29 protein-coding genes, 1 tRNA gene, 2 pseudogenes and 1 riboswitch are annotated in these 42092 nt (G+C 43.3%); of the genes and pseudogenes, 5 read left to right on the top strand and 27 right to left on the bottom strand.

Translation table 11 applies throughout. The annotated features are described in order from the left end of the window. Positions 1-619: 619 nt before the first annotated feature. From B5D48_RS07955 to B5D48_RS07945, 3 genes are all read right to left on the bottom strand, one after another. Complete coding sequence (locus B5D48_RS07955; RefSeq protein ID WP_023937993.1) at positions 620-2269, bottom strand: TapA/TapC family T9SS-dependent outer membrane protein; 1650 nt, start codon at positions 2267-2269, stop codon at positions 620-622. A gap of 627 nt (positions 2270-2896) precedes the next feature. Next, complete coding sequence (locus tag B5D48_RS07950; protein WP_023937992.1) at positions 2897-3274, bottom strand: DUF2023 family protein; 378 nt, start codon at positions 3272-3274, stop codon at positions 2897-2899. A gap of 99 nt (positions 3275-3373) precedes the next feature. Continuing rightward, positions 3374-3880, bottom strand: coding sequence for a flavodoxin (locus B5D48_RS07945; RefSeq protein ID WP_023937991.1), 507 nt, complete (start codon positions 3878-3880; stop codon positions 3374-3376). Positions 3881-4136: 256 nt separating this feature from the next. Between B5D48_RS07945 and B5D48_RS07940 the strand changes: the two genes are divergently transcribed. From B5D48_RS07940 to ahpC, 3 genes are all read left to right on the top strand, one after another. Continuing rightward, a complete protein-coding gene (locus tag B5D48_RS07940) occupies positions 4137-4502 on the top strand; it encodes a BlaI/MecI/CopY family transcriptional regulator (RefSeq protein ID WP_036887289.1) in 366 nt (121 codons plus the stop codon). Positions 4503-4529: 27 nt separating this feature from the next. Further along, positions 4530-6170 (top strand): M56 family metallopeptidase, encoded by a 1641-nt coding sequence (locus tag B5D48_RS07935; RefSeq protein ID WP_023937989.1) that lies wholly within the window; start codon positions 4530-4532, stop codon positions 6168-6170. A 700-nt stretch (positions 6171-6870) separates the two neighbouring features. Next, positions 6871-7434 carry an alkyl hydroperoxide reductase subunit C gene (ahpC, locus tag B5D48_RS07930; RefSeq protein ID WP_023937986.1) on the top strand — a complete coding sequence of 188 codons (564 nt, stop codon included), beginning with the start codon at positions 6871-6873 and terminating at the stop codon, positions 7432-7434. Between the two features lie 113 nt (positions 7435-7547). On the opposite strand, the gene B5D48_RS07925 is transcribed toward ahpC, so the two are convergent. The 4 genes from B5D48_RS07925 to B5D48_RS07910 all read right to left on the bottom strand — a co-directional run bounded on the left by B5D48_RS07925 (position 7548) and on the right by B5D48_RS07910 (position 15946). Further along, positions 7548-9800, bottom strand: a complete 2253-nt coding sequence (locus tag B5D48_RS07925; protein ID WP_042120393.1) for a TonB-dependent receptor — start codon at positions 9798-9800, stop codon at positions 7548-7550. A gap of 198 nt (positions 9801-9998) precedes the next feature. After that, positions 9999-10118: riboswitch (TPP riboswitch) on the bottom strand. A 154-nt stretch (positions 10119-10272) separates the two neighbouring features. Next, complete coding sequence (locus B5D48_RS07920; protein WP_023937982.1) at positions 10273-10485, bottom strand: hypothetical protein; 213 nt, start codon at positions 10483-10485, stop codon at positions 10273-10275. Between the two features lie 46 nt (positions 10486-10531). After that, positions 10532-12475, bottom strand: coding sequence for a hypothetical protein (locus tag B5D48_RS07915; protein ID WP_023937981.1), 1944 nt, complete (start codon positions 12473-12475; stop codon positions 10532-10534). A gap of 9 nt (positions 12476-12484) precedes the next feature. Next, the gene (locus B5D48_RS07910; protein ID WP_023937980.1) at positions 12485-15946 is read right to left on the bottom strand and encodes an ADP-ribosyltransferase-containing protein; all 3462 of its coding nucleotides are present in this window, start codon (positions 15944-15946) and stop codon (positions 12485-12487) included. 407 nt (positions 15947-16353) lie between these two features. Between B5D48_RS07910 and B5D48_RS07905 the strand changes: the two genes are divergently transcribed. Beyond that, positions 16354-17544, top strand: coding sequence for a hypothetical protein (locus B5D48_RS07905; protein ID WP_023937979.1), 1191 nt, complete (start codon positions 16354-16356; stop codon positions 17542-17544). Positions 17545-17924: 380 nt separating this feature from the next. Here the strand turns inward: B5D48_RS07905 and B5D48_RS09270 are convergent, their stop codons facing one another. The 10 genes from B5D48_RS09270 to B5D48_RS07860 form a co-directional block, all read right to left on the bottom strand. Beyond that, positions 17925-18116, bottom strand: coding sequence for a hypothetical protein (locus B5D48_RS09270; RefSeq protein ID WP_023938043.1), 192 nt, complete (start codon positions 18114-18116; stop codon positions 17925-17927). A gap of 51 nt (positions 18117-18167) precedes the next feature. After that, entirely contained in the window at positions 18168-21332 is a 3165-nt protein-coding gene (locus B5D48_RS07900; RefSeq protein WP_234985415.1) for a hypothetical protein, read from the bottom strand. A gap of 53 nt (positions 21333-21385) precedes the next feature. Further along, positions 21386-22279 carry a protein adenylyltransferase Fic gene (gene fic, locus B5D48_RS07895; protein ID WP_023938045.1) on the bottom strand — a complete coding sequence of 298 codons (894 nt, stop codon included), beginning with the start codon at positions 22277-22279 and terminating at the stop codon, positions 21386-21388. 11 nt (positions 22280-22290) lie between these two features. After that, positions 22291-22497: a helix-turn-helix domain-containing protein gene (locus B5D48_RS07890; protein WP_023938046.1), complete on the bottom strand. Its 207-nt coding sequence runs from the start codon at positions 22495-22497 to the stop codon at positions 22291-22293. Positions 22498-22901: 404 nt separating this feature from the next. After that, complete coding sequence (gene dnaK, locus B5D48_RS07885; RefSeq protein ID WP_023938048.1) at positions 22902-24806, bottom strand: molecular chaperone DnaK; 1905 nt, start codon at positions 24804-24806, stop codon at positions 22902-22904. A 1464-nt stretch (positions 24807-26270) separates the two neighbouring features. Then, positions 26271-26930 carry a WbqC family protein gene (locus B5D48_RS07880; protein ID WP_023938053.1) on the bottom strand — a complete coding sequence of 220 codons (660 nt, stop codon included), beginning with the start codon at positions 26928-26930 and terminating at the stop codon, positions 26271-26273. A gap of 17 nt (positions 26931-26947) precedes the next feature. Continuing rightward, the gene (gene lepB, locus B5D48_RS07875; RefSeq protein WP_023938054.1) at positions 26948-27580 is read right to left on the bottom strand and encodes a signal peptidase I; all 633 of its coding nucleotides are present in this window, start codon (positions 27578-27580) and stop codon (positions 26948-26950) included. 26 nt (positions 27581-27606) lie between these two features. Then, positions 27607-29025, bottom strand: coding sequence for a signal peptidase I (gene lepB, locus B5D48_RS07870; RefSeq protein ID WP_023938055.1), 1419 nt, complete (start codon positions 29023-29025; stop codon positions 27607-27609). 18 nt (positions 29026-29043) lie between these two features. Continuing rightward, a complete protein-coding gene (dapB, locus tag B5D48_RS07865; RefSeq protein WP_023938056.1) occupies positions 29044-29787 on the bottom strand; it encodes a 4-hydroxy-tetrahydrodipicolinate reductase in 744 nt (247 codons plus the stop codon). Between the two features lie 69 nt (positions 29788-29856). Beyond that, entirely contained in the window at positions 29857-31020 is a 1164-nt protein-coding gene (locus B5D48_RS07860) for an iron-containing alcohol dehydrogenase (protein WP_023938057.1), read from the bottom strand. 761 nt (positions 31021-31781) lie between these two features. Here B5D48_RS07860 and B5D48_RS07850 point away from each other — a divergent pair. Further along, positions 31782-31866: transfer RNA gene (locus tag B5D48_RS07850), tRNA-Ser, on the top strand. A gap of 161 nt (positions 31867-32027) precedes the next feature. Here the strand turns inward: B5D48_RS07850 and dcm are convergent. From dcm to B5D48_RS07805, 10 genes and pseudogenes are all read right to left on the bottom strand, one after another. Beyond that, positions 32028-33061, bottom strand: a pseudogene (dcm, locus tag B5D48_RS07845) (DNA (cytosine-5-)-methyltransferase). After that, positions 33049-33465 (bottom strand): protein NO VEIN domain-containing protein, encoded by a 417-nt coding sequence (locus B5D48_RS09310; RefSeq protein ID WP_262502490.1) that lies wholly within the window; start codon positions 33463-33465, stop codon positions 33049-33051. The pseudogene dcm and the gene B5D48_RS09310 overlap by 13 nt, the downstream one beginning before the upstream one ends. Before the next feature lie 177 nt (positions 33466-33642). Continuing rightward, positions 33643-34485, bottom strand: a pseudogene (locus B5D48_RS09305) (hypothetical protein); the annotation flags it as partial. A gap of 34 nt (positions 34486-34519) precedes the next feature. After that, positions 34520-35563 (bottom strand): DNA cytosine methyltransferase, encoded by a 1044-nt coding sequence (locus B5D48_RS07835; RefSeq protein ID WP_023938061.1) that lies wholly within the window; start codon positions 35561-35563, stop codon positions 34520-34522. 402 nt (positions 35564-35965) lie between these two features. Further along, positions 35966-36664, bottom strand: coding sequence for a hypothetical protein (locus B5D48_RS07830; protein WP_036889733.1), 699 nt, complete (start codon positions 36662-36664; stop codon positions 35966-35968). A gap of 163 nt (positions 36665-36827) precedes the next feature. Continuing rightward, the gene (locus B5D48_RS09050) at positions 36828-37100 is read right to left on the bottom strand and encodes a hypothetical protein (RefSeq protein WP_143742830.1); all 273 of its coding nucleotides are present in this window, start codon (positions 37098-37100) and stop codon (positions 36828-36830) included. A 348-nt stretch (positions 37101-37448) separates the two neighbouring features. Next, positions 37449-37913, bottom strand: a complete 465-nt coding sequence (locus B5D48_RS07820) for a hypothetical protein (RefSeq protein WP_148292443.1) — start codon at positions 37911-37913, stop codon at positions 37449-37451. 76 nt (positions 37914-37989) lie between these two features. After that, the gene (locus B5D48_RS07815) at positions 37990-39099 is read right to left on the bottom strand and encodes a PAAR-like protein (protein ID WP_023938066.1); all 1110 of its coding nucleotides are present in this window, start codon (positions 39097-39099) and stop codon (positions 37990-37992) included. After that, entirely contained in the window at positions 39092-40000 is a 909-nt protein-coding gene (locus tag B5D48_RS07810) for a hypothetical protein (protein ID WP_159445547.1), read from the bottom strand. The genes B5D48_RS07815 and B5D48_RS07810 overlap by 8 nt, the downstream gene beginning before the upstream one ends. 220 nt (positions 40001-40220) lie before the next feature. Continuing rightward, entirely contained in the window at positions 40221-42050 is a 1830-nt protein-coding gene (locus tag B5D48_RS07805) for a phage baseplate assembly protein V (RefSeq protein ID WP_078801718.1), read from the bottom strand. Positions 42051-42092 lie beyond the last annotated feature (42 nt).

Raw genomic sequence — 42092 nt, 5'->3', positions numbered from 1 at the left:
TTGCAAAGACCCATACCCAAAACATTCTTGAGAGCATCGCCTTTAACCTATACAGAACACCGGGGATAATTATGTCCTCATGTGTAGGATAAGACTACCCTTGCGGAGATCGTTCTTGTAGCCCCGCAAGGGTGATTTACAAGCCATTTTATCCCTTGCTTCCTCCCAAATTCCTCCCTCCTTTTATCCGAAGAATGCCTCTTTCATACATCTCCTTATTTTTCAAAGGTCTCTTTATAGCTTGTTTGAGCATCCTGAGAGCGATTGGGAGGCGATATTTGAACCCAAAGAAGCCCCACCAGAACCAAATCTTTTTGGTTGGGGGGCTTACTCAAACAAAATCAGACGGAATACAACCTATTCACTAGGATTGAAAGCACTATTTTGCCCTCTTCTAAAGTTTAGCGGACAGCAATAAAACGTTTTCTACCACCCTACTTACCGCTATCCTTTGAACTTGAGCAATCCTTGCTTGCACCCTTGGGTAAAGAAAAGAGAGACAGGGCATAGTCCCCGCCTCTCTTATTCGTTAAAATGTTATACTGTTACTATCCACTCAGCCAGTGGGAGCAGTTGCATGGAGCACTTCCTTCCAACTAAGCCGAGAATGGCATAGCATTTACTCTACGATAAACTTCTCTACAAATCGTCCCGTATCGGATGCAACCTTGAGCAGGTAGGTACCCTTGGGCAAGTGTTGTACGTTGAGTTTATACGCTTCGCCTTCGAAAGAAACTTCGGCTGCCTTACGCCCCTGCATATCGTAAACAAAAGCCTTCCACGTAGCATCCATTGGCAACTTGAGCATCATATATCCATCGGTAGAACTTGTGCAGAGCTTTACCCCCTCTCCTTGTGGGAGGATTTCTTCCACAGATGTGATCGTACTCCACTCTGTGTCTGCCCTAATGACACTCTTGTCTGTATGGTATTCTCCCCAAGCCCAGCAAGCTTTTCTTTTGATGGGATGAATGTCCACCTGGGGTGGTGTTACCGGGGTATTGAAATCATCTCTGTATACATACCTTACACTCCACTTTTTTAGATCGTTGAGAAGATCGTAGGGCACCCAGCAGTAATTTAATTTCCACACGTCTGAGTCTTCATATTCAAAAATGTCGGCATAAGTAACCAGATAGTGACCATAACTCTTGTCATACGATAGATCTCCAATAAACTCATCGCTTGAGGTAGTTGCAAACGGAGCCTCTTCCAAATCATCCATGGTCGGTGTTACTCCCTCTTTATATCTAAAATTAGGCTTGGGATAGACGTACCGAATCTGCCAATCACGCTCATCCGAATCATAATGATTGTACATAATCATAAAGTTGTGGCAGATTTTCCCAGCGAGGGTATTATCTTTTTCACTATCCAACATCATTTGGATCTTTGGACCTCTAGCCTCTCCGAAAGTGTTCACTTTTATGGGGGCTGCCCACCTAAAATCTGAATCATAGTCGACAAAGTTGGATAGGAACCCTATATCACTCTTGGAGTTTCCTACTCTATTCATTTCGAAAACGACTCCCATTATGGGCCAATTATTGTGCGCCATAGAAGAAGAGGTACTACCCAAAGAGAGGTCTACTTTTCCTATTTTTTCCTTTCCGTCTTGACTAAAAATGGGATGGTGAAGTTCAAATGACTTTCCCGCCTTCATAGATGTGAGATAGCCCACGAAACTCTTATTCTCCGCGCTGTTAAAGCCCGTATAAGCGATAGCCAAAGCAAAAGGATCACCCCCCGTCAGGTCGGGAGCGGGCGAACGGTAGTTGGAGGCTATGGACACATCGTACAGTTGTGTGTTGGTAAACTCTTTTTCGTACATGCGAACAGCATTGCCATTCTCTAAATTGGCATTGCGCTTAAAGACACTAAGAATACTCCTATTCCCAGCGGGATCATTTAGAAGCTCTACCGACCAGAACCGGATATCAGATTCGTCCTTACCTGTTACTATGATATCGAAATCTTGAAAGAACCAATAACTCGAGCGCGTCCAATGCTTTATCTCTTGGAAGGTAACTCCATCATCCTTAGAGCGAAACACTCTCACTTCGGTCTCTCCCGATTCGTGTTTGCCGTGAGCCATTAGATAAATCCATCCATTGTCTGCCACAGTCATTTTCGTCTTTATCGCTGGATTGTTTTTGTAGTCAAATACCTTGACATCTCCTCCTCCCATCGTTTGCGCTTGGGCAAGGGAAGAAAGGGTTATAAGGGCAAAAGCTGCCAGTACCCATTTGTGTAAAATTGTTGTTCTCATAATAATTATTCTTTGGTAATATCAATAAGCCTTTTTACAATACTCACTAAACCACCACACGCTGAAGAGTGCCTAAACACAAACACCCTAATGCTCTCAAAAACGTAGTTACCACTCCTTCCAAGAACTCTCCCCAAAAGCGATAATCTCAGAGTTTAATCATTTCTCTGAGAGCAAATTTATAAAGAATACAAATACAAAACAAAAGAGGCCTCTTCAGTTGGATGATTTTATTTATCTTAATTGAGACCTTTGAAAAATAAGGAGATGTAGGAGGGGCTACTACCGCTTTTCTTAGCATTAACCCTTTTGTTGCTAGGGATAGACCCTTTTAAGGCGAAGCATTAATCCTTTTGAACCGAACCTACGACCCTTTTTATTCGTTCCAATATCACAAACTCATAGAAATGCATTCATAGCTCTCAAGACAACGAACAACAGAAAGAAAAAGAACAGAGAATGGAGTAAAGGAGAGGAGAGAAGAGAAAAACAAAGGAGAGGAAATGGAAGATGGAAGACAAAAAAGGAAAATGAAGAATAGAGAAACAGAAAAAGACCTGCACGATGGAGCGCAGATCTTTCAAAATCGATGGTAGAAAAATTCTAAAGAGGGAAAGCTGCTCCAGCTCAACAAGCAGAAGCCTGACAAGTACTGGCAATTGAAGTCTTTTTGCGCTTGCAGTAACGCTGGCACTGCCCACAAATATCATACCCCAGCATAGCCCCTACGATAAAATCTTCTTCAGGACTGAGTGTATTGAGCGGGCGATTGCCAAGGAAAAGACTAAGAGCTTCGAGGCACTCACTACTGCCAAAAAAGAGATTTGCTCGATGCCCTTTGGGAACAGCCTGACTGAAGTACGGTATAGACAAGCGACTGAGCCGAGCCTCCGCCTCGTGCAATTCATCTATGGCGAGTGTACATAATATCATACGCCGTACACCTTTCTGATACTCATACACGTGGTGAAGAAAGACTTTGTAGTCTACACTATATTCTCGCATAAGATGAAGCTATTTATATAAATGGAGGCCGGCCGAGAAATGAGAAATCGGTCGGCCTCCTTGTCGAAAGTATGAAGATAGGTTATTACGATTCGGAGGTTATCCGAGCTGAGGTTTGAGAGCTGCAATCCAACGATCGATACGCTCATCTGTCATATCGGATTCATTGGCTTCATCCAAGAGACAGCCGATCAATTCGCCATCTTCTTCAGAACGAGACTCATCGAAGCTGTAGCCGTCTTTGCTCATATTGCCGGCAAAAGTACAACCACTGCCAGCCAAGCCTTCTTTGATTGTAGCCAAAGCATCGCAGAAGGTATCGCCATAGCAAGAAGCATCACCGCAACCAAAAAGACCAACTACCTTTCCGGAGAGATCTTGTGCTTTGAGCTTAGGGAGGAAGTCTTCCCAATCATCCTGCAAATCACCGGCACCCCACGTAGAGCTACCCAGCAAAAGAACTTCATATTTGGCTACCGAAGCCGGATCAGCATCAGCCACATTGTGTACTTCACTCTGAGCTACGCCCAAGCTTCCTGCGATACGATTGGCGATGTCTGCAGTAGTGTCCGTAGACGAACCGTAATAAATTCCAATAGATTTCATATCCTGTTTTTTTAGTGTTTTGATTACTCAATGGCAAAAGTATCGGATCGTATGTACTTGCGCCATACCTATATATAGTCATTCGATTCTCCTTCTGCCTATTGAATAGGTATCCGGAAATAAAGGCACAAACAGTCCCTTTTTCTTTGGTGGAAGTCTCGGCTTGCCAATCTACGAAAGTTTCGTAGATTTGTAGCAGAGCATTAGAGTCCTCCGCATGAAGGAGGATTTGACAAACAGAAAAAAACAAAACGATATGATACAACTAACCGAACAAGAAGAAGAAATTATGCGACTTGTATGGTCTGTGAAAGAACCATTCACTGTACGGGACGTTCTGTGGAAGTTACCGACACCGCAACCTCCCTACACCACTTTGGCCTCTATCGTGAAAAACATAGAGAGCAAGGGCTATCTGTCTTCCGTCCTCAATGGGAAAACCAGAGAATACAAGGTGCTTATCAGTCGCAATCAATACATGAAAGCCTCCATCCGCAGGCTCGTACAGAACTATTTTCAAGGGAGCTACAGCAATCTGGTGCAACAATTTGCTCAAGAGGAATATCTAAGCCCTAAGGAACTGCAAGAGCTGATCGACCTGATCGAGGAAGGGAAAAAGTAAAATCACTATTCACAAGACCAATCAGCCATGACGACTCTGCTATACCATATATTATCCGGCTTCATCCTGCTACTTTTTGCCCTTTGCGGTCGGTTAATCTGCGGAGAGAACACTCACCACGGCCTGAGAAGAGGCTACTATCTGGCCGGTATCCTGCTAAGTATAGGGTTACCATTTTTCGCTCCTTACCTTCCACAAATCGCCATCTGGCCAACTTCGGATAATCTAAATTCCGGAGCAATTGCTATCGGAGAACTGCAAATGATTTCGGCAGAAGCCATTACAGCAGCAAAGTCTCCGACTCTCTCTCTTGACCAACTGCTCACAATTCTATGGTTATCGGGTGTGGCCTTTTTACTTCTCTATCGAGTACCGGCTGTTATAACCCTGTTACGAATGCACCGACAATCGCATCCCAGCTATGGAAGTAAGCGAGTTCGTCTCTTACCCGGAGAAGTCAAGCCATTCAGTTTCTTCGGAAGAATTTATCTCCCGGAAAAACTGCAAAAGACAGGAGCCATGATACATATTTTCAAGCACGAATGTGCGCATGTACGAGGGTTACATTCTGCCGACTTACTCTTGCAGAGCCTGCTCCTGCTACAGCAATGGTGGAACCCCGCCGCTTGGTGGATCCGACGTGAACTGCGCTGCAACCTGGAGTTTTTGGCAGACCGGTCGGCCACAGAAGGAGAAAAAGAAATCCATTCCTACCAATATGAACTTTTGCAATTGGCCACAGTTGGCGCCTCTGTGCCTCTATGCAATACATTCAATAGTAATCACCTAAAAAGAAGAATTGTAATGATGAACAAACACAGCTCACCACAGCGATCCAAGTGGAGCTATCTGATAGCTTTGCCAGTAATGTTAATAGCACTACTTGGAGCCTCATCCGTGCATGGCAAAGAAGATTCGGACTCAGCCAAACGACAAGGTAAAGAAGAGATATGGCAACAGGATGCAGCTACTGCAAATCCTCAAAAAGGAGAAGAGCAGCCACCTCAATTCCCCGGAGGACAAATAGCCATGATGCGTTTCCTAACTTCTCACATCCAATATCCCGAAGAGGCCATAAAGAAAAACATAGAAGGAGTTACGCACGTACAAATCAAATTGAATGCAAATGGCGAGATCTTTCTCTCCGAAATAGTCAAAGGGACCAACCCTCTTCTCGACAAGGAGGCTTTGCGTGTCGTAAACATGATGCCCCGCTGGGAACCGGCAAAGAAGGGGAAAAAGAATGTACCAAGCCAACTCGTTATCCCGATTCGCTTCAAATTAAATGGAGAGAAAAAGGACAATGCCTCTCCTTTGGCATCATCGGTCAATACATCGGAAGAGCAAGCCTCGGACACTTACTACGAAGTAGTTGACGAACCGGCCTCTTTTCCCGGTGGCCCATCAGCTATGATGCAGTATATGGCTGCAAATATGCACTACCCCAAAGAGGCAGCAGAGCGCAATATCCAAGGGCGGGTCTTGATCCAGTTCATTGTAGAGAAAGACGGGAAGCTGTCCAACATCAAGGTTTTGCAGGGAGTCGATCCGCTGATCGACAAAGAAGCCGAGAGAGTCGTTTCCGAAATGCCGGCATGGATACCGGGAAAAAATAAAGGGGAACCTGTTCGGGTACGCTTCACTCTGCCTGTACTCTTCCGTATGTAGACTGCAATTGGCTATTGCCCCTTTTATAAGGGAAAGATCCTTTTCAACAGAAGGGGGAGATTCTCCCTCTCCAAAAAAAGGTTAAAACATCAACAAGAAAGAGCTTTTCACCAATCTCTTCTTCTCCTCTCAAAACCTCTGTGAATAGGAAGTTTTGAGAGAGTCGGAATTATCTCCTGTGAGAGCAAACGCTAGCTCCTGTGTTAGCAGAAATTCTCTCAGGAGATAATTTTTGCTCCCTCCGGTCTCATTTTTCAGTCACACTACAAGCCTATCAACTTTAATCCATGCTTCTCTTTGTTTACAATCCAAGAGAGAATAAAATTGAGCAAATAGAGATATCTCTCAGAAAGGAGATGCACAAAAGGTAATAACCTCGCAGATCTACTGCGGAAAACCAACTTAGAGCAATCAGAATAGATATCAAAAGAAGAGTAACAAGGATGGACAGAGATACGAATTCAAAATCCGAAAAGAGGAGAAAAAGGAGTATGATTACCACTAAGCGGCAAATTCAAAGCATCTGAAATGGCTTATAACAACCTCTATTCCAGCAAGGGAACGAGCCATAAAGACTCTACCAATAGAGATTATAAATACAACCATAGAAAAAGGCTGTTGTGCCGAATGGCTTATCTCTCAACCTTTGCAGCAGAGAATTTCATAGAATAGTTGATAGATAATTAACACAGCAAGAGTAATGTCTCAAATAGGAAAACAGATTATTGATTTTGAAGTACAGGCCTACGCCAACGGTGAATTCTTCCCCATAAGCAAGAAAGATATAATGGGTAGGTGGAGTGTATTCTTCTTCTACCCCGCTGATTTTACCTTCGTTTGCCCGACAGAATTGGAAGACCTGGCCGACAAATACGACGAATTTAAGAAATTGGGCTGCGAGATTTATGCCGTGTCTTGCGATACTCACTTTACGCACAAGGCTTGGCAAGATGCTTCAGAAACGATCAAACGTGTCAAATACCCCATGCTGGGCGACCCTACCCACGTGCTGAGCAGAGGTTTTGATGTGTATATCGAAAAAGCAGGTGTATCCGAACGTGGAACTTTCGTAGTAAATCCGCAGGGAGAGATTGTGGCTTACGAAGTAGTAGCTGGCAATATCGGTCGCAATGCAGACGAACTGCTTCGCCGTGTCGAAGCCTTGCAATTCGTAGCAGCTCATGGAGACGAAGTGTGTCCAGCTCGCTGGACAAGAGGGGCAGCAACCCTCAAACCGGGAATTGATTTGGTAGGGAAAATCTAAACCTAATATTGAAAACACTTTACAGAACAGGGGCGTGTTGCTTTATTTGCAACGCGCCCCCGTTTCTTTTGCCCACATATTAGGCTTCTCAGCTAACCTCTCAAAAAACGATCTCAGAAGCGTATCGAAACGCTCCCCATCAAGTGGATAGGAGCTTGAGGGAATACGCGTAAATCGTTGTAAGCTGTGAGCTTGCCGTCTTCGCCTTTGACATAGCCAGTATCATAGACATAGGCATTGCTGCTGTACTCTGTATTAAAGAGGTTGTTTACAGTCAATCCTAAAGAGAAATCCTCTACCCAAGACACAGGTAGGCGATAGCCTAAGCGCAGAGCCGATACACAATAAGCCTTGAGAGAGCGATCTTCATTCATCGTATTATCGAGATACTGTTTGCCTACATATTGGGTTTGCAAACCAAGCTCCAGCCCCTTGTAGCGAGTCGTAAAGAGATTAGAGAGGACAACCGACGGTGAATAAGAGATATCGGTATTCTTCATTTCCTCCGTGCGAAGTTCAAAGTCATCATCTCCGGGGCCATAGACAGCAAAAGTCTGAGTGTACTTATCTATCTTGTTGCGACTAAATGCAGCAGCTATATTCCATGTGAAGTATTCGCATGGCTCCCAACCGGCCGACAGTTCGACTCCCATTCTGTAGCTGTTCGGTACATTGCTGAAAAGCAACTCCCCTACATCACTGAAACGACCATCGAGCACCAACTGATCTTTGTAATCCATGTAGTAGAAATTGACGGCCGCAGCAAAAGAGGGCAGCTGCCAGCGATAACCCAACTCGTAGTCGATCATTTTCTCCTCTGTCGGGAAACCCTTGCTACCAGCATCGGTATAGGCTTTTCGGTTAGGCTCTCGATGACCCATAGCTACAGAAGCGTAAACAACATGACCGTCTACCAAGGAGTAAGAAACTCCGGCCTTGGGATTGAAGAAGTTAAATGACTGCTCAATATCCAAGGTAGCCATACGCTTGTCAGTATCGCTATACTTGTCATCTACCCCCTCCATCTTGTAGCGGATACCTCTATATTGCAAGTCAGCAAAGAGGTTTAGCCCAGAAACAGGTTGCCAGTTGATCTTGGCAAAGGCCGAAGCCTCCTTCTTGTCACTCTTATTGTCGTAGTAGCGATATTCGGGCTCCAAAGGAGAGGAATACTGCTTGATCCAGTTGATGTAGCCAAAGTGCTTGCCATCGTAAGCATTGGCCGAAGCCCCGAATGTCAGGTCATAACTCTCGGCACGGTACTGAGCCGAAGTAATAAGGCCATAGAACCAGTTGTCGAGATGCTTCTGACGGATGAGATCGGTCTTTTTGATTTTATTTCCCTCTAATTCAAAAGGTTTCAAAGCATACTCTTTGAGCTTTCTGCCGGTGCGGTATTCATCGGTGTAGCCCAAACCTCTTGTGGCGTGCAGAGTAGCATTGAGCGACCAGCGATCACCCAATTGCTGAGAGAGGATAGCCTGATAATGACGCTGATTGTAGTTATCCGTATTGTGGTAGAAATGCTCTTTGCCTTCGGCATCTTTGTACATAAATCCGGCCGAGTTGTAGTCACGCCCCAGCTTATCCATCTTGTTTGGGTCAATACCATTCCAGGCGATACCGGTTTTCTCTTTTCCGCCGAAAGTGATCAATTTGAGCAAAGTTCCATTGTGATGATAAGCCGATTGGAAGAAGTAAGAATTGAGATCTACATCTGCACGCTTAACAAAGCCATCCGAAGTGATCTTCGAGATTCTGGCATCGAAAGCCCAACCATTACTCAAAGCTCCTGAACCAATCGAAGCCGAGCGACGGAAAGTACCGAAAGCCCCACCCGACAGATCGACCTGTGCGTATGGGGTCAATCCATATTGCTCGGTGCGCATATTGATTGTTGCACCAAAAGCTGCAGCCCCATTGGAGGAAGTTCCCAAACCACGCTGCACCTGCACATCTCGCAGCGAAGAGGAGAAGTCCGGCATATTCACCCAAAAAACACCTTGGCTCTCCGAGTCGTTGAGTGGCACCCCATTGGTGGTGATATTGATACGTGAAGCATCGCTACCTCTTACTTTCAGAGAAGTGTACCCTAATCCTGTACCGGCGTCACTTGTAGCAACGACCCCTGGCAATAGAGACAGCAGATAGGGCATATCCTGCCCATAAGCCGAACGCTTGAGCTCACTCTTTTTCATTTCGGAGAAACTCACCGGAGTCCGATAGCCGGCTCTACCAGCTACTACCTGCACTTCTTCGAGCTGCACGATACGACTGCTATCGGGCACACTCTGTGCCGAAGCAGATACTCCCAACGCCAGCCCCAAAGAGAGTAGAGACGGACGCAAAAATTTAGACTGTTTCATATTCAAACACTTATTGGTTTTGTATTCCATTATCAGCATCAGCTTCCGAAAGGACTTGCCAGGCAAGACCATTCGCCTCGCAACAAAAGATCGACCAAAGGGCATCTCTTATCACGATAGACCAATAGAGTGACGAAAGAAATAAAGGGGGAATAATTAGAATGTATCTCTTAGCAATGTCCGCAGCCTCTCGGCTCAAAGACTTCTCAGATGATTTCCTACGCCGGCATTACCCGGATCAGGTCGCTAAGGGTTTCATCTCAGCCGGATTGGTTTGCCACAAGAGCAAAGCGCAACCAAGCACCCCTATCTCCATCGCTAATTCGATTGGTGACTTTGCAAAGGTATAGTTTTATATCGTGTAGGTCTACAAGTTCTCCGTTTTTAAGATAGTTCCTTACAATCTCGAATATATCATGGAACAGCAGCCCATTTATATCCTCGATAATGCTGAATTGGTTTCCCTTCTTGTCTACAAGAGATTTGAGTGCATTCCCACTGCTGCTACGTTGGGAGTGTAGTTGTCTCTCAAATACATTAAGTAGTCTTCGGATTCCTCCATCACTAATTTTCGGTTCTCCTCGATGGAATGCGAATATCTCTCGTTCAGACAATCCAAGACTGCTTTCTTGTACTCTTCTAAACTCATCTGAGTATGCGACTGACTGTTGTTGCTTTCTTCCATTTATCCTTTGTTTTAGTGCTTCAAAGTTAGCCTTCTTCTCCCTGTCTCAATCTCCAAACCAATCTTTGAAAGCCGTTGTACGAACTTGTGTCCACTGATGTTCATTCAATTTACTTGGCTCTCCATTAGGAGCCTCCATAAAAGAGCCATTAGCTTGAGCCTTTTGTTTGATTTGCTCTTGCTCTTCTGAAAGCCTAAATCGGGTGCCACTCTCTTTGGACGAGCTTATAGACTTACCACTCAGCAAGTCGGAAAGTACCATATCTGCAAAGTCGTACATATCCATATCCGACTTTTCCCCGAATAACTCTTTAAGCTTGTCAAAGAACTCCTTTACCCACAAGCCGAATTTGGTTCGTGTGACACCCTTCTTTTCTATCTTTTTAGACCCGATCTCTCCTAATGCGTGCGCAAGGGCTTCGTCTAACAATAGCTCCTCCGTAAGGCCTTTATACGCTGAATTATTCTTAACTTCTCGGTAGTACTTTGTTCGCTTGACAAGACCCATCCCCTTCTTCACGAGTTCAGGGTCTTTGCTCTTCATCGCCGTATACCACAAGTGCATGAACTCATGGATAGGAGTATTCAAATCCATTTTAGAGGGATCAATATACACCTTACCATTTGCTGTAAAGCCATAAACTCTACCCTTGAGGTCTTTGAATAGAGAGCCATTAGCTTCGGATACTTCCTGGAGTTTCTCGTCATAAGCTTCTTGTGAATCAATCACCTCTACCGCCAAGCCATTCTTATTGAGCTGATCTATAAGCTTTGTGTATCTCTTCTGCCTTTTCTCCTTTTCCTTGCTTATTTGATTGGTGATAACATCTACTTCGGTAGAACTCTTTGCACCCCTTTCTTCTGCTGCACCACCATCTGTGAATGATGAGTCTGATGTGGTGTTATCGTTAGACGCCACTTCTACCTCAGACTGACTCTCCACGTTGATAGCATCTCTTTGTTTATTCGCTATTGCTTGCTCTCCTCCTTTAGGACTTGAACTATTTCGCTGAACATCGGGTATCTGTTGTTTTCCCTCTTGAACTTCTGGAATTTCTTGTAGCTGTTGAGCCGTTGTTTTTTCTCTTGACAATTGCTCTGTGAGTTCACTATTGCTATCGCTCTCCAAAGCTGGGTCATATATTCCATCGTCTTGTCTTCCATTGTCTTCACTTATTACATGGGTTGAACTTTTATTGATTTGATCTTCTGGTATTACCTCGTTTTGCGATTCTCCTGAAGGGGTTTTCGCAGTATCTTGCTCAGAAAGATTTTCTTGTATGGATTTAGTTTCATTCTCTTGAATCTCCTGTACTATATTTGGAGTATCCAATTCGGCAACCTCCTGCGAAAGCCCTTTAGTTGTATTATTTGACCCATCTTCCCATCGCTGTTCCAATAGGTCTATCACTCGCTGCATCTTCTGCAAACGTTCATTAGCCTCTTCTATTACAGCTTTTTGTTGCAACTTGTGCTTGATGAACGCTTCTCTGCTTGTTTTCGCTTCTGGTGGCACTTTTTTAGACAGCTTTTTTACCTCTTTTTTTGATTGGTCGAGTTCAAATTTAGCTGCTTCAATGGCTATTTCTATGTCTCCTTGTGATTGAGAAAGTATGTCATCAACTACATCTTGCTCGCTATGCGTATCGACAGACACGGGAACAGCCGTCTCTTGTGGCTGAGCCTCCTCCTGTGCTTCGTTTCCATAAACATCTTGTAGACCTTGTGGAGACGTTTCTTGTGCAATCTCCTCTATCGGCCTCACGTTGTCTACATGAACAGGTGTGATGTTTCCCTGCTCGTCTGACACCCCGATATATTCAGCTCCATTCTGAGACTGAACAACACCTTCTTGCATGTTTCCATCTTGGTCTATATAGGAGACCTTATCCCCTATGATAATATCACCACTCGGATCCTCCTCTCCAGCTTCCTCCTCTATAGATCCTTCTACACCGGTCTCCTCGTAGGATATGCCTTTCTCCTCCATTATATCTTGTCACATCTTGGCATTTCTCTCTGGTGCGTGCTTGGCTATCATATAGTCGTGTAGCTGCCTATCGTTAAACCCAAGCAACTCTTTAACCTTGCGAGCTTGTTCTATGGCCGGTTTGTAGTAATGTTTTTCTAACCTGTCTATTGTTGCCGTTGCTATAGAGGACGACTGGTTGTATATCTCATGCAGATTAGCGAAGTCGGGGACCTTTTTCCCGGTGAGCTTCTCTATTTCTTTTTGGTACTGATCAAAAACAACAGTTTCATCTACCCATTTTCTTCGCCACTCAATACCCCTCTTGGAGTATATTTGGTGCATGGTTTCGGCCATGGAGCGACCGGTATTGTCAGATTCATATCTGAACATTGCATTCACTGCATTTATCCTGCGCTGTGCGTTCTCTATTCTTGTCCGCAGATCTTCGTTGTGCTCTGGGTTAAGTTCATCCATGATCTGCTCATCGGTCATTTTGTTAAAGACCTCATCATAATCAGAAAGGACTTTCCTTACATTGGCTTCTTGCATTTTAGAAACTATGTCCTCCGCTGCTGTACTACCGTTTTTATCTCCCCTTATCGCCTTGTACAACATATATGCAGCATTTGGATCGGACAATTTTGAATTGAACCCAGCTGCATCCAGCATTCCCCTCATCACATCTGCCATTGCCCCTATCATATCTGGGCTGACCGATTGGGTGTGTAAGTCTGATATGTAGCTCCTTACAGATTCTTGGCTCGCATTGCCCATAAACGCCCCAGAGGCTTTCCCGAGAACCGTTAGAATATCTTCTTGTACGTTGCTGTCCACCAAGGCCGAAAGACCCTGTTTAGGTAACACCTCGTTTAATGTAGCCAGTTCTATGTCACCATCCTTTATGTTTTCTGCAACGATTGACAAGGTCCCATTATCATAGATAACAGACTTCTTTTGCTGCTCCTCGGGCAGGTCAAGCCTTGATACAACCTTGGTGGACATAGGTACGCTGAACTTCTTCGCTACTTGCTTCACCATGCTCTCCTTGACAGACCTACCGAAAGCCATATCATAAGCTGTCTCTTCTCTATTGGCCCTCAGCCTTATATCCATACTTGTTGGGTTCTCGAACTCTTTGATTATCTTTGTGGCAGAGGAAAGGGCATCGTTGGCGATTGCCTGCGAATTTGATTTCGCTGAGGACAGCCAACGTTGTCCTTTTTCTTTATCTACCCAGATGAGACTATTATTCTCTATAATAGGTAGTATCACATTTTCCTCTTCTCGCCCATGTATTGTAAGTACATCGTTCACCTCTAAAAATTCGTGTCCTAATTGCTTTTTCGCACCAAGGCCTATTGCCACAAATATACTCTTCCCTTCAGGAGATGTTAGCTCTGTTAGGATACTCAAAGAACCACGTTTACTTCTGAATATGAAGACAGGTTTAGAAATTGCTTTTGGGAGATCTCTTATCGAGGAGATATTCAATCCATGTTTTTTTAGCGATTTTGAAAGTACTTTCTGGCGAAGAATAATTTGATCGTCAGGCATAAACAAAGCCAACACACCAAATGGTTTACCTATGGATATGTACTCATTGCTGCCAAGCTCCCCTTTCGCATAACGTTCCAACTCCTTATTAAACTTGTCGTTCTCTTCTTGGAGACGGAAACGAATGTCATTTGTTGAACTATCAAATGCAACATTTGTGCCATCTGCAACTTCAATATCAATGCGATTAAGGAGCTCTATTGCCTCTTCAAGGCTAACATCCTTCGCAAGTATATTGTCAGACTGTATTTCTTCGATCTCAGATACTCCCTCCAGCTCTTCGTCATTTATCTCGTCAGATATATCTTCTCCATGGAATGAATAATCGCCAAGCTGATATAGTCTACGTACATCTCCACCTTCAAACTTGTGCAATCCGTCTGGAATAGCTATCTTTTTACCTACACTATTGCACGTATTGAACCAAAAACCCTTAGCACTCTGTGTCGGCTCTCCAGTCCTCGTAAAACTCGCAAGACACCATGGTTGTCTGCTCATTTCATCTTTACGGCTATATCCGAATTGCGCATGAGCCACTTTGCACACAGCTTTTTGTCCGGCATCGGACTCCTCTACATCATAAACAAAAACGCCAGACTTGCCTATCTCTCGCTTGTTGGTAAACGCCGGTATATCATCTGGATTTATGGGGTTCCCATATTCTACATCTGTATTGTACTTATTGATTATCTCCATAGGCCGATCATACTTCATGGGGTCTACCTTGGCATTCTCCGCCAGTCTAACCGCTTGGATAATCTTGTCGTTATCTTCGGGAAGTATGATAGTTCCTTTCTTTGCCCAGTGGAAAGCCACCTTTTCTAACTTGGGGTTTCCTCCTTCTTTGAAGCTTTCTCCAAGCTTCTCTATCTCGTTGATAGTACGTTCTACCTGCTCATCTGTAGCGTTGGTCAGCTTATTGAGCAAGCCAGCCTTCATGTCAGCCTTCCTGCGCTCTCCAATGCGGAAACGTATATCGGGGTTTTCTACGTCAAATGAACCTACGTTGTCTGTTGCGCTCTTGATTTGGGTGGGCTCAAAGGCGACATAGAACCCAAGGCCAGTAGCAAATACTCCATCATACTTTCCATGAGATACCTCTTCTTTTTCTTTAGGACTTAACGGGCCACTAGCAATTAGAGGGGATCTCAATGATAAGAAAGCAGGGATAGTACGCCCACCTCTACCATATCCTCTGGCCACTTCTTCACTGGATGCGAAGTAAGCACCCTTGCCTAATGCCCCATCAGGCGACATCCTAAACTCTGTAAACTCAACGTTTGTCCCGTGATACACCACCAATGGTTCTCCGTTCTCGTCTACGACTCTGGACGAATCATTTTGCAGAATAGAAACCAACCGCTTATCTTTGTACTCAGATAGGGATACTTCCTTGTTAGCAAACTCGCGCTTTATCGGGTCAATACTTTCAAGCAAGCGTCCCTTTTCTATTTCCGTGAGGGCGTGGTCATAGTATGTTTCGCCATTGTTAGCTACACCTACAACGAGTTTTGCCGTATAATCTATACCACCGATATTTAGACCTACAACATAATAACGATAGCTTACAAACCTATTCTTCTGCTTTTCGTTGGCTTCCTCCGTAATGAAAGTGGCTTGCTCTATCATTTGAGGGATAGCGACTATTGATTTAAGATGCAGGTGATTTTCTGCATCATGTCGTGTAACCTTCTCAGCACCCTTTCTACTAATGCGGATCTTATCACCTGTATCTGAATTGGTATAATCCCCTCTGAGCTCATCAATGATGTAGGATTGAGCGGACTTATTGTTTAGCTCATACTTACCCTCATACTCCTCGCCCGTCAGCTCAATAGGCTTCGAGACCTTCAGCTTCTCAATCCTCGCTTTCTTCTCCCAATCTCCGAACCAATCTTTATTACCGGCGTACTTAGTACTTCGGGAGCAAGGCATAAAAAAGATTGATTTGATTGTTTCGGATGCCCTCTCCGGAATAGAACGAGCTGTGGCAGAAGCTTTTTCTTCGAATAAATATTGAATTTACACTCTTCGTCCGAAGTATTTCGCTTTTTAGAATACTCCCTTCCAACTTTAATGAGCGTATCGAGCAAAAGCTTTCCATGACATGGCAGCTACTTTCCAAAGGTGGAAAACAAACTTTCCAAAGGTGGAAAATAAACTTTCCTCCCGAGGAAAGCCTTATCGGGAAAATAGGGAATATTAAAATGACATGTTGGCTTTTTTGATGATTAAAGAGTACATTTGGGAAGCAACGTATGTAGAGAGATAAACATACATCCCTTGCTGGTAGCATAGGGGGTGAAGTAGAAAAAGAAAAAACTAACAAAAAGATTAACGACATGAACGCTAAGATTATTAAACTCTTCGGATGGTTACTGATCTTCACTCTGGGAACAATTGCCTGCAAAAAGTCGGATGAACCGAACAAGCCCGATGATCCAATAGTGATTGACCCCTATACCCCGGTGACCGAGGGCCGGGTTTTCATGCCAGTGCTCATGAATAAGCCGGATATGGATAAAGTTACCGAAGTTGAGAAAAGCAGAAGCGGATCTCTGGTGGAGAAACTTGCACCAAATCCAGACGAGGGAAAAAACTATATCCTTTACAAATTCGAGTACAGAGAGATGGATATTCGGCAAGTACACTACCAGATTCATCCCAAGACCGGAGTCCTTCTGAAAGTCATCATGCAATTCCCATCAAAAAAATCGACCCTATTAAATTGCCTCGCACTGATCAGCAAACAAGGATTCAATGACGATCACATATTAGCCCAAAGATATTCAGCACTTGCCAGAGAGAAAGATGCACTGTTTACAATGCATTATAAAAAAGAAGGAGGAGGTACGATGAAAATCATGTTTGATCAGTATGGGAAACAGCCTTCGGCATTGCCCACAATCCCCAAATTACCAAGCGAGGAATACGATATTGTTCTAGAGGACAGATTCTTCTCGTTTGGCAGAATCAAGGGTGCTGAGAAAAATTTGGGTAATACACTCAAAGCAACCATAGAAGAGGAGAGTGGAAAGCACAAGGGAAAAGTGAAATATGCTATTTTCTCTCTCAAGGCAGAAGAGGCACCCATGACTCACAGAGGATACTTCTTTGACTGGGAAGAAGATACGGCTCCTGACAAATTAGGCCTGTGTTGCGAAATTGTCTTTTTTTACAAACATCCATCTTTGGGTTACTATGTTGATGATATTCGGAAGAAGACCATACCCACACGAGAATTCTATGATTTATGCAAGAAAAATGGCTGTGAGTGGCTCGAAGAATGTCCAGATGGAGACTTTTTCATAAATAAGAAGAAAAAGGTAGTCCTTGTCGCCAGAAAAATACAATTCGATGACATAAGTCCCAACGATATTCTTGCCATAAATATATTCAAGAGCAATGATATGTACGAAGAAAGTAAGGGAATGAGAGCCAAGGGATACTCCAGCCCGGTTATTGAAAATAAATCAGATGCGAATAAGAATTTGAGGATAAGCGAAAGTTCTCAGGCTGTAAGCTCTTTGTAAGGAATTAGAACCAAATCGGGACGCCTTAGGAGAGCTTATCTGCGAAAAGTCAGTGTCCTCCCAAAATAGGCAACGGACATCATAGACAAAGCGGCCGCAGCGTGATCAAATCACTCTGCGGCCGCTTTTCTATTCATTCCTCATCTATTTCACTTCTTCAAAAACAATTACCGCTGATTGTCAATAACTTACAATGGATTTGGTACAAATAAGGAACACCATAAGCATCCTGAATAACAGGAATCAATAATCATCGAGAGCTATCCATGCTCTCATCCTGTTGATAATATCTATCGTTTGTTCTGTATTGCCATTCTTGGTTGTAGAGGTACTGAGATTTTTTCAGCCTTGCAAATTACTTTGGTACAAATATATTCCTTTCATACAAATACGTTCATAGGATTTTCAACAATCTCTACTGCAGAAAGGAATGTGATGTCATTTTCTTGCTCATGGTCGAAGTATTTATAAGCATTCTCATGATATGTCAAGAATATCGTCTTAACAGAGTATTCGGCATCGACTTCAGGAACATAGAACTTAAACTTATCAATATTATCCTTACACCACACATCTCTTTCAATGACATGGGGAAGTTCTTTTGTCTCAATTTTTCGGTTCTGCTATATCAATTCGTATGCTGTTCTACTCTCCGAGAAATTTTTTGCCTCTATACAAATAATCTGCTTTGTTTTTTTATTTACAAGGAGAACATCAATGTCTCCAAGTTGTTTGGAGGCATTGAGAGGCTTACCTGGCATAATTTCGACCTCTGCATCAACATATAAGTTATTAAGGGATAAAATTTCGTATAATCTCTTTATATTTAGAGTAAACTCATGGCCTTTCTTATTATTTACCTTAGATACAAGAGCCTGCATTTCTGGGGTCGTATTAACCACAGTTCCATTATTCAATCGTTCTACTCGAATCATCCAACTCTCATATAATGTCTTAGTTGAATAATAGATATTGCCCTCAAAGAGTATCCAAGGTCTTGCTGTAATTTGCACAGGACGATTAAACCTCTGAACCCACTTGTCACTAAACTTAAGATCACTATTATTGAGATCTTTCGTAAGGACAAAGTTCGCCATGAACACTTTCGCCTCTTCTTCATCAAATATGCCGACACATACTTTCTCAAAGAACTCCTTCTCTGGTAACTCCATTACTGGTTTCTTATTATAGCTGGCATAATCAATGGATGCCATTAGTATCTTACAATACGTTTCAAATGAGATGCCGAATTGCGCTTTATAAGCCCTTACAAATGTTTCATCATTTGTGTCAATGGAAGAAATTGGCATCAGATTATGCAATCTTATGTACAAATCTGGATTATTCATTGATAACTCTCTTAGCTTGCGAAAATAGGCATTTAGTTTATCAATCACAGGTCTTGGAATCACCAGTCTGCCATTTTTTAGGATTGTCAATTCAGAACCTTTTATCTTCTCTCCTAATTGATCCATATATACACCTATATTCAAGCTAAAGTGCATAAGGGCAAACAGACGATCCAGCTTCTCTAATCCAGGCTTTCCTCCAGTATTATGAATACCTCTCAGAACAATGGTTTCAACCAAACCTTGTGTCAACGTATTCATCTCCGAATATTCATTAACATAATCAAACTGACTATCAAATGTCGCATCTAAAAAGGAATATGCCTTGCTTAATGACTCATACCTTCGTTGAGTAAGCTTCGACCAATAAATCATGGCGTGATGAAGCTCAAGCAGACTTGTAAGAAGTAGTTTGGTATCCATCTCCGTCAATATTTTTTTTACTTCTGCAAGGATATAATCAGATACCCGAATCATGACCTCCTTCGATTTCTCAAAATCGAAAGTCTGTTCTGAACCTTTAATATTCAGGAAATCAGCAATCTCGGAAAGGACCTTGTCACAATATCTGGAATTGACATAATAGCAAGAGTCAACACCATCCTTCTCGTCAATAATAGTTATATCTTCATTCTCGCCAACCTGAATAAATCTACCTGGTGCAGAATCAAACAATTGCGTACCAGCATCAAATAATGACTCGTTCGAAGAGAATCCACAATCTTTAATTGCTTTGAGGAATTTGCCTACTAACTCTCTCTCCAAAGTAGTTGTATCCAAACTCATTATTTCTTCTGGCACACAAAACACCATAGTATTGTCATTTTCCTTTTTCCGCTTATAGACACTACCCGTAATAATGTATAATTCTACATGAAGATTTTGGTTAATGGCATCTACCCATCGTTTCTTCTCAATAGCAAACAACCAATTCATCAAGGCGATGGTGGCCTCTCTACCAAATATGCTATGCTCCTCTTTGCATACTATATGAATCCATAAATTATAGTTTTGAAACTCAAGCATAAGAAGTCCCTTCACCATCATGTATGGGGCGTAGATAGGTATCTGCTTGGGTATGTCGGCATAGTGTTTGACCATGACATAGCTACTTTGCAGTGGACATTGTACCATATGCTCATCCTGACCGCACAAATATTTCTCCCGCATTGATAGAGCGTAACCTATTTCCACGAACATGATATCTGGCATTTCATCCCTATAGAATGTGTTATGGTTAGATATATAGTATGCAAATATATCAATCTCTTGGACTGTAGGCGGAAAATCTTGAGTCCTCCTGTCTTGATCATAATAGTATAGATTCAGCAGATTCATTCCATCCTGACCCATTACAATCTTCAGTTCCTCTAACGAGAAATGAGTCACGACACGACTGAAGGGCATAAACTGAATTTCCTCTGTCATCACTTGAGTAACTAAAAACGTGAATATGTTTTTGGTTGGGAATGCTTGTTTTATAGCAGTCTCTGAGTCTTTAACTGCTTGCTCCAGATTTGCTTTCTTATCTGCTAAAACAATTGTGACATTGGCAATCTTATCTTCATCAAATTGAAACCACAGAAAAGAAGTGTCCTGATAAATCTTCTGTTCAATAAATAATCCATAACCACCTTGCAAGAGAAATCCAGATTCTTGGATCATCTCTTTTTCGATTAACGAGAGGAACGTTTTCTCTCCCAGTTCCTTTACAAGAGTACCATAACATAGTCTGTAGGCTAGCCTTAAGAGATTAGCCGGAAACAAAACCAAAAATTCTCCATTATCAAGTTTTAAGAACGGATGCAACTCAAACATATCGCTATGGCCTAATCGAGATAATTCTTTTTCGTACTCTTTCCTTTTCATGCATAACAACAATGGTTGCAGATACTTTTCCTCAACTCGATATTTTGCCAAGATGGAGTTTACCGCAGCTTTACTAAAACAGTTATATGACTCACATTTGCCATATTCCTTGTAGTTTGAGGTATAAACTGATTCTGCATCGTATTTACCACAAACATTACGACCATAGTCGAATCTGTCTGCTATTTCATTGGATATTTCCAATATTGCATAGACAATTGCCAACTTACATCGATCTATCTTTTCCTTATGAGCCAAAAACAATAATTGGCTGAGAAGATACTTATGAGTCAAATAGAATGCAGAGAATACCTTGTAAGAACCAATCGGAGTATTTACAGTTTCAACGAATAATCTCTCCTGAGGATCTTCAAACTGAGGATTGCCATACTCAAGAATTCTATCAATGTGGAACCAGCCATACTTTCCTCGTCTCCACTGCAAATATGCTTCGACCAAGGCCATTTCTAATCTATAGCAGAAACTGGAATTTTCTTGCAACACAGACAAATAAGAGAGATACTTAAGCATCTTATCCCCTTTCAAGTTATGATAGAATTTATATTTCATTATAGTACTCCTCATTTTCCTTTTAAAGTGTGTTATCGATTCAATTTGATGCTTCAATCATTTTGTTCATAATAGTACGAATAATCAATACCTTTCATAAACATTTCTCTGTCATTAATCTTGGTTGTGAGTGCTGGCTTTAGTAAAGCCTTTATATATGTGCTATCAGATACACTCTCGCGCATGGCAGCCAGATATTCGTTTTTGTCTATCCGGCTCCAATCCACACACCGTTTGAGAGAACGCTTCAGCATAAGGTCGAGCCAAATGCGAGTGCTACGACCATTACCCTCCATAAAAGGATGTGCCACGTTCATTTCTACATATTTGTCCAAGATTTCATCAAAAGTGTTTTCGGGCATTCGTTCTATTGTTTGCAGCGTATCGGGAAAGTACATACAATTAGCAAACGTAAAGCCACCTTTGGATATATTTTTAGTTCTGATTTGTCCGGCAAACTCATATAGCCCTCCGAAGAGATAAGCATGTATCTGTTGCAGACATTTTAGACTCCCTGGCTCTGCCGTTTGCAAAATACCACTTTCAAAGAGTTGATAGGCTTTCTTCTTGCTCTGTCCATCAATAGTATTATCGCTATATGTAAACCAGTTAAGAAAGTCATTAGCTCGGTTAGTGGGATAGTTCTTTGCCAACAATACAACGCCCTCACTATTGAGGACATCGGCCACACGTAGTTTCCCATCAGGAGCTTCAAATTTGAAGCCGTGAGTAGCACTCACGAGTTCAACACCTTCTTGCTTCAATTTCCTTTTCAACCATCGCCAGTAATTACCCGCCTTTGTATAGTCAGGCTCATTATTGATGGCACGAACGATGTCTGTTGCAGAAAACCACCAACAGTTTTGTTCCTCGTCCCATACAGCCCTTACTTCACGGTCGTTGAAGAAACGGATTGATTTCTTATGTTGTTCTTTATACTCTGCCATAATGAAAATCGTTACTCATCTAGGGCTTTAATCAACTCCTTAGGGTTAACCTGTAAAATCTCCGCAATTTGGAAGAGGGTTTCTAGGCTTGGTTGACGGCGGTTGCAGACATAGGCATTGACAATACTGAAACTCTTGCCGAGTTTTTCGGCAAGCCATGTTTGCTTAATACCTTTCTCCTCAAGCACTTCTTTGATTCGATTCATGGGTTTATCCATCGCGTTCAATGTTCTTTTGATAGCGCAAAGATATGAAATGAAATGGCATAGAAAAAGGGAATAAGATGATCTCCTTTCCATTCCTTCACAAAGCCTCCCCTCCAAGACAGTCCAATCACTGGAGCTTTTTACTGATAAAACAGTGCAAAGAATAGCTTAAAACATCCTCTAACCCTGTACTGTATAAACAAAAGCTATGATAACTTATAGCACGAATGTAAAAACAAAAGAACAACAGAGGAGATAATAGGAGGAAAATCCAATAAATGACAACAAAGGAAGGCAAGTCAAAATCACTTTTGGCACCCCCCCTTGTCCTTAAATCCGGCTACAAAGAAAAACAACAGAGGGTGTGCCAAAATAGTATTTCGGCACACCCTCTGTTGTTCGTTTATCAGTCCGGATTATTTGACCTCTTCGAAGTCGACGTCCGTGACGTCGGGCTGCTTGTCGGAGCCACCAGCGTTATTTGCGGCATTCGGATCCGGTTGAGGACCGCCCTGTGCTCCGGTATTCTTGTACATCTCCTCGCTTGCTGCATGAAAATGCTCGTTCAGCTCCTTCATCGCGGCGTCGATAGCATCCAAATCCTGCGCCTTGTGAGCTGATTTGAGCTTCTCAAGAGCAGCCTCTATGGGAGCCTTTTTGTCAGCCGGCAACTTATCGCCCAAGTCTTTGAGCTGCTTCTCCGTCTGGAAGATCATCGAGTCGGCCTGATTGATCTTATCAATGCGCTCTTTCTCTTTCTTGTCGGCTTCTGCATTTGCCAAAGCCTCCTCTTTCATACGCTTGATCTCATCATCGGAGAGACCACTGGAGGCTTCGATACGAATATCCTGCTTTTTGCCGGTAGCCTTGTCCAAAGCCGTAACATTGAGAATACCATTAGCATCGATATCAAAAGTCACTTCGATCTGAGGTACCCCACGTGGAGCCGGGGTAATTCCATCGAGATTGAATCGGCCAATGCTCTTGTTGTCACGAGCCAACGAACGCTCTCCCTGCAACACATGGATCTCAACAGAGGGCTGGTTGTCCGCAGCCGTAGAGAAGACTTCGCTTTTCTTGGTCGGGATAGTCGTATTAGCATCGATAAGTCTGGTCATTACGCCACCCATCGTTTCAATACCGAGCGAAAGAGGTGTCACATCAAGCAAAAGCACATCCTTCACTTCGCCCGTAAGTACCCCACCCTGGATAGCAGCACCTACAGCTACCACTTCGTCCGGATTTACACCCTTGCTGGGAGCCTTACCGAAAATCTGCTGCACCTTGTCCTGAATAGCCGGGATACGTGTCGAACCTCCAACCAAAATCACTTCGTTTATTTCGTTAGGAGAAAGACCTGCATCCTTAAGAGCCTGCTGGCATGGAGCTACACAAGCATTGATGAGCTTGTCTGCCAACTGCTCAAACTTAGCACGGCTGAGCGAAGTCACCAAGTGCTTAGGAATCCCGTTCACCGGCATGATATAGGGCAGATTGATCTCCGTACTTGTCGAAGAAGACAACTCTATCTTAGCTTTTTCAGCAGCTTCCTTGAGACGCTGCAGTGCCATAGGATCTTCACGCAGGTCAATTCCTTCCTGCGACTTGAACTCCTCGGCCAGCCAATCGATAATCACGTGGTCAAAGTCATCACCACCCAAGTGTGTATCTCCATTGGTAGACTTCACTTCAAAAACTCCATCTCCCAACTCCAGGATAGAGATGTCGAACGTACCGCCACCAAGGTCGAAGACGGCAATTTTCATATCCTTATCCGACTTGTCCAACCCATAGGCAAGAGAAGCAGCAGTAGGCTCATTCACGATACGTCTCACGGTAAGCCCTGCGATCTCTCCAGCTTCTTTGGTAGCCTGACGCTGAGCATCGTTGAAGTAAGCCGGCACGGTGATCACGGCTTCGGTCACTTCTTGTCCCAAATAGTCCTCTGCAGTTTTTTTCATCTTCTGCAGCACCATAGCGGATATTTCCTGAGGAGTATAAAGGCGACCATCAATGTCTACACGAGGAGTATTGTTCTCCCCCTTTACAACCTTAAAAGGAACTCGATCTATCTCGCGACTCACCTGATCGAAAGTCTCCCCCATGAAACGTTTGATAGAGAAGATCGTTTTTTGCGGATTGGTAATAGCCTGACGCTTGGCCGGATCGCCCACTTTGCGTTCGCCACCATCTACAAATGCAACAATAGAGGGTGTTGTGCGCTTTCCTTCACTATTGGTTATCACGATGGGTTCGTTACCCTCGAGAACGGATACGCAAGAGTTTGTCGTACCCAAGTCAATTCCAATGATTTTTCCCATAATCTGTTATTCTTTTTATTCTGATTTATTTTTCTATTCCTATGTTTGAAAGTCTCGGTTTCCAAGTCGGATCGCGGCTTTCACTTAGCTCTTTCGCAAGATGCGTGCCAAATATCACAGGGAGAAAAACGAACTGACAACTTGGCAAGGAGAAGAAACGCTCAAAAGACAAGCCAAGAGAAGTGTTCTTTCCTCAATGGTTCTTGTTACAAATCTCCGCTTTACATCGAAAAAGAGAACAGAAGTAAGGTCTTTTGACAAATTCCACCTCTCTTAGGTAGTGTAAGTTTCTTGTTTACTATCAAATAGGTATTGTGATCACCTACCTCTGCCTCTACTTTTGCTATTGTAATTGAGTGAGTAAAAAAACACTGCGCTTGTTGTGGCGCAAAGCCATTATGAAGTGATAAATCGATCGCAATTAATTGGGGCAGGCTGATCCGTGAGGACCGGCCTGCCTCGTTTTTATGGCAAATCCTCCTGGGGCCGATGCAGGGAAATACAAGGGTACCCAAAAGAAGAATGGAGGATAGCAGCACATGGAGACAAATCCAAAGTCAAAGATAATGCCATAGAAACAAGCTTGCCATAGATGAAAGCTTGAGGGGGGGGGATATCACACAACAGGGGGCATTACACAACTCAGAGATTCAGATAATTCCCTCCTCCTTAGAATGAATATTTCTGTTTATTTAAGTTCTATTAGTTTTATTTCAAAAGAGCATTTTTCAGCTCAAATTGGAGGCATTTTGAGTGTATTTTCCCTCTCTTTTTTGATGTCTATGGGAGCCGTTTTTTACTAACACGGGAGAGAATGAAATTTTTCTCCTGAGAGAATTTTCACTAACACAGGAGAGAAAAAAATTTTTCTCAGGAGAAAAAATCGGCCCTCCCAGAACGCCCTATTCATCGGCATTTCGGAGAGGCAATAGAAAGCATATAAAGGGAGGAATATTCGGTTGTCTGCAACAGTCCCTTTTCTCTCTATTTTCCTGACTTTTTCCGCAGATGGATTTTTACAAAATATATCAGATCAACAGTAGAGAAAAAGGGATCACGCCATGGTCCCCAATCGAGAAATCAAACAAAAAGAAAAGCCGGTGGAAGCATTTCTTACGAAAGCACCACCGGCCTATAAAGTAGCCGCAGTCTGGATAATCTAAACTCCGGAAGACAGGGTTTGAGTGTTCAAACAATCTTTGTAATCCGCCGGACTGTAAACAGTCTCCACCCGAAGGCAGTGCGGCCCGCCATCAACTGATGAACTAAGTCTCGGAATTATATTGAATGATGAGTTTCGCAATATCGAGACATGCGGCCTTTTTTCTACTCCCTCGTCTGTGAGCAAAGGTAGAAAAATCATCGAATAAAACAAATCGTCCGCATCAGAGATCATACAACAGGCCTCCCTCCCACTCTCTCTCCTCAACAACAGCGACATAGGCAATAAGAGAATGAGCAAAATCAGTCAGCACGATGTATCGAACGTTTCAGTACAAGAGGCGTCTCGGGGCCACATTCAAAAAGCAAATCCAAAATGGACAAATTGGGGATAAAACCTGTTCGGGCAGCATTCGTCTGATAGTAGCAAGCTGGTATAAAATAGGGATCCATCGGGGGATTCTTGGGTCTTATGGCAAACCGATAATCAAACGATTGAGAGGCAGAGGGCTGAGTTATGGGATCGGCGGCGTCCAATGTAGTACAAAAATCGGTAGTGAGTTCCAAACAGACATCAATATCAGACAGCCTGAGCAAGGTTTGCAGCATCTCAAAGTTATAGTCAAAAAGGAAGGTCCACGACCTTTCGTAGAAAGGAGCTATCTCTGGGGCGAGGTAATCGAAAAAGGCCGAAGCCCCATAAGCTGTACGAATGGCCTGCCAATGATTGTGTTGCCAATGCCCATGATCAGAAATCCGCACCTCTCGTATAGGACAGGCGGAGGAAGCTCCCGAAGCAACCGGAATACTCAAAGGCTGCATCCCTTGGGCTGTAGCAATATGACAACGCGACCGATAGGTCTGCTTAATATAGTGCTCATGCGCTTCCAGCTTCACAAGCGGAGAAGCAAACAATTTGCAGAAATACTGCACAGGGGGGGCGTAAGCTGTAGAAAGAAGCATCTTCTAAAAAAGATTGGTCAATGCTCTGAAGGCCAAATAAAAACCCCTTGTACGTCTTTGTCCGACACGATCCCGATGTGCCGAGAGTCGGGACCACTGGAAACCTTATCTGCCAATATCCAATAGTAGGACCTCAGAAAGACATAAGAAGATACCCTGTGACCATCCACAAACAAAGCTCCTGAGGAGAAAGAAGCCCTTGTCCCCAATTCTTGATGAATAGCCTCCCGATATGCTACCAAATTGACTTCATTGAGAAGTATCTCTTCTCCCTTGTGAGGTAGTTGCAAATGGTAGCGCATTTGTTGAGAGATATGGTTTGGCAACTCTCTTCCATTGATATAGAGGCCAGCCGGATCTACATAGAGCTTGTCGCCGGGAGCTGCGACTACACGGCCTACCACCTGCAATGGGTGTGAACTATCTGCGGTATAGCCGTGTGCATGAAAAAGGACCACTCGCCCCGGCAAAGGTGTATGAACGCGAGATACCCAAGCAATACGCCCCAGAATATAGGGTGCAGGCATGGTATCTCCTCCTATTCGGATAGGGAAAATGATAAACAGACGAATGAGCAACAATACGAGCAGCGCAATACTCGCCGGGAGGATCCAACGAAGTAGCAAGTTCCTTTTCGCCTGCGCATCCATATCAATCTAGAGTTCTTCGCTTATCTCTACTTGCTCGAAACCGAACGCATCATTCTACTCCAACGAATCTTACCGCCAAAAAGGCTCTTCTTGTCTTTGTCAAGTGAAAGCCATACCAGCTTCGGTTTCCCCACAATGTGATCCTCCGGTACAAAACCCCACGAACGGCTGTCGGCTGAGTTGTGTCTGTTGTCCCCCATCATGAAGTAGTAATCCATCTCGAAAGTGTACTCCTTGGCTGGTTTACCGTCTATGAGGATCTCACCCTTGCCATTGACAATCAGCTTATGCCCCTCATAGTTTTTGATGCAACGAGAGTACAAAGCCAAATTCTCGGGGGTTAGCTCAATCTTATCTCCACGTTTAGGGATATAGATCGGCCCATAATTGTCCCGACTCCAACCGGTCTCCCAATCGAGCGGATAGAGCAGACCGGCACCTCCGTCAGATTCCACTCGGATAGATACAACCTCGGGCAGGGCATTCAGTTTTCGCTTCATCTCTTCTGTAAGCGGGAAGTGGTACACAGTGCCGTATCCTTGCTCTCCTATGGAGTCCAAACCAAGCAGAGAAGCCTGCATTTGGCCTTCGGCATTATTGGGCAGGAAATAAAAATCATCATCGCTGATATCCAATTCATCTTTCAGGTAATCCCGATTGAGGGGAGATCGAGTCTGCACCCAATAGTTGAGCTGCATCTTCTCGGGATTTTGGTCTGGTTTGCCGTTTATGTAAACCTGATTGTCCCGCACCTCCAGATTATCGCCCGGCATACCCACACAGCGTTTGACATAGTGGTCTCTGCGATCCACAGGGCGATAATGCACCTCGCCATATATACTGGGATTTGCCCATATGGAGGCCCGGCCTTGCAGTTTGCACCAGGTGTAATAGTCGGGGTTAGGCTTATGCACGCAAACCGTATCTCCAGCAGGGAAATTGAAAACGACAAGATCGTGACGCTCCACCTGCCCCAAACCTTTGATCCGACGATAGGGATAGAAAGGCTTATCCGAATAGGACTTCCCCCCACCGAGCCACTGTGGCATCGTGTTGTGGGTAAGAGGGAATGCCAAAGGCGTGTTGGGTGTTCGTGGGCCATAGCTAAGTTTGCTCACCAATACATAGTCCCCCACAAGCATCGTCTTTTCCAAAGAAGAGGAAGGGATCACGAAATTCTGGAAAAGGTAAACAGTGATGATATACAAGCCCACCAAACAAAAGAGAATATCCCCCGTCCAAACTACCACGCTGCGAAGGGTCTTATTCTTGATCCCCTTGTACCAATCCCAATCGACAAAACGAGTAAAGTAGAAGTCGATCAACAAAGGCAAACAAAGCAGCCACCAAAGGCTATCCCAAACAACGAGTAGCAGTAAACCTGCAAGAGCTATAATACCCCAAATCGCTCTTCTGAGCGGCATTTTTCCGAAGAGTTTAGTCATCGTAATGTACGCTAATTATTATCCTTGTTTTATTCCAAGAAGCTCTGCCATAGAGAGGAACCCCCGATGGGTAGTCGCATATTCGGCTGCCATCACAGCTCCCTGTGCAAAACCGTCTCTGGAGAAAGCCTCATGTCTGATAGAGATCTTATCGATCTGTGAGGTGTAACAAACCTCATGAATACCACAAACCTCTCCCTCTCGATCAGCCGATATGCCAATCGTATTGCTCAGGAGAGGAGATTGACCATCCTCGACTAAAGACCAATCCGAATACAAACGATTGTTATCTATCAAGTCATTAGCCAAACTCACCGCTGTACCACTTGGTTTATCCAGCTTATGAGTATGGTGTACCTCGTGTATCGCTGGCTGATAATCCGGGTAGGCACTCATCATAGAGGCCAACTGGCGGTTAAGAGCAAAAAGCATATTCACTCCTGGGCTGAAATTAGAAGCATAGAAGAATGTGCATTCTCTTTCCTCACACAAGCATCTAAATTCTTCCAACAAATCTCTGGTCATAAACCCCGTGCTACCAGAGACCAGTGGTAGACCTTTATCCAAAATACGTTTGCAATTGGCCTCTGCCGTTGCCGGGCCGGTAAATTCGACAACGACATCGGCTTGAGATAACAGTGGGGAGAGGAACTTCACTTCCTCATCCTTATCTATGGTTAGCAATATGGTATGGCCTCTACGCAAAGCCTCTGCCTCTATGGCGTGCCCCATACGTCCGTAGCCTATCAGTACTATCTTCATTGCTCTATTTGTTTTTTCTCTGTCTTGATGCTGCAAAAGGGGACTCCCCCCTCCTCCCGGGTTTTTCTCTTATTTTTTTGCACGAGACGATCGGCAACAATCGAATATCACCCTGCAACAATCGGCATCCACGTTCCGTCCCTCTCCGAAAGAGACAGAGCGATCTCGGAAGCGTCTTACCACCTCATCCTCTATCTCACGACCGATACCGGCATCCTCCAGTCGGGTAGGCAATCCCAAGGAACAGAAAAAGTCTTCGGTAAGCTCTATAGCCCGGTCTATCCGTTCATCTTCCGTACCCACATGAAGGTTCCACACACGCTCGGCATATTGCAGGAGTTTTTGCCTTTTCTGTTCTCGAAGAACACGCATCATGGCCGGCAGGACGATCACCAAAGATGCTCCATGAGTAAGGCCACTCAGGGCTGTAATCTCATGCCCGATCATATGTGTAGCCCAATCTTGGGTTACCCCCCAGGCTATCATCCCATTGAGGGCTGCCGTAGCGGAAACCATATAGTCACACATCAGGTCATAGTCATCATGCCGCTTCACAAGAGAAGGAGCGATCTCGATCACCGTACTCAACACTCCTTCTGCAAAGCGATCCATCACCCGACTCTCACCACAGAGCGTGAGATACTGCTCTATGACATGGACAAAAGCATCAGCCAAGCCACAAGCGACCTGGTGACTACTCAAAGAATAGGTCACTTTGGGATCTAAAATGGAAAAAACAGGATGTGCGCTACTGAACGCAAATTTCTCTTTCGTGTCGGCACGAGAAATCACCGCACCACTATTCATCTCGGAGCCGGTAGCCGGAACAGTAAGCACCGTGCCAAAAGGCTTTGTCTGCTCGGCTTTCTTAGACAAAACAATCTCCCAGGCATCCATATCCGTACAAAGAGCAGCCACAATCAACTTGGTGGCATCGATCACCGAACCTCCACCTACTGCCAGCACGAAATCCACAGACGCTCGCTTTCCCTGCTCCACAGCTCTACGTATCGTCTCTACACAAGGATTAGGCTCTATGCCCCAAAATTCCGTATGAGGGATATTGCCAATGGCAGCTTTCACTTGTTCGTACACACCATTCTTTCTGACACTTCCTCCGCCAAAGACGATCATAAGGCTACGACAACCGGAGGGTATCAAATCAGGTAGCTTGGCAATACGGCCCTCGCCGAAAACAAGTCTGGTGGGGCAGTAGTATTCAAAATTGCGCATATACGGTACAGATTGCTTTTATATTCAGGCACTAAGGTACAACATTCATGCTTAGTAAACAGAGACAAACAAAGGGCATGAATACACAGATAAAACGGAACAGTACCAGAGCAGGGGCGCAGCAACACAACGCTCCAACGTGTCCATAGCACCTGCAAAGTCGAAAATCAAAGAGGAGACAAGAACATAAGGCTGTAATACACTAAACTTCGAGAAGCCATGGGTGGGAGACAGAAGGTAAAGCAGTACATAAAGTTGGACATTAAGAATTCATCAAACGATACATATTTACGCATGGTACGCATGGTAGAAGATAAGGACAGAAGAGATTTGTGCAGCTATCAGGTCAGCTCGCCCGCATATTTACACATGGTCGGAGATAAAGCCGTCTGCGAAAGCTAAACACTGAGGATTCATCAAATGATACGTATCTGCACATAGTCGAAGGAGGCCGTGTCACTTACTGGATATGCCAAAGGGGGCACCTCGATTCATTCCCATATTTGTGCAGTACATTGTCTACCCTTGAACTTTTGGGTTGGGTTATAAGAGGCGTCTCGGTTCATTCCTATATTTGTACCACCGATTGTATTCAAAAACAAAGAGGGCGTGCCGAGAGGAATTCTCAGCACACCCTTTCTTAAGAGTTGTTTTTCAGCACACAACCGATAGACTGGTTGTATCGATAAAATATTTAGTTATCTTTGCACCGCAAAAGAGCCAAGGGGATGCAGACGGTGTTCTGTTCTTTCGGAGGTTCCGGAGAGATGGCAGAGTGGTCGATTGCGGCGGTCTTGAAAACCGTTGAGGTGAGAGCCTCCGGGGGTTCGAATCCCTCTCTCTCCGCAAACGAGGGTGTAAATCAGCGAGTTACGCGATTTACACCCTTTTCTACACCCAAAAACTAAAGAGCAATAAAAAAACACACCCAAGACTGCAAATCTTGGGTGTAGTTGTTTATTGGAGTATATTTATATGGCTCTTTTCTCCAAACTAATAAGAAATCTTTATAAGTTCAATCTTGCTCCCTCCTTTGAGAGCTTACAAGAAATACTTGTAAGCTCGGCTTCCTCTTTCATAACAACATCAGCTAAAGCCTTTGCAATATGCCACATCATCACAGGAGGAACAGCATTACCGATAGCCTTATACTGTCTTCCCTGAGACACGTTAGAAAGACTAAATGTTTCGGGAAAGGATTGAATTAAAGCAGCTTCTCGAGGAGAAAAACGACGGTATCTATTACCTACCATTAAAACAGGATCTGTGGAATTCAAACTGACTTTAGCTAGATGAGCACTTATCGTATTACAAGGAGCGTCAAGTTGTTGGGCTCGACCTTTATTCATCTTAGTTCGCACAGCCATCATTCCGTCAACAGCTCTCTGCGAGAAGTAGAAGGTTTCATTTAGATTATCCTCGTCACGCACAACATCTGCAAGAACCCTTTTTTCTCGATCATCGATTGAGAGAGGAAATGAAAACTTCAAATAATCAGATTTTTCTCTAAATCCAACGATAAAAACCCTTTCTCGCTTTTGAGGAACACCGTAGTTGTATGCATTAAGAACTTCCCACTTTATTTGGTAACCTGCTTTTGCAAATTCATCAACAATCATAGGAAATGCTTTTCCCTTATTTGCTGAAATCAAACCCTTTACATTCTCCGCGATGAAGAATCTTGGATGTTTCTCTTTCAATATGCGTACCATCTCAAAAAAAGCACACCTCTTTCATCTTTATAACCAAGACGAGGTGGGTTTTGGGCTGATATAGAAAATGATTGACATGGAAAGCCTCCTGTAAGTAAGTCAAATTGGGGTAAGCTCTCAATGGCTATGTCTCTAACATCTCCAATAAGACATTTGTGAGAAAAATTCTCATTATATATCTGACTAGAATAAGGGTCTGAATCAATTGCATAATCAATATCAAAGGGTAGTCTGTCGTAATACTTTCCTAGATATGAAAAACCTCCCAATAAACCAAGATCTAATCCTCCTAGACCACAGAACAAGGAAGCTACTTTTAATCGTGCCATGTCAATAATGGTGTTGGTTCAACAATACTAGGGCTAAAACTGATTTCCATACCGTTTCGAGGCATTGCTGATATCTGGTCTGTTTTATACAAACTTACAGGATTCCTTAGTATGTAGAGAACTTGAGAATTTTGACTCAACATTAAGCGATATACGCAATAATGTTCTCGGTGAGTTTCTGCTACACTCCACTCATTGAGTGACATGTGAAAAGCATATAAATGAAGTTTCTGCTTACTTATGGTTGTTTTCACTTCTATGTAGCGATGAAGGTTGCTACCATCTCCCTCAAAACTATCTATATCAAATCCAGGATGATAGGATGGACTATCGACTACTTGAACGAGTTTTGCTAGGTGGTCGTAGCCAGCAATCTTTAAACGCATTTTTTCGTGTCCACAAATCAGAGCCTCTCCAAGATTCCCTATATCTTTAGTAGTCTTATCTCCATTATCGAGTAAGGACTGTATCCTATCGATAACAACAACATCTATTTCATTTTTACCATCAAGAAGTGAAGATATGTCTGTTTGAAATAGATTCTCATCTAAGTTGCTATTTACGTAATCAAACCAATCAACTTCTACTCTCGCGATATCAGTAGTTGTATACCCTTGTTCACTATAAAACGATTCATAGCCGTCAAAGAACAAGTTATCTTCCTTAAAGGAGGCTATAACTTTTACTTCATTGGGCTTTAGATAAAAAAATCCATTATGTTCCTCAAGAATAGAGGCCAACTCCATATAATCAAGGATATCTTGTGCGTACCGCTTAACATCTCCAAGGCTCATAGGTTTGCCTGTACGAGACTGAATTCTGGGATCTTTCTTGTTGTAGTACTTAATTTTGTTCTCTCTGTTGTATAGTATGGTTTGGGCAACTTCTCTTGGTGTTAAGACTCCAGAGGTTACAAAAACATCATTGAAAATACAATAAGTAGCCTCAAGTCCAGAAATACTCATCTCTTTACCTCTGCCAGCCAGAAGTTCATTTCCTGCTAGAAGAACACGAACTATCCATTGTGCAGGTTTAAATCGAATGCCTTTTTTTATTAAGGGAATGTTCTCATTAGGCTTTAAATGTCTTCCAGGGAACTGAAAGGTACGAAGAAACAAACGTAAAAACTGTGTCAAGTCCTGATTCTCATTCAGAAACGTTGCCATCCGAGATGTCGTTGTGACATCAGATAGTTTGTCTTCGGTATAAAAGCCAAATAATGCTGGTGTTTCTGTCCTCCAATTCTGTAAGGTTTTCTCAGCTAATCCTATGTTCTCTGGAAATAAGCGGATAGCATCAAGATATCTTTTACTATATTCTGCACATGAACATGTCGGAATTTTACAGCACTCATTAGCCATATAAAGCAAAACGTTCTCAATGTTAGCCTTAAATCTTGGACGAATGAAATGTATGCGTTGCCACCGTTCGTTCTCTAGCTAGTAGTATTTAGTTGTTTTAGACATGAGATATTTGTTGCTTTATTTTTTTTGCAATTACTAGAGCCAGTAAGGGAGGGACAGCATTCCCTACTTGCTCTAATTGGCTCCCCTTACTTCCCTTAAAGACAAAGGCATCTGGAAAAGATTGTAATCGTGCACTTTCTCGAACAGTTGGCACACGATTATACTTGTAATGAAAGTGGTGTCTATGTCCTGTATCTATTGTAAAGCTAGGTCGCTGACTATTCAGCCTTGTCCATGCAATATTGACTTTTCTTGTACCTTGTAGTTCTAAGGGCAAGTCTTTATAATTTCCACCATCTGGGACTAATGCGATTGTCTCAATTGTCTTAGGGGTGTGATGTGTAATTTGATGATTGTAAACGCCTGTACTCTCTTCTCGCATTTTCCTCTGAAAATCAGATTGAGCCAAAACAGGATAGGGGCTACCATCTTCGATTGTATCTTCGCATAAATCGGAAATAGCGTCTAAAGCACTGATCGGGGTATCAATACTTTTTGTGGGAAATTCAAAAGATTGACCATTCAACAATCCTACAAAAAACGCTCGTCGACGATTTTGAGGAACACCATAATCCGAAGCCATTAGAACCTTGTATTCAACCTTATACCCTAACCCTGTAAATTCTTCAACAATAGCATCTTTAATTACTCCTCCTGCCATAGACAGAATGTTTGGGACATTTTCCATCACAAATGCTCTTGGGCGGAAAGTTGCAACAAATCGAACAAAGCTTTTATACAAAGCATTGCGTTCATCGTTTACAATTCGCTTACCTGCTATAGAAAAACCTTGACACGGTGGACCTCCAATGACTAGATCAATACTTACCCCCTTAAAATCCTCTACTAAGCTAGCGGTATCTATTTTGTCGATGTCTGCACACAACACATTGGCGTCTTTACGATTGTGCCTATAGGTAATCAAAGCATCTTCCCAGCAGTCGATAGCAAGCAAACATTTGAAGCCAGCTTGCTCAAAACCGAGGGACATACCACCACATCCCGAAAAGAGGTCAATAAACGTATATTGAGACATATTTATGTACTAATCGAATTTGTATTAACTACGAAGGTACGAAGAAGCTAGCAGAGGGTCGAGGGGATTTCCCTATTTAACACTGAAAACCAAGGTGTGAGCCCCTAAGGGGCAAAATATCGCGAGAGGCTCAGGGGCGGTGATGCTCTGCGAGCCTCTTTTTATGTAAACTGAATCGTGCCAAGCAGGATACAGAGCATCCTATGCAACTAATTCGTCGCAGCATATCAGTTTAAATTTTGGAGAATTGACAAATGTTGCTATTTCATCGTACTCAGGCATTTTCTTGGATTGCTCGAATATTTCGCATAATCTCTCCTCATCCCTACTACTCGTGCAACCGAAGCATAGAAACAAGGTTAAACCAAGAAAAAAAAGATAAGTCGTATTTTCATGATGTGTCTAATAATTTTCTTTTTGCGGACTGTCCTTGTCAAACCAAAATTGCTGCCAAAGAAAATCCTCCATTCTTCCGGGTAGGAGGTATGCATTTTCCATACAGAACATTTCGGGAACGATGTTTTTTTCATCGTAATCAAGATATTTCTTCTTTTGGTTTTCTTTGTGATATACAAATGCAATGCCTTCGGGCATATATACCGTTCCTCCGATGTTTATACGAATCATCGAAGCCGTATCGGATTGATTCGATAGGAGATCTGAATATTGCTCAAGGGGAAAAGGCTGCACGGTGTCAATCTTTACTCTCCATCCGCCTTCCTTTCGTGTTAGCTCACCAAAACACAGCATAATAGAACCGATAGCTTGGGGTTCTACATCCAAATCTTTCATTTTCAAATCCATGGTATAGAACACCGCACATGTATCACGTGTCGGATAAAAATAGGCCGTCCGAAAATCAATGGAAACTGAATCTCGCCAACTCGGACACAGCCCTTCCAAGGTTGCATTGGCAAATTCATCACAACATATTTGTTTAAACTCCAATGAATTTACAAATGCTGCAACTTTGGTGTATTCGGGTGCACGTTTCGATTGCTCGAAAATTTCGTACAAACGTTTCTTTTCCGCTCGATTAGCACAACTGACTGCAGAGAGCAATAATACAAAAAAGGAAATGGCATACAATATTTTTTTCATTTCTCAGTCTTTTTCCAATTTATCTATCCGTCTCTTGTCTCATCTTTTCTTTCTCTAATTTATAGTTTTTATTTGTTGTAATATATCCCTATTCCGGCATGGGCGATATTCTCTGCTCTACTTTCTGTCTTTTTCCCATGTAAGAGATTTCTACTATAAAATATCACAGCAGACTTACCGACGCATACTTGGAGAATAACCCTTGGTAGACGGCGATATGAACTTCTTTGTTTAGCAATGGTCCGAATTGCTCGGCTTTCCCCTCGAATCTGTATTGTTCGCCTCTGCTTTCTACCGAAACCCTCACAAAGCGGTTGTCACTACCTCTCCCCTCCTTACTTAAAACAGCTTTTCCCTCGAAGACCACTTTATGATATAGGGCATTTATATTGGAATACAAGCTTGGTTGAGAGAAATATATAACGGTAATTAGCATAATCAGGAAAACAATCCATTTTGTGAATTTTTCATTGGAATGGGATGTTACAGGACGTATTGTATTCCATAACATTCGCAAAGAAGCATCCTTTGTTATAGCAATTAAATAGACAAGCCATAATGTGATGACAAGAAGTAAGCTTATTAACCATGTATAAACAATTGGAATTTCGGATAAGAACAATTCTTCTTTCGCCACATTGGATATGGTTAAAATGGCAAGCCAAAATAGGGTAAATCCTAATAGAAAAAGGAGACTCCTAAGGATTAGCTGCGTAAATTTTAGAGACCGCTCTTGCTCTGCTTTCCGGGCTTTTCCCATGTAAGAGATTTCTGCGATTAAATATCACGGCTGACTTAGCAACGCATACTTGGAGAATAACCCTTGGTAGACGATGATATGAACTTCTTTGTTTAGTAACGGTCCGAATTGTTCAGATTTCCCTTCAAACCTGTATTGTTCGCCTCCACTTTCCACGGAAACCCTCACAAAGCGATTGCCACTACCTCTCCCATCTTCGTCTAAAACAGCCTTTCCCTCGAAGACAACTCCATGACATATGGTGTTTACTCTTCGATATGCGTAATCGAAAGATGTATGTCCGGTAATAGTAATAAATGCTATCACTAAATAATGCCAAACACTTATACCATGTTTATCTCCGAATGCACCCGCTGGTCGTACGAGAATTCTCAGCCCTTTTAATGTTTTAATCCCGATAACGCAGTAGCTGTACAAAACTATCACACATAATATTGCTAATGCATAGAAGATACTAATGCAATAATGAGAGTCTGTGTACAGATACATATCTTTGGAACCGTACAGTATAGCACAACCTTTTAATAGTAAAAAGGGAAGTACAAACACAGTGATGGCCAGTTTACTATTTCTTGCAAGCATAAATCTTAGTTTGTTTTTTTGTGCAGTTTTCCGGATTATTCTCATCCCTCAAGTCAATTTGCATTTTCTTGTCAAAATACTCAGCAACACCTGTCATTATTGCAAAAAAGGCTGTTTGTCCCCAAGCAATTCTTGTATAGCTTTTTAAAGATTGTCTACACACCCTACTTTGATATCTTCGCGACAATGTTTGCCTACGACTTTTCGCATATTTCTTAGCTCTGCTGTTTCGTTTCTGAGATATAGTCTTTTGTCTATTGTAGTGTGGACTTTTCTTTCCTCTTCTGTATTTGTGAATGGGATTTTTTTCTTTATACTCTTTTGCTTGGTTTTCTTGGTATTTATCTAACCTATCCCTTACCTCTGTATTTTTTTCTTTTTGCAAGATTTTGCTCTCTTCTTCTACCATAATAGGATCGGAAGAAAGGTCTCCGACACTGAAAGATTGCTTCAAAGCCCCCTCTTCCCCAACCATAATATCCGTGCAAAAATCTGTTGCAATAGATATGGGGACGGATAGAATACTCCCCTTGATAACCTCGAAAGTTACCCTTTGGACACCCTTTAGAAATCCATTAGTAATCAAAGAAGAACCCAAAGCTCTTCCCATGAAAGCTGCCCCAAGTATCTCTACCGAGTTTCTTAGCCAATTATTATGCAAAGCTCTACTGGCTGTGGCCTCATCGTAAAAAATCGTAATGTCTCCACCCATTAAGGCACAGGTCAGCCTAGAATTTTCAGTCAGCGCGCACTGCCCTTTCAGCTTCACTCGAGGATGAACCATATTCCATTTTCCACCTTGTAATGCCACCCAACAAAGTAATTGGCCGAGTGACAAGGCTGCGAGCATCCCGATTAAGAAAGCTGCCAGGACTGATACGATGAAGGGAGCTGCAATCAGTATCGCCGCAATTAGTGCGGCTAATACACCTGCCCATTTACAGGCAAAGTTTGTAGGCTTGTCCTCTTCTGTCGCCATCAATTGCCCTCCGGCAATACGTACCCCCCGGTCTTTTACTAATAGCTTGGCAGGTCTGAATCCATTGGTGCAAATCAGCGATACCCCCTCGTGAACGTATGCTTCCTTACTCATTTTTGTTCTCCTCTTCTGATTTCTCTTCCGGTACTATTCGCTCTATTTCCAATCGCTGAAAGGCATTCATGTTGTTATTGACCAATTCTTCGATCTGAATATCCGCAAAGTTGAGAATGGAATCTTCTTTTCCGATGGCATACATGGCATTGATCATCACATCGTATCTGTCGAAAGCTTCTTTGAGAAAGGGATATTCTTCCTTGTATCTTCGTTGCAAGGTATTTCTATCAAGCAAAATCTTGTTTGCCTGAGACTCCACTTTTACCAGATATTCGTTCGTCTCTTTGTCTTCCGTTATTGTCAGCGTGGTGCGCAGAGGAATTTTTTCCCCTGAAATCAACATCGATATGAGGTGATGCTCTTGCTGCATTTCATATGTCTTCTCAGGAAGAAACATACGCCCATACAACGGAAAAAACAAATAGGAATGAAAAACGGACTTGTTCAGCTCTTCTTCTAAGGGGTATGAGTTTGAAAATTCCTGATCTCCCTTATTGATTATCTCTTGCATTTGACTGCTGGGTATTTCTGACAAGAGAGGATTATTCTTCAAACCCTCTTTAAGTCTTTCCCATTTTTCTCTTAGTTGTTTGCGATTTTCTACTCTGTAGATAGTGCCGTGTGGTGTAAGGCTGAGCTCCAAATAATCTTTTAAGCGGACAACGGATTCAAGCAATCCTCCAAATTTTCCTTTCAAGCCTATCCCGTCATCGAAGTCGTTATCGGTGATCTGTAGTGTGCAAAATGGATATATAACACCGGATTCTTCTATGCTCAAATCAAATTTCTGATTTTGTGTGAATGTAGCGAGCGGAGCGTTGTTGATCTCGATTTCTGTCAAATGACTACTTGTGTAAGTTCGAGAAGCTTTTGACTTTGTAAGAAAGAGGATTTGCATTTCCTTTTCGTCTTCATCGGAAAGCTCTTTCTGTCCTGTTTCTACAACAAGAAACTCCAAGCCTCGGGGAATTTCATTCCCAAGGATAAGATCTTGAAAATCGCAATGTGTGTTATGAAAGTTTTTCAATCTAATAGGAGTCGTGTTCCTTTCAGATGCGATTTTTTCTAGAGAGTCTCCTTTTTTGATTGTGTATCGGATTAACTGCATATCCTATCTCTTAATTCATTTCTATTTCTCCTTTTACATCGATCTTCGCTCCTTCGATTGTGATCATCCCATCAGAGAGTGTTATCTTGCTGCTTCCTACATTGATTGTTATAGTTTTTTTCCCGACTATGTCTATAACTCCCTCGTTATTCAGGGAAAAAGTTGCAAAGGGAGGGGGTGGAGGCGTATTATCGTTTGGAGTATCCTTTTCCTTTGGCAATTTAGGAACGATTTCGATAGACACTTTTTCCTTGGCACTGACGGAGTGGGTTTTCGTGGCCTTGATAATAGCATTTCCATCTTTATCGAATCGCTGAAAGACAGCTCCCTCAGGAGAGGCAAGTACAACAGAACCATTTGCCCCATTCAACCTAAGGTAGTTGCCACTACGAGAGGAAAAACTTTTGACCTTGTTGTCAGTACCTCCTCCCTTTCCACTTTTGCCGTGAAAGAGACTGCCCGTGACATAAGGGCGATGGGGATCGCCATATTCGAAGCCGACCATCACCTGGTCGCCCTCCTCCGGAATCGATACAAATCCTCTGTTTGCTGTAACCGTGCCACTCGTACCTGCATCGGGAGTCTGAACTCGGATCCAGTTCGTAGACAACCCCTTCGGTTTTTGCCAGTCGAACTGCACCCTGACCCGTCCCTGTCCATTCGGATCCTTGTTGTCCGAAACGGTAGCCATCTCCGGATAAGCTTTTACTTCCGGGGCATAGGCTTCAGGTACACAGTCGATCAGAGCAGGCGAGGCTGTGAACCAATTGGTGTAGTCCCCATTCTTCTCAATCCGGTGGTACAAAGAGGTGATGCGGTATTTTCCGAGGGCAGGAACATCCATGCGTTCAGGGAACAACACATCTATGACTCCACCCAGACGCAGACGACAGGTCTTGGTCGTTCCTTCTATTCGCAGCATCCGCCCCACGGCATCCGCCCCTCGCTGTGCAGCCAGATCCGACAGGTTGAATTCGGTATAGACCGGAGAATTCGAGGGTAGAGTTCCTTTCTCGGGAAACAGACGATCCGACCGGCGGGCAATGTTTTCGATCAACGGATTACCTCCGGGAACAGGCTCATCGGAAGGGAAGCGCAGGAATTTGTCATCGGCCGCAACGTAGTCGTAATGGGCATATCTTCGAGGAATGGCAGAGGCACAAGTGCGCAGACTAACGATATCACTGTCGAAAAAGAGTTTTTCGCAGTCTGCCGTGTGTGGCGCACCGAAGAAGAGAGTACGACCATCGTAGAAAAAAGGCTCTCCATATATACGGGAGAGTCGGTTAAGAAACTCGAAGCCACTCTCCCGGTACTGCACTGCATAAGGCAATACTCCTTTGTAGCGGGGATTGCATTCGACCTTAAAGTAAGCCTCCTTTGTTACCTCGGAAACGATATCCGTCAACTGTCGATCGACGAAAGAGTGCATACCCGGTGCTCCATCGAGACTCATGGCGTCACCACGTCCGATGATCCTGACACGATTCGATCGATGTCGAAAAAAACTGCTTCCTATCCCGTCATTTTCCCATGCATCGATGCGTACATCGGTCACCCATCCGGAGAATTCGTACGAATCTTTGGATGTGAGATGTTCGAATCGGATCAGCGTTCTAGCTCCGATCAGGCTCATGAGCTTTTCGGGAGTCTCTTTCCAGAGCTCGTCCTGTGAGAGGTATTCGCGAACGACCTCAAAGTGGTGGCATGAGTTCATGGGCTGTTCGAGGGTCAGAGATTCGAATAGAAACTCTTCTCCATCGAAGCGAACTTTAGGTTTGACTGGATTTAAGGGAGGGAAAGTGCTCTTCTGATGTGTATAAGAATCGCCGAAGTTCATTGGCTATAGAGGTTTTTATTACTGTTCTTGCTGCGAAAGGTA

Origin of the sequence: Porphyromonas crevioricanis (assembly GCF_900167225.1) — a bacterium.
Taxonomy (GTDB): domain Bacteria; phylum Bacteroidota; class Bacteroidia; order Bacteroidales; family Porphyromonadaceae; genus Porphyromonas; species Porphyromonas crevioricanis.
Note: the sequence above shows the minus strand (reverse complement) of the source record. Positions and strands in the feature narration are given on the sequence as shown.

Bases quoted from the DNA above. Each gene is read 5' to 3' on its own strand.
- B5D48_RS07955 (WP_023937993.1), bottom strand. From the start codon at position 2,269: ATGAGAACAACAATTTTACACAAATGGGTACTGGCAGCTTTTGCCCTT.
- B5D48_RS07950 (WP_023937992.1), bottom strand. From the start codon at position 3,274: ATGCGAGAATATAGTGTAGACTACAAAGTCTTTCTTCACCACGTGTAT.
- B5D48_RS07945 (WP_023937991.1), bottom strand. From the start codon at position 3,880: ATGAAATCTATTGGAATTTATTACGGTTCGTCTACGGACACTACTGCA.
- B5D48_RS07940 (WP_036887289.1), top strand. From the start codon at position 4,137: ATGATACAACTAACCGAACAAGAAGAAGAAATTATGCGACTTGTATGG.
- B5D48_RS07935 (WP_023937989.1), top strand. From the start codon at position 4,530: ATGACGACTCTGCTATACCATATATTATCCGGCTTCATCCTGCTACTT.
- ahpC (WP_023937986.1), top strand. From the start codon at position 6,871: ATGTCTCAAATAGGAAAACAGATTATTGATTTTGAAGTACAGGCCTAC.
- B5D48_RS07925 (WP_042120393.1), bottom strand. From the start codon at position 9,800: ATGAAACAGTCTAAATTTTTGCGTCCGTCTCTACTCTCTTTGGGGCTG.
- B5D48_RS07920 (WP_023937982.1), bottom strand. From the start codon at position 10,485: ATGGAAGAAAGCAACAACAGTCAGTCGCATACTCAGATGAGTTTAGAA.
- B5D48_RS07915 (WP_023937981.1), bottom strand. From the start codon at position 12,475: ATGGAGGAGAAAGGCATATCCTACGAGGAGACCGGTGTAGAAGGATCT.
- B5D48_RS07910 (WP_023937980.1), bottom strand. From the start codon at position 15,946: ATGCCTTGCTCCCGAAGTACTAAGTACGCCGGTAATAAAGATTGGTTC.
- B5D48_RS07905 (WP_023937979.1), top strand. From the start codon at position 16,354: ATGAACGCTAAGATTATTAAACTCTTCGGATGGTTACTGATCTTCACT.
- B5D48_RS07900 (WP_234985415.1), bottom strand. From the start codon at position 21,332: ATGAAATATAAATTCTATCATAACTTGAAAGGGGATAAGATGCTTAAG.
- fic (WP_023938045.1), bottom strand. From the start codon at position 22,279: ATGGCAGAGTATAAAGAACAACATAAGAAATCAATCCGTTTCTTCAAC.
- B5D48_RS07890 (WP_023938046.1), bottom strand. From the start codon at position 22,497: ATGGATAAACCCATGAATCGAATCAAAGAAGTGCTTGAGGAGAAAGGT.
- dnaK (WP_023938048.1), bottom strand. From the start codon at position 24,806: ATGGGAAAAATCATTGGAATTGACTTGGGTACGACAAACTCTTGCGTA.
- B5D48_RS07880 (WP_023938053.1), bottom strand. From the start codon at position 26,930: ATGCTTCTTTCTACAGCTTACGCCCCCCCTGTGCAGTATTTCTGCAAA.
- lepB (WP_023938054.1), bottom strand. From the start codon at position 27,580: ATGGATGCGCAGGCGAAAAGGAACTTGCTACTTCGTTGGATCCTCCCG.
- lepB (WP_023938055.1), bottom strand. From the start codon at position 29,025: ATGACTAAACTCTTCGGAAAAATGCCGCTCAGAAGAGCGATTTGGGGT.
- dapB (WP_023938056.1), bottom strand. From the start codon at position 29,787: ATGAAGATAGTACTGATAGGCTACGGACGTATGGGGCACGCCATAGAG.
- B5D48_RS07860 (WP_023938057.1), bottom strand. From the start codon at position 31,020: ATGCGCAATTTTGAATACTACTGCCCCACCAGACTTGTTTTCGGCGAG.
- B5D48_RS07835 (WP_023938061.1), bottom strand. From the start codon at position 35,563: ATGTCTCAATATACGTTTATTGACCTCTTTTCGGGATGTGGTGGTATG.
- B5D48_RS07830 (WP_036889733.1), bottom strand. From the start codon at position 36,664: ATGAAAAAAATATTGTATGCCATTTCCTTTTTTGTATTATTGCTCTCT.
- B5D48_RS09050 (WP_143742830.1), bottom strand. From the start codon at position 37,100: ATGCTAATTACCGTTATATATTTCTCTCAACCAAGCTTGTATTCCAAT.
- B5D48_RS07820 (WP_148292443.1), bottom strand. From the start codon at position 37,913: ATGTATCTGTACACAGACTCTCATTATTGCATTAGTATCTTCTATGCA.
- B5D48_RS07815 (WP_023938066.1), bottom strand. From the start codon at position 39,099: ATGAGTAAGGAAGCATACGTTCACGAGGGGGTATCGCTGATTTGCACC.
- B5D48_RS07810 (WP_159445547.1), bottom strand. From the start codon at position 40,000: ATGCAAATCCTCTTTCTTACAAAGTCAAAAGCTTCTCGAACTTACACA.
- B5D48_RS07805 (WP_078801718.1), bottom strand. From the start codon at position 42,050: ATGAACTTCGGCGATTCTTATACACATCAGAAGAGCACTTTCCCTCCC.